The 55,859-nt window shown below is 35.5% G+C and carries 69 protein-coding genes and 1 tRNA gene; 25 read left to right on the top strand and 45 right to left on the bottom strand.

The features are described from left to right. Positions 1-8: 8 nt before the first annotated feature. Together nfi and H3T96_RS11555 are read left to right on the top strand one after the other, a co-directional pair. Positions 9-674, top strand: coding sequence for a deoxyribonuclease V (nfi, locus tag H3T96_RS11560; protein ID WP_086326929.1), 666 nt, complete (start codon positions 9-11; stop codon positions 672-674). Beyond that, the gene (locus tag H3T96_RS11555) at positions 664-1,413 is read left to right on the top strand and encodes a tRNA1(Val) (adenine(37)-N6)-methyltransferase (protein ID WP_144092781.1); all 750 of its coding nucleotides are present in this window, start codon (positions 664-666) and stop codon (positions 1,411-1,413) included. Before nfi ends, H3T96_RS11555 begins: the two co-directional genes overlap by 11 nt. 14 nt (positions 1,414-1,427) lie before the next feature. Here H3T96_RS11555 and H3T96_RS11550 read toward each other — a convergent pair whose 3' ends face one another. The 3 genes from H3T96_RS11550 to apt form a co-directional block, all read right to left on the bottom strand. Then, positions 1,428-2,837 (bottom strand): basic amino acid/polyamine antiporter, encoded by a 1,410-nt coding sequence (locus H3T96_RS11550; protein ID WP_144092779.1) that lies wholly within the window; start codon positions 2,835-2,837, stop codon positions 1,428-1,430. A 47-nt stretch (positions 2,838-2,884) separates the two neighbouring features. After that, positions 2,885-3,655, bottom strand: coding sequence for a dimethylargininase (gene ddaH, locus H3T96_RS11545; RefSeq protein ID WP_144092778.1), 771 nt, complete (start codon positions 3,653-3,655; stop codon positions 2,885-2,887). 248 nt (positions 3,656-3,903) lie between these two features. Next, the gene (gene apt, locus H3T96_RS11540; RefSeq protein WP_086309239.1) at positions 3,904-4,455 is read right to left on the bottom strand and encodes an adenine phosphoribosyltransferase; all 552 of its coding nucleotides are present in this window, start codon (positions 4,453-4,455) and stop codon (positions 3,904-3,906) included. Positions 4,456-4,712: 257 nt separating this feature from the next. Here apt and H3T96_RS11535 point away from each other — a divergent pair, with 257 nt between their 5' ends. Genes H3T96_RS11535 through H3T96_RS11525 form a run of 3 tightly spaced genes read left to right on the top strand, consistent with a single transcriptional unit; the run spans position 4,713 to position 8,180 of the window. After that, positions 4,713-6,047, top strand: coding sequence for a VWA domain-containing protein (locus H3T96_RS11535; RefSeq protein ID WP_144092776.1), 1,335 nt, complete (start codon positions 4,713-4,715; stop codon positions 6,045-6,047). 2 nt (positions 6,048-6,049) lie between these two features. Beyond that, complete coding sequence (locus H3T96_RS11530) at positions 6,050-7,516, top strand: sensor histidine kinase KdpD (protein ID WP_144092774.1); 1,467 nt, start codon at positions 6,050-6,052, stop codon at positions 7,514-7,516. Then, positions 7,497-8,180: a response regulator transcription factor gene (locus H3T96_RS11525; protein ID WP_039128744.1), complete on the top strand. Its 684-nt coding sequence runs from the start codon at positions 7,497-7,499 to the stop codon at positions 8,178-8,180. The genes H3T96_RS11530 and H3T96_RS11525 overlap by 20 nt, the downstream gene beginning before the upstream one ends. Positions 8,181-8,221: 41 nt before the next feature. Here H3T96_RS11525 and H3T96_RS11520 read toward each other — a convergent pair whose 3' ends face one another. Further along, complete coding sequence (locus H3T96_RS11520; RefSeq protein ID WP_144092772.1) at positions 8,222-9,289, bottom strand: bifunctional transcriptional activator/DNA repair enzyme AdaA; 1,068 nt, start codon at positions 9,287-9,289, stop codon at positions 8,222-8,224. 295 nt (positions 9,290-9,584) lie between these two features. On the opposite strand from H3T96_RS11520, the gene H3T96_RS11515 reads away from it, so the two are divergent. Continuing rightward, on the top strand, positions 9,585-10,352 hold the full coding sequence (locus H3T96_RS11515) for a transporter substrate-binding domain-containing protein (RefSeq protein ID WP_144092770.1): 768 nt from the start codon (positions 9,585-9,587) through the stop codon (positions 10,350-10,352). A 157-nt stretch (positions 10,353-10,509) separates the two neighbouring features. Next, positions 10,510-11,157, top strand: a complete 648-nt coding sequence (locus tag H3T96_RS11510; RefSeq protein ID WP_186279277.1) for a DUF421 domain-containing protein — start codon at positions 10,510-10,512, stop codon at positions 11,155-11,157. Positions 11,158-11,236: 79 nt separating this feature from the next. On the opposite strand, the gene ispE is transcribed toward H3T96_RS11510, so the two are convergent. Both ispE and lolB read right to left on the bottom strand, forming a co-directional pair. Further along, positions 11,237-12,076, bottom strand: a complete 840-nt coding sequence (gene ispE, locus H3T96_RS11505) for a 4-(cytidine 5'-diphospho)-2-C-methyl-D-erythritol kinase (RefSeq protein WP_198248654.1) — start codon at positions 12,074-12,076, stop codon at positions 11,237-11,239. A gap of 12 nt (positions 12,077-12,088) precedes the next feature. Next, entirely contained in the window at positions 12,089-12,706 is a 618-nt protein-coding gene (lolB, locus tag H3T96_RS11500; protein WP_065736971.1) for a lipoprotein insertase outer membrane protein LolB, read from the bottom strand. A 172-nt stretch (positions 12,707-12,878) separates the two neighbouring features. Here lolB and hemA point away from each other — a divergent pair, with 172 nt between their 5' ends. The 3 genes from hemA (at position 12,879) to H3T96_RS11485 (ending at position 14,809) form a co-directional block, all read left to right on the top strand. Next, positions 12,879-14,150 carry a glutamyl-tRNA reductase gene (gene hemA / locus H3T96_RS11495; RefSeq protein ID WP_086327516.1) on the top strand — a complete coding sequence of 424 codons (1,272 nt, stop codon included), beginning with the start codon at positions 12,879-12,881 and terminating at the stop codon, positions 14,148-14,150. Between the two features lie 35 nt (positions 14,151-14,185). Beyond that, positions 14,186-14,437, top strand: coding sequence for a DUF1289 domain-containing protein (locus H3T96_RS11490; protein WP_144092764.1), 252 nt, complete (start codon positions 14,186-14,188; stop codon positions 14,435-14,437). A 129-nt stretch (positions 14,438-14,566) separates the two neighbouring features. After that, a complete protein-coding gene (locus H3T96_RS11485; RefSeq protein ID WP_025315648.1) occupies positions 14,567-14,809 on the top strand; it encodes a zinc ribbon domain-containing protein in 243 nt (80 codons plus the stop codon). Between the two features lie 131 nt (positions 14,810-14,940). On the opposite strand, the gene H3T96_RS11480 is transcribed toward H3T96_RS11485, so the two are convergent. Then, positions 14,941-15,876, bottom strand: coding sequence for an esterase family protein (locus H3T96_RS11480; protein ID WP_144092762.1), 936 nt, complete (start codon positions 15,874-15,876; stop codon positions 14,941-14,943). A 372-nt stretch (positions 15,877-16,248) separates the two neighbouring features. Between H3T96_RS11480 and H3T96_RS11475 the strand changes: the two genes are divergently transcribed. Together H3T96_RS11475 and H3T96_RS11470 are read left to right on the top strand one after the other, a co-directional pair. After that, positions 16,249-16,335: transfer RNA gene (locus H3T96_RS11475), tRNA-Leu, on the top strand. Positions 16,336-16,676: 341 nt separating this feature from the next. Then, the gene (locus tag H3T96_RS11470) at positions 16,677-16,853 is read left to right on the top strand and encodes a hypothetical protein (protein ID WP_186279276.1); all 177 of its coding nucleotides are present in this window, start codon (positions 16,677-16,679) and stop codon (positions 16,851-16,853) included. 14 nt (positions 16,854-16,867) lie between these two features. Here H3T96_RS11470 and H3T96_RS15120 read toward each other — a convergent pair whose 3' ends face one another. The 25 genes from H3T96_RS15120 to H3T96_RS11345 form a co-directional block, all read right to left on the bottom strand. Then, positions 16,868-17,077 carry an ogr/Delta-like zinc finger family protein gene (locus H3T96_RS15120; RefSeq protein WP_144092760.1) on the bottom strand — a complete coding sequence of 70 codons (210 nt, stop codon included), beginning with the start codon at positions 17,075-17,077 and terminating at the stop codon, positions 16,868-16,870. A gap of 74 nt (positions 17,078-17,151) precedes the next feature. Continuing rightward, complete coding sequence (locus H3T96_RS11460; RefSeq protein ID WP_144092758.1) at positions 17,152-18,234, bottom strand: phage late control D family protein; 1,083 nt, start codon at positions 18,232-18,234, stop codon at positions 17,152-17,154. Then, on the bottom strand, positions 18,231-18,647 hold the full coding sequence (locus H3T96_RS11455) for a phage tail protein (RefSeq protein WP_144092755.1): 417 nt from the start codon (positions 18,645-18,647) through the stop codon (positions 18,231-18,233). The genes H3T96_RS11460 and H3T96_RS11455 overlap by 4 nt, the downstream gene beginning before the upstream one ends. A 1-nt stretch (position 18,648) precedes the next feature. Further along, complete coding sequence (locus H3T96_RS11450) at positions 18,649-21,969, bottom strand: phage tail tape measure protein (RefSeq protein ID WP_144092753.1); 3,321 nt, start codon at positions 21,967-21,969, stop codon at positions 18,649-18,651. Then, positions 21,962-22,036 carry a GpE family phage tail protein gene (locus H3T96_RS14780; protein ID WP_232356458.1) on the bottom strand — a complete coding sequence of 25 codons (75 nt, stop codon included), beginning with the start codon at positions 22,034-22,036 and terminating at the stop codon, positions 21,962-21,964. Before H3T96_RS14780 ends, H3T96_RS11450 begins: the two co-directional genes overlap by 8 nt. A gap of 50 nt (positions 22,037-22,086) precedes the next feature. Then, positions 22,087-22,386: a phage tail assembly protein gene (locus tag H3T96_RS11440; protein ID WP_144092751.1), complete on the bottom strand. Its 300-nt coding sequence runs from the start codon at positions 22,384-22,386 to the stop codon at positions 22,087-22,089. Positions 22,387-22,448: 62 nt separating this feature from the next. Continuing rightward, a complete protein-coding gene (locus H3T96_RS11435; protein WP_144092749.1) occupies positions 22,449-22,961 on the bottom strand; it encodes a phage major tail tube protein in 513 nt (170 codons plus the stop codon). A gap of 10 nt (positions 22,962-22,971) precedes the next feature. After that, on the bottom strand, positions 22,972-24,147 hold the full coding sequence (locus H3T96_RS11430) for a phage tail sheath protein (RefSeq protein ID WP_144092747.1): 1,176 nt from the start codon (positions 24,145-24,147) through the stop codon (positions 22,972-22,974). Positions 24,148-24,347: 200 nt separating this feature from the next. Next, a complete protein-coding gene (locus tag H3T96_RS11425; protein ID WP_144092745.1) occupies positions 24,348-24,971 on the bottom strand; it encodes a tail fiber assembly protein in 624 nt (207 codons plus the stop codon). Then, positions 24,968-26,569, bottom strand: a complete 1,602-nt coding sequence (locus H3T96_RS11420) for a phage tail protein (RefSeq protein ID WP_144092743.1) — start codon at positions 26,567-26,569, stop codon at positions 24,968-24,970. The genes H3T96_RS11425 and H3T96_RS11420 overlap by 4 nt, the downstream gene beginning before the upstream one ends. Further along, positions 26,566-27,171, bottom strand: a complete 606-nt coding sequence (locus H3T96_RS11415; protein WP_144092836.1) for a phage tail protein I — start codon at positions 27,169-27,171, stop codon at positions 26,566-26,568. The genes H3T96_RS11420 and H3T96_RS11415 overlap by 4 nt, the downstream gene beginning before the upstream one ends. After that, positions 27,161-28,072 (bottom strand): baseplate J/gp47 family protein, encoded by a 912-nt coding sequence (locus H3T96_RS11410; RefSeq protein WP_144092741.1) that lies wholly within the window; start codon positions 28,070-28,072, stop codon positions 27,161-27,163. The genes H3T96_RS11415 and H3T96_RS11410 overlap by 11 nt, the downstream gene beginning before the upstream one ends. Next, the gene (locus H3T96_RS11405) at positions 28,060-28,413 is read right to left on the bottom strand and encodes a GPW/gp25 family protein (protein ID WP_144092739.1); all 354 of its coding nucleotides are present in this window, start codon (positions 28,411-28,413) and stop codon (positions 28,060-28,062) included. Before H3T96_RS11405 ends, H3T96_RS11410 begins: the two co-directional genes overlap by 13 nt. Next, positions 28,410-29,048, bottom strand: coding sequence for a phage baseplate assembly protein V (locus H3T96_RS11400; RefSeq protein ID WP_144092737.1), 639 nt, complete (start codon positions 29,046-29,048; stop codon positions 28,410-28,412). Before H3T96_RS11400 ends, H3T96_RS11405 begins: the two co-directional genes overlap by 4 nt. A 60-nt stretch (positions 29,049-29,108) precedes the next feature. Further along, positions 29,109-29,570 (bottom strand): phage virion morphogenesis protein, encoded by a 462-nt coding sequence (locus H3T96_RS11395; RefSeq protein ID WP_144092735.1) that lies wholly within the window; start codon positions 29,568-29,570, stop codon positions 29,109-29,111. After that, positions 29,555-30,001 carry a phage tail protein gene (locus H3T96_RS11390; protein WP_086358493.1) on the bottom strand — a complete coding sequence of 149 codons (447 nt, stop codon included), beginning with the start codon at positions 29,999-30,001 and terminating at the stop codon, positions 29,555-29,557. Before H3T96_RS11390 ends, H3T96_RS11395 begins: the two co-directional genes overlap by 16 nt. Continuing rightward, on the bottom strand, positions 29,988-30,221 hold the full coding sequence (lysC, locus tag H3T96_RS15115) for an Rz1-like lysis system protein LysC (RefSeq protein WP_370545735.1): 234 nt from the start codon (positions 30,219-30,221) through the stop codon (positions 29,988-29,990). Before lysC ends, H3T96_RS11390 begins: the two co-directional genes overlap by 14 nt. Before the next feature lie 341 nt (positions 30,222-30,562). Then, the gene (locus tag H3T96_RS11380; protein WP_144092732.1) at positions 30,563-31,141 is read right to left on the bottom strand and encodes an N-acetylmuramidase family protein; all 579 of its coding nucleotides are present in this window, start codon (positions 31,139-31,141) and stop codon (positions 30,563-30,565) included. Then, positions 31,128-31,409 carry a phage holin family protein gene (locus H3T96_RS15110; RefSeq protein WP_144092730.1) on the bottom strand — a complete coding sequence of 94 codons (282 nt, stop codon included), beginning with the start codon at positions 31,407-31,409 and terminating at the stop codon, positions 31,128-31,130. Before H3T96_RS15110 ends, H3T96_RS11380 begins: the two co-directional genes overlap by 14 nt. Continuing rightward, positions 31,406-31,786, bottom strand: a complete 381-nt coding sequence (locus H3T96_RS11370) for a putative holin (protein WP_144092728.1) — start codon at positions 31,784-31,786, stop codon at positions 31,406-31,408. Before H3T96_RS11370 ends, H3T96_RS15110 begins: the two co-directional genes overlap by 4 nt. 4 nt (positions 31,787-31,790) lie before the next feature. Beyond that, complete coding sequence (locus H3T96_RS11365) at positions 31,791-31,994, bottom strand: tail protein X (RefSeq protein WP_144092726.1); 204 nt, start codon at positions 31,992-31,994, stop codon at positions 31,791-31,793. Beyond that, positions 31,994-32,464: a head completion/stabilization protein gene (locus H3T96_RS11360; protein ID WP_144092724.1), complete on the bottom strand. Its 471-nt coding sequence runs from the start codon at positions 32,462-32,464 to the stop codon at positions 31,994-31,996. Before H3T96_RS11360 ends, H3T96_RS11365 begins: the two co-directional genes overlap by 1 nt. A gap of 88 nt (positions 32,465-32,552) precedes the next feature. After that, complete coding sequence (gpM, locus tag H3T96_RS11355; RefSeq protein ID WP_144092722.1) at positions 32,553-33,200, bottom strand: phage terminase small subunit; 648 nt, start codon at positions 33,198-33,200, stop codon at positions 32,553-32,555. Positions 33,201-33,202: 2 nt separating this feature from the next. Continuing rightward, entirely contained in the window at positions 33,203-34,219 is a 1,017-nt protein-coding gene (locus H3T96_RS11350; protein WP_144092720.1) for a phage major capsid protein, P2 family, read from the bottom strand. Positions 34,220-34,273: 54 nt separating this feature from the next. Then, on the bottom strand, positions 34,274-35,110 hold the full coding sequence (locus tag H3T96_RS11345) for a GPO family capsid scaffolding protein (protein WP_144092718.1): 837 nt from the start codon (positions 35,108-35,110) through the stop codon (positions 34,274-34,276). Between the two features lie 155 nt (positions 35,111-35,265). Between H3T96_RS11345 and H3T96_RS11340 the strand changes: the two genes are divergently transcribed. The 7 genes from H3T96_RS11340 to H3T96_RS11315 all read left to right on the top strand — a co-directional run bounded on the left by H3T96_RS11340 (position 35,266) and on the right by H3T96_RS11315 (position 40,844). Beyond that, complete coding sequence (locus tag H3T96_RS11340; RefSeq protein WP_144092716.1) at positions 35,266-37,047, top strand: terminase large subunit domain-containing protein; 1,782 nt, start codon at positions 35,266-35,268, stop codon at positions 37,045-37,047. Positions 37,048-37,049: 2 nt separating this feature from the next. Beyond that, positions 37,050-38,042, top strand: a complete 993-nt coding sequence (locus H3T96_RS11335; RefSeq protein WP_144092714.1) for a phage portal protein — start codon at positions 37,050-37,052, stop codon at positions 38,040-38,042. Between the two features lie 610 nt (positions 38,043-38,652). Continuing rightward, on the top strand, positions 38,653-39,015 hold the full coding sequence (locus tag H3T96_RS11330) for a helix-turn-helix domain-containing protein (protein WP_065579630.1): 363 nt from the start codon (positions 38,653-38,655) through the stop codon (positions 39,013-39,015). Further along, the gene (locus H3T96_RS11325) at positions 39,008-39,541 is read left to right on the top strand and encodes an ImmA/IrrE family metallo-endopeptidase (RefSeq protein ID WP_144092712.1); all 534 of its coding nucleotides are present in this window, start codon (positions 39,008-39,010) and stop codon (positions 39,539-39,541) included. Before H3T96_RS11330 ends, H3T96_RS11325 begins: the two co-directional genes overlap by 8 nt. 130 nt (positions 39,542-39,671) lie before the next feature. Next, the gene (locus H3T96_RS14860) at positions 39,672-39,806 is read left to right on the top strand and encodes a hypothetical protein (protein WP_255519020.1); all 135 of its coding nucleotides are present in this window, start codon (positions 39,672-39,674) and stop codon (positions 39,804-39,806) included. Between the two features lie 27 nt (positions 39,807-39,833). Next, positions 39,834-40,076: a hypothetical protein gene (locus H3T96_RS11320; RefSeq protein WP_144092710.1), complete on the top strand. Its 243-nt coding sequence runs from the start codon at positions 39,834-39,836 to the stop codon at positions 40,074-40,076. A gap of 60 nt (positions 40,077-40,136) precedes the next feature. After that, positions 40,137-40,844, top strand: coding sequence for a hypothetical protein (locus tag H3T96_RS11315; protein ID WP_144092708.1), 708 nt, complete (start codon positions 40,137-40,139; stop codon positions 40,842-40,844). Between the two features lie 156 nt (positions 40,845-41,000). On the opposite strand, the gene H3T96_RS11310 is transcribed toward H3T96_RS11315, so the two are convergent. From H3T96_RS11310 to H3T96_RS11255, 12 genes are all read right to left on the bottom strand, one after another. Then, positions 41,001-41,558, bottom strand: a complete 558-nt coding sequence (locus H3T96_RS11310; RefSeq protein ID WP_086365879.1) for a hypothetical protein — start codon at positions 41,556-41,558, stop codon at positions 41,001-41,003. A gap of 103 nt (positions 41,559-41,661) precedes the next feature. Then, positions 41,662-41,859: a hypothetical protein gene (locus tag H3T96_RS11305; RefSeq protein ID WP_144092706.1), complete on the bottom strand. Its 198-nt coding sequence runs from the start codon at positions 41,857-41,859 to the stop codon at positions 41,662-41,664. A gap of 346 nt (positions 41,860-42,205) precedes the next feature. Next, positions 42,206-42,982: a hypothetical protein gene (locus H3T96_RS11300; protein WP_186279275.1), complete on the bottom strand. Its 777-nt coding sequence runs from the start codon at positions 42,980-42,982 to the stop codon at positions 42,206-42,208. Between the two features lie 8 nt (positions 42,983-42,990). Then, positions 42,991-45,357, bottom strand: a complete 2,367-nt coding sequence (locus tag H3T96_RS11295; RefSeq protein ID WP_144092702.1) for a replication endonuclease — start codon at positions 45,355-45,357, stop codon at positions 42,991-42,993. Between the two features lies 1 nt (position 45,358). Next, positions 45,359-45,544: a hypothetical protein gene (locus H3T96_RS11290; protein WP_144092700.1), complete on the bottom strand. Its 186-nt coding sequence runs from the start codon at positions 45,542-45,544 to the stop codon at positions 45,359-45,361. A 31-nt stretch (positions 45,545-45,575) separates the two neighbouring features. Further along, positions 45,576-46,388, bottom strand: a complete 813-nt coding sequence (locus tag H3T96_RS11285; RefSeq protein WP_186279274.1) for a Dam family site-specific DNA-(adenine-N6)-methyltransferase — start codon at positions 46,386-46,388, stop codon at positions 45,576-45,578. A gap of 63 nt (positions 46,389-46,451) precedes the next feature. Continuing rightward, complete coding sequence (locus tag H3T96_RS11280) at positions 46,452-46,634, bottom strand: hypothetical protein (RefSeq protein WP_144092695.1); 183 nt, start codon at positions 46,632-46,634, stop codon at positions 46,452-46,454. After that, complete coding sequence (locus tag H3T96_RS11275; protein ID WP_144092693.1) at positions 46,624-46,845, bottom strand: TraR/DksA C4-type zinc finger protein; 222 nt, start codon at positions 46,843-46,845, stop codon at positions 46,624-46,626. The genes H3T96_RS11280 and H3T96_RS11275 overlap by 11 nt, the downstream gene beginning before the upstream one ends. Then, the gene (locus tag H3T96_RS11270; RefSeq protein ID WP_144092691.1) at positions 46,838-47,059 is read right to left on the bottom strand and encodes a DUF2732 family protein; all 222 of its coding nucleotides are present in this window, start codon (positions 47,057-47,059) and stop codon (positions 46,838-46,840) included. Before H3T96_RS11270 ends, H3T96_RS11275 begins: the two co-directional genes overlap by 8 nt. Next, positions 47,060-47,413 carry a hypothetical protein gene (locus tag H3T96_RS11265; protein WP_144092689.1) on the bottom strand — a complete coding sequence of 118 codons (354 nt, stop codon included), beginning with the start codon at positions 47,411-47,413 and terminating at the stop codon, positions 47,060-47,062. Next, positions 47,388-47,558, bottom strand: coding sequence for a hypothetical protein (locus H3T96_RS11260; protein WP_186279273.1), 171 nt, complete (start codon positions 47,556-47,558; stop codon positions 47,388-47,390). Before H3T96_RS11260 ends, H3T96_RS11265 begins: the two co-directional genes overlap by 26 nt. After that, the gene (locus tag H3T96_RS11255; protein ID WP_144092687.1) at positions 47,555-47,809 is read right to left on the bottom strand and encodes a helix-turn-helix domain-containing protein; all 255 of its coding nucleotides are present in this window, start codon (positions 47,807-47,809) and stop codon (positions 47,555-47,557) included. The genes H3T96_RS11260 and H3T96_RS11255 overlap by 4 nt, the downstream gene beginning before the upstream one ends. A 147-nt stretch (positions 47,810-47,956) precedes the next feature. Here H3T96_RS11255 and H3T96_RS11250 point away from each other — a divergent pair, with 147 nt between their 5' ends. The 6 genes from H3T96_RS11250 to H3T96_RS11225 all read left to right on the top strand — a co-directional run bounded on the left by H3T96_RS11250 (position 47,957) and on the right by H3T96_RS11225 (position 51,168). Beyond that, positions 47,957-48,325 (top strand): helix-turn-helix transcriptional regulator, encoded by a 369-nt coding sequence (locus H3T96_RS11250; protein WP_144092685.1) that lies wholly within the window; start codon positions 47,957-47,959, stop codon positions 48,323-48,325. Between the two features lie 31 nt (positions 48,326-48,356). Then, the gene (locus H3T96_RS11245) at positions 48,357-48,749 is read left to right on the top strand and encodes a helix-turn-helix transcriptional regulator (RefSeq protein WP_186279272.1); all 393 of its coding nucleotides are present in this window, start codon (positions 48,357-48,359) and stop codon (positions 48,747-48,749) included. Between the two features lie 87 nt (positions 48,750-48,836). Continuing rightward, the gene (locus H3T96_RS11240) at positions 48,837-49,169 is read left to right on the top strand and encodes a helix-turn-helix domain-containing protein (protein ID WP_144092681.1); all 333 of its coding nucleotides are present in this window, start codon (positions 48,837-48,839) and stop codon (positions 49,167-49,169) included. A gap of 193 nt (positions 49,170-49,362) precedes the next feature. Then, positions 49,363-49,893 (top strand): hypothetical protein, encoded by a 531-nt coding sequence (locus H3T96_RS11235; protein ID WP_144092679.1) that lies wholly within the window; start codon positions 49,363-49,365, stop codon positions 49,891-49,893. 23 nt (positions 49,894-49,916) lie between these two features. Beyond that, positions 49,917-50,099 (top strand): hypothetical protein, encoded by a 183-nt coding sequence (locus H3T96_RS11230; RefSeq protein WP_086327000.1) that lies wholly within the window; start codon positions 49,917-49,919, stop codon positions 50,097-50,099. A 58-nt stretch (positions 50,100-50,157) separates the two neighbouring features. Next, positions 50,158-51,168, top strand: coding sequence for a tyrosine-type recombinase/integrase (locus tag H3T96_RS11225; protein WP_198248656.1), 1,011 nt, complete (start codon positions 50,158-50,160; stop codon positions 51,166-51,168). Positions 51,169-51,753: 585 nt separating this feature from the next. On the opposite strand, the gene H3T96_RS11220 is transcribed toward H3T96_RS11225, so the two are convergent. Next, positions 51,754-55,521, bottom strand: coding sequence for a hypothetical protein (locus H3T96_RS11220; RefSeq protein WP_039128698.1), 3,768 nt, complete (start codon positions 55,519-55,521; stop codon positions 51,754-51,756). Positions 55,522-55,859: the final 338 nt, after the last annotated feature.

The raw sequence follows: 55,859 nt of genomic DNA, 5'->3' as shown, positions 1-55,859 counted from the left end.
AAATGTCTATTAATTTACAACAATTAAAACAAACCCAGTTATCGTTGGCTAATCAAGTGAGATTGTCCGATGACTTTAACGAACCAATCAATTTTATTGGTGGTACTGATGTGGGATTTGAAGATGGTGGTAATATTACTCGAGCGGCGATAGTCGTGCTAAGTTATCCTGAATTTTCTGTTGTTGAATATCATGTAGCTCGTTTAAAAACTGAGTTTCCTTATATTCCTGGCTATTTATCCTTTCGGGAATATCCTGCTTTATTGGCAGCATGGCAACAAATAAAGCAAAAACCTGATTTGCTATTGGTCGATGGTCAAGGTATTGCCCATCCCAGACGTTTAGGAATTGCCAGTCATCTTGGTTTATTGTTGGATATGCCAACCATTGGAGTGGCTAAAAAACGATTATGTGGGCAATATGAAACATTACCAAAACAAGCAGGCAATGTAACTCCTTTGTTAGATAAACAACAGCAGATAGGTTGGGTATTGCAAAGTAAAAATAATTGCAATCCTTTATTTATTTCAGCAGGACATCGTGTCAGTCAAGCGAGTGCATTAAAGTGGGTGAACCTGTGTTTAAGAGGTTATCGTTTGCCTGAGCCAACTCGTTGGGCAGATGCGATTGCGTCGAATAAATCTCTATTTAAGAAGTTTTTAAATGAAAAATAGTCATCAAGAACCTTTAAAAAAAGGTGGTTTTACGTTTAAACGTTTTTTTGTTGCACATGATAAAAGTCCTATGCAGGTAACAACGGATAGTTGTTTACTTGGTGCTTGGGCTCCAATTGACCATCATCCGCAAAAAATCCTTGATATTGGTACAGGATGTGGAGTGATAGCATTAATGTTAGCTCAACGTTTGGCTCATAACCTTTGCCAAATTGATGCAATTGATATTAATGCTGACGCTATTAAGCAGTGTCAAGAAAATAGTATGCACGCAGGTTTGTCATCGGTCAGGGCTCAACAAGCAGATATTAATAAATTTGGTCTTAATCTGGTGGCGTGTTATGACCTAATTGTGACAAATCCGCCTTATTTTGAACCAGCCGTTGATTGTCGCAATAGCCAACGACAACTTGCTCGTTATACTGAAAGTTTGAATTTTGAACAGCTTATAAACTCAGTCAAACGCTTGTTAAAACCAGATGGTCTGTTTTGTTTAGTTCTCCCTTTTCATATGGCTGATCAGTTTATTTGTCTGTGTAAGGCAAATCAGCTTTTTTTACAGCAAGAGTTGTGTGTCAACTATAATGCCAATAAGAACTTTTCATTGTCCTTATTGGCTTTTTCTTTAACGAATAATGGTCAAGTGCTTAGTGAGCAACTCTGTATGCGCGATGATGATGGACGTTATTCATCAGCATTCAGACAATTATTGAATGATTTTTATCTATTTCGAAAATAATTCTCAATGATGAGTTAAATAGGTAGCACATAAAAATAGATTATGGCAGTAATTGCTAAAATAATTATGGTGATAGCATAGATTTTATCGTGTAGAAAGCTGAAAGCAGGTAGTGCTCTTTGCTTTCTAGCGTATAAATAAAATACCAATCCAATGCCATATAAAATCATGGACAGTAATAGATAAGACACGCCTCCTGCATAAATCAGCCATACGCCATAAATTGAACCCGTTGAGCCTAAAAAGATTAAGTAAGCTTTACCACGATTTATCGCCAATTTAAGTACAAAAAGGGCTGATAGCAAATAGGGTATAAGCACCATAGATGTGGATAATTGAATCAGCGTGTTATAGCCAGATTGATAAAAGTGAGCAAGGATGATGAGTATACTGATCAACGTGGAAGTTAAATATAATGCATTGGCAGGGGTTCCTTTCTTGTTCAGTTTGCCAAAACAGCTTGGTACGGTGTGATCGTCACCTTGCCCACTTAGAAACAGCATTTCTGCAGCAAGAAGTAGCCATGATAATAGTCCGCCACTCACGGATACAATAAGTCCGATGTTAATGAAAGTGGCTCCCCAACTACCTACAACATGCTCAATGACCAGAGCCATTGAAGGATTTTTCATTTCTGCTAATTCCTGTTGAGGAACAATGCCTAAAGATAATACCGATACGCAAATGAGTAATAAACTGGTGATAGCAAAGCCAAAAAAGGTCGCTCGACTAATGCTTAAGATACTTTTGGCGCGTGATGCATAAACTGTCGCACTTTCGATTCCTAAATAGACCCAAACCGTATAAAGCATAGTGTGCTTTATTTGATCCACAATTGAGCCTAATTGTGGCGTTCCCCAAAAGTCTGTTTTAAAGGTATCCACTTTGAACGCTAAAATGATGCAGACAATAAATAATCCAATCGGTACAATTTTAGCTAACGTAACTAAGCAATTTAATAAAAATGCATGATAGATACCTTTTAATACAAACGAATTGACAATCCATAAGAAAATAAGAGCACCGATAACTGCTGGCAACGTGGTACCATTGCCAAAATAGCTGAAACAATCAAACGAGCCGAGAGCACTAAACAAGATAACCAAATAACTTGTGCATGACATCCATGCCGAGATCCAATATCCCCATGCCGCATTAAAGCCAATGTAATCACCAAATCCCGCTCGTACATATCCATATAATCCATCATTGATTTTATAAAAACGGATCGATAAATACTGAAAGATTCTTGTTAGCATTAGCATGCCAAATAAGGTAATAACCCATGCAATTAATATTGCTCCTGCACCGGCTCCTTCAGCCATATTTTGTGGTAGGCTAAAAATACCACTCCCTACAATACTTCCCACCACCAGTAAAGTGAGAGGAAGTATACCAAGTTTTTTTCTTACTGGTGTATTCATAGTAATTTCTTATTTAATTGGTTAGGTAAGTAATTGTTTTTATATGATTAAAATCTCAATGACATACAACTTACACCTCCGTCAATTTTACGGTATTCTGATGTATCAACTTCAATCACTTGATAACCCAGTGCTTCGATTTTAGCTTTGGTAATTGGATAGCCAGCAGGCATAATAACTCGTTCATTCACCCAAATACAGTTAGCGGCATAGCTTTCATGCTCCGGAATTTCAATAATATTAAGATGTTGAAATTCAGGTTTAGTAATAAATTCCCCTGCAGCTAACAAATTGTCATGTTCTAAATAGGCAAGACCCGTTTTTAAATGTAGTACTTTTTCTAAAGTAACCACAGATCCTGATAATCCATATTTTTCTAATATTGCAATCATTTGATCTGCACCCGATTGATTGGTTCGCGCTGATAAACCAATATAATAGTGATTATTAACCATCATTATATCGCCAGCTTCAACTGTGCCAGGTGCGGCAATTCTTTCAACTTTATTGGGGTAAAATCTCTCAACAGCTTCGCTGATAATTTCGGTTTCGCCACGACGACTTTCGGCACCAGGTCTGGTAATGATGGCGCAATGTGGGGTACACAAAACTGGATCTTCAACAAATACAGAATCTGGAAAACGTTCATCAGCTGGTAAAATAGTGATATCAACATCACATTGTTGCAAAGCTCGAATATAGTTATTGTGTTGATCTAACGCTTTTTGATAATCGGGTTTACCCAAGTTAGCCGAGGTTAAACCATCGATAAGTGATTTGGCTGGTGTTCTTGCAATAATATGATTAAATTTTTTCATTCGTTTTAAATCCTTTTTTAATTAAATAATTATGCTTTATTTTTGAATAATAATTCACAATAATAACTTTATCAAGAGTTAATTTGACTTTTTATGCAATTTCTGTGTTTTTTTATTCAAGTGGGAAATCTGATTGGTGGATAAAACTTAAATGAAAGAAAAATAGAAGCTGATTATTTTTTATAAAAAAGGGTAATAAACATTACCCTTAAAATTTGTTTTTTTAGCTGTTATAAAGGCTTTATAGGTTATTCTCCGTTAAAATCGACCAATGTATAACAGTTAATCCCCATGTTGGTTAACTTAGTTTTACCTTGTAAATCTGGTAAGTTAATAACAAATGCTGCATCTTCAGCTATTCCTCCCGCTTTTTGAATTAATTTAGCAGTAGCAGCAACAGTTCCACCTGTCGCAAGTAAATCATCAATGATCAATACTCGTTCATTAGGTTTTATTGCATCGCAATGCATTTCTAATGTATCGGTACCATATTCAAGTTGATATTCTTCTTTAAACACATTACGGGGTAACTTATTGGGTTTTCTTACCGGTACAAAACCTACACCTAATGCTAAGGCTAAAGGTGCTGCAAAGATGAAACCACGGGCTTCTGTTCCAACAACTTTATCAATATTTTTATCTTTATAATGATCAATTAAAAGATCGACAGAAGTTCTAAAAGCGATAGGGTCTTCAAGTAAACTGGTGATATCTCGAAACAGTATCCCTTGTTTTGGATAATCGGGGATAGTAATAATACTATTTTTAATAAGTTCAAGTTTTTCTTGCAATTGAGTCATATCAAATATTCTCTAACTATTTTCTTTAAGAGCGACTAATTTTTTATTATATACCCATGCTCTTTACAGTGGCAATAAACAAACAGTTAACACACCGTAAAATAGTGAGATAGGCGAGTTTGAATGCGATTACTGATATCCATTTGTGCATCGTTTAATTGGATTTTTACAACTTTTTACAACTAAATACATTATTTAGACAATAAATTTTGCAAATGATGAATAATTGAATAAACTTTATATGGAAGGAGAATTCAATGAAAATTATTAAAATATTTGCCCTGCTAGGACTTTCAGTTTGCAGCTTATTTAGCCATGCCCAAATAAATAAACAAATACAAGTTCGTTCAGAATTGTCATCACCAATTATTTTGGAAGGCACTCCAGAAACAAATTACTTAAAAGTCTCATTATCTGGTCAAAATGTTGATTCCAAAAAACGTGTTCCGATTAATTTAGCTATTGTTATTGATAAATCTGGTTCAATGTCAGGACAGCGAATCGAAAAAGCGAGAGAGGCAGCTATTTTGGCGGTTAATATGTTGAATGAAAATGATACATTATCTATTGTTGCCTATGATTCCAAAGCAAGAGTGATTGTTCCAGCAACCAAAGTAGATAATAAACTGAGAATCATTGGACTTATTAATGAAAATATTTATGCAGAAGGAGGAACAGCTCTATTTGCTGGTTTGAGTAAAGGAATTAAACAAGTTGAAAATCAACTGACCAAAGATAAAGTTAATCGTATTATTTTGTTATCTGACGGTCAAGCGAATATTGGTCCAAGTTCAGTAGATGAACTTTCTCAGTTGGCTATTATTGCGGCAAAAAAGAATATCGCTATTACCACATTGGGAATTGGCTCTGATTATAATGAATTATTAATGTCATCAATCGCAAGTTATAGTGATGGAAATCATGTTTTTGTAAATAATTCTGCAGATCTCGAAAATGTGTTTGTTCACGAGTTTACTGATCTTATGTCAGCTATTGCTCAAGACGTTGTGATTACTATTCAATTGAAAAATGGCGTTAAACCTGTGCGTTTGCTTGGTCGAGATGGTGTGATTAAGGGTAATGAAATAACCGTAAAAATGAATCAATTGTTTTCCAATCAAGAAAAATATGTATTGTTAGAGGTCATTCCAGATAAAGGTAAAGTAGGGCAAGAGAAAACTTTAGCTCAAGTTGACTTAAAATATGATAATTTATTAGAAAATAAAACTGAAAATGAAACTCAAGAGGTTCGCATTTCATACACCAAAGACAAAAAAATGGTGGATGATGCCATACATCATGACGTAGTTGTAGAAACCGAACTTCAGAAAGTGGCTCTTGAGAATGAAAAAGCATTAGAACTTTATAATCAAGGTAAACGAGATGAAGCACAACAATTATTACGAGAAAATGGTGAAGCACTCAAAGCCATTTCAGCGCAATCGCCGACAATGTCAATGTCAGATAAAGAGAGAATAGAAAATCAAGCTCGAAAAAATAAAACCTTGGCCGAATCAGTTCAAAAACCAGATTTTAGTAAAACATTGACTGAAGAACAATTTCAGTTAAAACAGAGTGTAATAAAAAAATAATTATGAAAAAAATAACAACGATTTTATCTTTATTTTTATTAATGACCCTTATTAGCTTTTTAGGTTGGCGTAGTATAGAGCATGAAGTACTAATGCGCAAAAATAACGAAACTTTATTAGCTAAAAGTCATATTAACAATATTAAATTATCGATTGAATCGTTGTTAAATCAACGTATATCTTATTTTAATAGTTTGATTTCAATGATTGATTCGGATCACAATAATGCTAAAGAATTATTAGAAAAAGAAACTGACTTTAGAAAGATTTTTGTAATAAACAAGAATAATATTTTGTTTTTAAGTCACTCCGAGGATTCTTCATGGCATAGTTTGGTTGAATCAATTGCTTTAGACCATTCTCTTCTATTAAATCTAAAAGATCATGATGAACAATTTCAACCTAACTCTGGTTGGTATCAAAATTATGATCATCTTATATACTGGTTCATAGTATCGGATGATATTATTGGTTTTGAACTTTCAACGGTTAAACTTACATTTGATATCATTAATTTACTCGATAATCAGTCATTGGAGGATAACTTTAAACTTATTAATAATGATAAGCAGATTTATAGCAACGGTAAAACATTCGAGAATGAAATCACTGAGTCGCTAAAATACCCATTACAAAATTGGCATTTAACTTATTATTATTCATCACCTAATTTAGTGAATTTATATATATTAGGAATAGGGGGGATTGGACTATTAATTCTCGTTTTATTTGGATTTGTCTTTTATGGTTATCGAGAATACACACGTACTTTGCGCTTGGCAAAACAGCAAGTTACTTTTGTTGGGCAAGTTTCTCACGAATTTAAAACACCTTTAACCAACATCACCTTATATTCTGAAATGTTAAGCGAATATTTAGAAGAGGAACCCGCCCCCATTCCAGATTATTTGCAGGTAATAAGTGCAGAAAGCAAACGATTAACTCGACTTATTCAGAATGTTTTGGCTTTCAATAAACCCAATAACTTAAATATAAAACCTGTTAATTTAACGTCACTCCTTAAGCAAGTCTATCTTACTTTTAAACCTATACTAGCGGCTAAATCATTACAACTTAATTTAATAAATCTTGAAAATGATTGTATTGTAAATACAGATGCCGATAGTGTTATGCAAATTCTTAATAATTTTTTGAGTAATGCAGAAAAATATGCGTCTAAGGGTAAACAAGTTGATTTATCATTGTGTAGATCGGGTAAACAGGTTGTAATAACCGTTCGTGATTATGGTGAAGGTGTTGCCTCTCATTTGTTAAAACAGATTTTTAAACCATTTTATCGAGTCAGTTCATCTATTACCGAAGGTGTTTCTGGCACAGGGATAGGATTAACTATTGCCAACCAATTAGCCAAGCAACTGCAAGGTGAAATTAAAGTTATAAATAAAAAACCGGGTATTGCATTTTCACTTATTTTAATGGAACAAAAAAATGAAAATATTAATTGCTGAGGACGATAAGCATATTCTTAACGGCATGTCAGATCTTTTAGAAAAAGAAGGATATATAATCATTAAAGCTTGTAATGGTAAAGTTGCTCTTAAACTATTTGAACAACAACAACCTGATTTTATTATTTTGGATATTATGATGCCAGAGCTGGATGGTTATTCTGTTTGTCGTGAAATTCGTAAATTGAATGAAGATGTTCCTATTCTATTTTTATCTGCAAAAGATGAGGAAATTGACCGAGTAGTAGGTTTTGAACTTGGTGCAGATGATTATATGAATAAACCTTTTGGAATTCATGAATTAAGAGCAAGAATTAAAGCCATTGCAAAACGTTATTTGAAAGCGAAAAATTCAAATCTAACCAAAAGCGATTATTTTGAATTTGGTGATTTAAAAATTTATCCTACTGAATTATACGCAAAACGAAATGACCAAATTATTGAGTTGACATTAAGAGAAATCAAAATATTGGAATGTTTATATCAACATAAAAATCAGGTTGTTACTCGTGATATGCTTTTCGATTATGCATGGGGATATGATTTTTTACCGAGCAGTCGTACGCTTGACCAACATATTTCAAAACTGAGAAAACAAATAGAACTTAACCCAACAATACCTATTTTAATCAAAACTATTCATGGCATTGGTTATAGGCATTAGATCGTTCTAGTGATTGGGTTAAATATTTTCAATTTTCTGTTTTACTCAGTTTGATTTTGTGAGTGTGATTTTTCATGTTCTATTAACCATTTTTTTCTTTCTAATCCTCCTCCATAGCCAATAAGTTCACCACTAGATCCGATTACTCGATGGCATGGAATGATGATTGCTACACGATTATTACCATTGGCGTTGGCTACTGCTCGAATTGCCAATGGATTATTTATTCTTTGTGCTTGCCGTTTGTAAGTTGTCAGTTCACCATAGGGAATTTCTTTTAAACATTCCCAAACGGTTTGTTGGAAAGGCGTTCCAGGGGTATGTAATGCCACAGTGAAATGAGTTCTGATCCCTTGAAAATATTCGGAAATCTCAATTTTGGCTTGTTTTATGTGTTCGTTTTCTCCAAAAATAATCTTCATGTTAAGTTGGGTTTGTAATTGTTTGAATTCGGTTTCAAGCATTCTTCTATCAACAAATTCTAATAAACAAATACCTTGCTTAGTTGCACAAATAAACATTGGGCCTAACGGGGTGGTTAATCTATCAATTAAAATAACGTCATATTGTCGATTGGTTGAGGGTGATTTTTTCATGATTTTTTTATAGGTATAACCAAAACCACTTAAAGAATTATAACCTGTATCAAATGCGGTATTGATGATATTTTTTCCTGATTTAATTTCCTGAAAAGCATTGTTAATTCGAAACATTCGCTGATAAGCATGAAACGTTATTCCATAATGTTTTTTGAACCATCGACGAATAATTTCTGGGCTTAAGTTATTCAGTCTCAATTCATAATCCGTTATTTTTGTTTTGGGCTCTTTATTCATTAATTCAATGGCTTTAATTACCTCTTCCGGTGCTTGATTTGAATTTTCAGTGGGTTTACATATTTTGCAAGGTCGATATCCCTCATCAAGAGCTGATTTAAAAGTTGAGAAAAATTCGACATTTTCATATTTTGGTTTTCTTGCTCGGCATGTAGCAATACAAAAAATAGATGTCGTTTTAACACCTACATAGAAAATTCCTACGTAACTTTGATTTCGGTCAAGTAAGGCTCGGTAATAAACTTCTGTTTGTTTAGTATCGGTAATTAGCATCGAATGTTTCTTTTAGATTAATTGATTTTCATTAGGTTGTAAGCTTATTAAAAAAGCTATTTTCTTGGCAACCGAAAAATTGACAACTATTTTCAAACATAATTATTTGATAAAAATTTCAGATATTTGATCAAAAATAATTGCCAAACGAATGAATATCCAATCTAATACTCACGCTTAATAAAAGTAAAATTTTATGAATAATGATCAGTTCAGATAAATGATTTATCTGATTTTTTTATTATAATTTGTTAATAATAATTGCAAAATTTCAGAAATGAAAAGGAATAAAAAAATGAAAAAAGCGTCTGCTATTATGGCATTACTATTATTTTCAGGACTTGCACAAGCAAGAACCTACGATGAAATTATCAATTCAGGATTTTTAAAAATTGGTGTCCCCGCTGATTATGCGCCATTGGCTTTTTATAATACCCAAGAAAAATTGGTCGGTTTTGATATTGATATGGCAAAAGATTTCGCAAAACAATTAAATGTGATGCCGGTATTTTATATCACTAGTTGGCCAACCTTATCACAAGATTTAGCGGATGATAATTACGATATTGCTATGGGTGGTGTAACTTATACAAAGGATCGTGCAGAAAAATTCTTACTTTCTGATGAAATAGTGCCAAATGGTAAAGTAGCGTTAGCTGCATGCCATGTCGCATCCAATTTATCAAGTCTAGACAAAATTGATCAACCTGATGTTAAGGTGGTCGTTAATCCTGGTGGCACAAATGAAAGCTTTGTCAATGGTAATATTCATAAGGCCCAAGTGATTCGCGTAGAAAATAATTTTGATAATATCCAAGCTTTGCGTGATAAAACAGCCGACCTTATGGTAACGGATCTTATTGAAGGTCACTATTATCAATATAAAGAGCCAAATGTTTTATGTTTAGCAACTGATACCCCATTTAAAGGTACAGAAAGCTATAAAGCTTATATGGTTCAATCAGGCAACCAAAAACTTTTGAATGCAATTAATAGTTGGCTTCCTAATTCAAATAAGCAGCAATTAGCGTTAAAATGGGGCGTAAAAACTCAATTAAATTAGTTCGCTAGTAACTTATTAAATATGGCGGTTAACACTGCCATTATTATCCTAAATAATATCTGTTTTAGTTCTATTTTTGTTGGTTACCAATAGATCCATTAGGTCATTATCTCTCTTCTAAATAATGTATATTAATCTTTTTTGGAGTAATACTAAAATGAATTACTATGATTTTTTAGTCATTGCATTAAAATTGTTGGTTGTATTCATCTGTATTATTTTATTTTTGAAAATTACTGGTAAGACCTCACTATCCCAAATGTCGAGTATTGATTTTATTGGTAATATGATTTTAGGTGGAATTGCGGGAGGTATTATCTATAATCCCAAGTTGACCGTTTTTGATTTTTTGGTGGTGTTAATAATGTGGACAGCCATTATGTATACTTCCAACTATTTAAAGAAAAGAAGTCAAAATGCCAAAGCATTCATTGTTGGTAATCCGATTATTTTAATGGAAAAGGGTAAAATTAAACTAGATGCCTTTACCAGTGTTAACTTGGATTTTTCCAGCTTTGCTGTACTACTTAGAATGAAGAATATTTTTACTATTCATACTGTTGATAAAGCTATTTTGGAGCCAAATGGTCAATTAACTGTGGTTAAAAAAGGTGATAAAGATATATCCGTCCTTGTGTTAGAAAATGAAAGTCCTAATGAAGATGGGTTGAAATCGATCGACAAAGATGAAGATTGGCTAAAATCTAAATTAGCTGAGCAGGGTTATGCTAATTATGATGGATTATATTGTGTTGAATACTATGATGATCGTCTTTTTGTCATACCAAGCGAACTTGTTAATTGAGTTTTTTGTTATGGCAAATTTTTAATTAATAAACCTTAACCATTATTTTGGCTAAGGTTTTATAAAGAGTTTAACTATTTTAGTTATATAAAGGCGATTGGTTTAATGATTTAACAATAAAGCTTGGTACTTGAAAATTATTATTGAGTTTTTGCTGAATTTGTTTCGCTTCTTGTTCCGTTTTACATTGAGTGAAGATACAAGCACCTGTCCCTGTTAATCTGGTTGGGGCAAATTGAGACAGATAAGTAATAACCTTATCAACAATTGGATATCGTTTTCGAACGACATTTTCACAATCATTTTTAAACTGATCAAATGGTAAAGCTAATAAATCATCAAGATCTCGGCTTGGTGTATTACGGGTAAGTTCAGGATCATTAAACACTTTAACTGTGGAGATTTCAATATTAGGGTAGGTGACTAAATACCAATATTGTGGAATATCAACCGTTAATAACTGATCACCAATGCCTTGGGCAAAAGCTGCATGACCATAAATAAAGATAGGCACATCAGCCCCAATTTTCCGTCCTATTTCAATTAATGTTTCCGTAGTTAAATTGAGTTGCCATAATTGATTAAGTGCGACTAATACCGTTGCAGCATTTGATGACGCGCCACCCAGTCCACCGCCCATAGGGATTTTTTTATCAATAGTGATATCTACCCCCAAATCCTGACGATTTGTATAAGATTTTAACCGATTGGCAGCAATAACCATCAAGTTTTTATCTTCAGGTACATTAACAAACTCGGTCAGTAAATGGATCTGGTTATCCTGACGTACTTTAAATGTTACAATGTCACAATAATCAATGAACTGAAATAAGGTTTGTAAATTGTGATAATTGTCAGCACGACGCCCAGTTATATAGAGAAATAAATTTAATTTTGCTGGTGAATACCACTGTTTCATTATGACTTCCTGTTATTGCAAAATCCAGTTACTGATCTTTAAACGAATATTTTCACCATCATGATTTAACTCTATGATTGCAGGTAAATCTATTTTTTGGTTTTTATAGGTATAAGTTGAATAACTAGGAATTTTTAAGTTCCATTTGTTATTGTTTTGCATAAATTCAGTTGATACTAATCTGCCAGAATTGTCTAATTTATCATTAATATTGTTAGAATAACCTTTTAACCAATTATGGAGAGAGTTAAAAGGAATATTAACATTCGATACTTTCTTCATTAAGTTCTCAATATTGGTGTCACTATAACGGTTACCATTTTTATTAATGAGTTCGGCAAAATCAGGCTCCGATTTTAACGTTAATATATTTGTTCCGACTGGAGTAGTTAACTTAACTTCAAAATGGTTAACGGATTGTTGGGTAATTAAAAATCGCCCGTAGTTACGAGTTTTTTCACTTATTTGGGCAATACTGCCATTAACACGAAAGGTATTTATCTGTTCAAGAGTTTGTTGATGAGTCTTCCATTGTTGTTCAATTGATGCAATATCTTTAGGTTTAGTGATCTGGCAAGCCGTGATAATAAAAGGTAAAACTAGGATAAAAGCATATTTAATTTTAGACATGAATTATCTCTTGTAGTTGAACGTTTGAATTATTTTATTATAACTGATAATACAACAATAAGAAAAAGTAACTGTAAATTAACGTTTGATATTTTTTTATGTATAATGTTATGCCAAGGACGCTTCATAATACAGCTTTTGATTAAAATAAAATTCAAGAAGAAACAATGCAATGTCAATTACAATATTAGGTGTTAATCATAAGACGGCTCCATTAGCATTAAGAGAAAAAATTGCTTTTCCTAACGAAACAGTAGATAAAGCACTGTATAGCCTTTACCAACATCCTCTAATTGAGGGATGTGTAATACTATCAACCTGTAATCGAACCGAAATATATCTAAATTATGAACATCAAACAGATTATATTAGATTAAAAGGATTTGTTGAAAATTGGTTAGGTCAGTTTCACAATGTTGATCTTGAGCAATACAAAAACTCCCTTTACTGGTATGAAGGTCAACAAGCTGTTGAACATTTAATGGCTGTAGCAAGTGGTTTGGATTCGATGATTATTGGTGAACCACAGATCTTGGGGCAAGTGAAAGTTGCCTATACAATTGCACAAAAAAATCAGTGTTTGTCGGTGACATTAGAAAAACTCTTTCAAAATATTTTCCATGTAGCAAAACTTGTGCGCAGTCAAACTGATATTGGCTCTAATACGGCTTCAGTTGCTTATGCTGCTTGTCTTGTTGCGCGTAAGTTGTTTACCGACACATCCAAATTAAATGTCATGTTAGTAGGAGCAGGGGAGACAATAGAACTGATTTCTCGTTATTTAAAACCTCATGGGTTTAATCATGTTCTTGTTGCTAATCGTACACGTGATAAAGCATTAAAATTAGCTTCCCTTATTGATGCTGAAATTATTTCTCTACCTGATATAGCTCATCGCCTTAAAGAGGTCGATATCGTTATCAGTTCTACTGCAAGCCCATTACCAATTATTGGAAAAGGAATGGTCGAACGCACCTTGCAGGCAAGAAATCATCAGCAGATGTTATTTATTGATTTAGCGGTTCCCCGTGATGTAGAACAAGAAATTAACGAACTTGATAATGTACATTTATATACGATTGATGATCTTCAAAAAACGGTTGAAAATAATTTAGAACAACGCGCCATGGCAGCTCAAAAAGCACAATATATAATTCAGGAACAAGCTGAGCAATTTATCGACTGGCTTAAAGCTCGTTACGCCGTTGACTATGTTAAACAGTATCGCAGTAATGCACAAAGCATTAAACGCGAATTAGAGATCAAAGCGTTAAATGCTATTAAGCAAGGCGCAAATGTTGATGAAGTCTTTGCTGAGTTTTCTCATCGATTAACAAATAAATTAATCCATGCGCCAACCCAAACTTTACTTAATGCAGCAACGCATGATTGTGAAGACTGTTTTAAAGTGTTAAGCAAAGGATTAGGTTTGAAAAGTCATTAATGAGATTTTGATATGTAAAAAGGGAATAGAACTGCTTGGATCAACTTGAATTTTTTGAAATACCCTCTCCTTGTAAACGCGTTTGTGAAACCGATAAACAAGGTTATTGTATTAAATGCTTTCGTTCTAGGACAGAACGATTTAATTGGTTAAGTTTTTCCGATACTCAAAAGCAAGAAGTGCTTCGCTTATGTAAGCAAAGGGCGTTAAAACGTCGTTATCTATTATTGCAACAGCAACAACAAAAGATCCAAGATACAACCTTGCAAAATGAACTCAATTTTTAAATCCTGACCTTGTTATCTATTTTACAATGGGATAACTTGTAATCTATAACAACTCGGAGTAGCATTTTTCAAACAAGCAATTATTGCAAATAATGAGTCACCATTGTTAATTAAATCGAGATCTCAGCTATGAAAATGTGTATTGCATGTGGCATGCCAATGACTTCACTTGGTGATTATCCTTTGCATGACATGTCTAAAAATTACTGTAAACATTGTGCTCACAATGATGGCACAATGAAAACATTTGATGAGAAATGGCAAGAAGTTGCTCTGCGTTATGCTAATAATCATCATATCGATTATTCAATAGCTAAACATACTGCATATGTAATACTAAAAAAATTACCTGCTTGGAAACGAAAGTGGTAAAAAAAAGTATTTATTTTTACTCTAGAGAATGTTTATTGATTAAATCTAAGAATATTAGCTAAATAAGCAGAGTTGTCTGCTTATTTAGTAATCCCATATAAAATAAAACTTACTTGAAACTTAAACAAATCTTAATCAATAAATCTAAAATCTTGCAGTCTTTGACTAACAAAGAGCAGCATATCATCAAATCCAGAAGTCCAATATGACCAATCATGACCACCATTGCGAGCAATAAAGGTATAGTTAATATTGTTTTTCTTGAAATTCATACTTAATAGTGTATTGCCAATAAGAAAATCATCTTTAGAACCGCAATCAAGATAAAAATAGCCCTCAGACTCCAATTTATTCGATGTAGTATTTAAAATATCATATTTATCATAAAATTTATTATTTACTCTGCTTTCGCCTACAAGGTTTAAACCGAATGCTTTGCCATAGCGTCGATTGTATACATTCATATCCATTGAAATTATATCTTCTTTGGTTCTAAACGCCCCGCTTAAGGCTACCGTCGCCTTAAAAAGGCCGGGATATTGTAAACTATAATAAACAGCGCCAAATCCGCCCATTGAAAGTCCACCAATGGCTCTAAATTTGGGTAAATTATTTACCCTGTAGCTTTTTTCAATTTGAGGCATGAATTCTTTGATAAACATATCCTCATAAAGATACTGGTCATCCGCATCATTCATATAATAGGTATTATTTTCAAAAGACCCATTTCTAGTAGCATCAGGCGTGACAACAATCATGGACGTTATCTTTCCAGAATTGATTAAATTATCCAAATGAGCTTGTAAATTACCCTGAGTATAAGGATCGGTATGAATACCATCCGCACCGCCATGTAAAAAATAAAAAATAGGGTATGTTCTATTAGAACTATGATAATCTGGAGGCAAATATACCGTATAATGGACATCGTTACCTAATATTTGACTTTTTATCGTTTTACTAGAATCAACAATACCCTGTGATGAAAAACAATTTGTAACATATAAAACGGATAAGACGCTTACTAAAAAGATATTTTTTAAAAAACTACAAAGGTTGTATTTCATAGGATAATTCTCCTTTTTGATTAACAGATTGAGCAATCATATACCGCTGATAATCATTGTTAGGCAATTAAGATTGAATTTTTTGAACTCTGTCACATTATTATTAACCTATAGCAATTTCAGATGGAATTATGGAATCCGATTGAAGATAATTTGTATGGCATAATTAAATATACAAAATCTGTTATTCAAAATATTAATATTGCTATGTAGCTATCAGTTATATCGACATATCTATACTATTAAACCTAAAGGATATAAATGCTGACATTAGTTGGATTTTTAGGCAAACAAAGCACTTTATGATAATAATTGTTGCAGATATCACAAAGCTTAGTATAATGCCCACGTTTACTTATTTACACTTCTAATGCCAGTGTGGCGAAATTGGTAGACGCAGCGGATTCAAAATCCGCCGCCCTTAAAAGCGTGTCGGTTCGAGTCCGACCACTGGCACCAAATAAATCAATAATTTACAGACAAATTTCTTTCTAATAAAATATTTAATAATCACTAAGTGGCGGTAAAATGGCGGTTGATTTTTTATTAAAACGCCTAGACTTTTATTATAATGATATATACCCCTCCCCACATTGTAGTGCATTTAATTAATGCATCATAATCTTTTCGTCACCTGTTCATGCGATCCGTTTAACAATTATTTTCGTTTTTTTTAAAATTAACACGGTTTTATATATATTTAAATAAAACAGGTATTTGCGATAAAAAAACTAAAAAAATTTATTGAAAATAAAGCAACTAACAAATATACTGTATAAATAAACAGTGCGAGGGCGAGAATGGATGAGTTAACAATAAATGATATTAAAATAGAACGCGCAGAATTTATCAGTAGATTAATGATTGATGCTGAGTTGTCAGAACGAGATCTAAAGATAGGCTTGTGTTTACTGCATGAAATATTATTAACGTCAATGAATACTCAGAATGAGAGTGTAACAGGTAGTGGGGCATAGCCCCATAGCCCATTTTATGCCGCGTGGCTTTTTGACGATAACGGGATTTTAACTGTTGGATCTGGGATGGCGCTGGGAACTATTGTTAGTGAAACTGATTGCAATACAACAAACGAATGACAACAGTAAATATTAGTGCATTGTCGATATTGTTTGCGCGTAATGGGGCTGAGTTCCTCGCTGGTTCGGATAGTTGTTTTTGATTTGCAATGCGGACATTTCATGGGTTACCTCTTTAGTTGTTGAACTGAACTAAATTAAACAGAATTTTAACATAACTTTCTTTTTAATCAAAAAGTTATTTATCTTCCTGTTCTTCTAATGGTATTTCATCATTTTGTAGTTTTATTTCCAACTCTACGAATGTACTGTATCCAGTAGCACTATTTAGCGTGTGAGTGCATCTGGTTATTGTCCACAGGGTGGAGTCAATCTCTTTTTTAAATCCTGTAACTGCTACGGGCATCTCTGGGTACATATCTGGACGACCCTCGGCTAAATTAATGCTAAATTGTGATGCTCCCCGCTGTAATTTTTCCCATTCATTACGCGCGGCGCGGTATGCATTTTGTTTGCTAGCGTATGTATGCCGTAATATCTTTACGTTGCCGTCTGCGCCGACCAAGACGCCATTGTCAGTTTGTTTATTTTGGTTTTGTGCTTTATTTTTCGGTTTTCTTGTGGTTTTTGCTTGTTGTTTTTTTTGTTGCCTATAATCAATCCAATACGCTTTTACACCTGTATATGCTTTGCGATCAGCGATGGCAAACCGATGCTGATCGCCAAGCTTTCTGGTAATTGTTGCCGTTGGGATATCGTGCCCATTTACTGTTTTTGCAATGCCTTTTTTGAAAACTATTAGCATTCCATTTTTTAATGTTGCGGCGGCGTTTAGATCATTACAGATGCGAGTTAAAAATGATGCGTCAGATTCATTTGTTTGATCTAAATGTGTAATACTTTCATCGCCTAAACTTTTATCGATTCGATAGTCTAGATTATGACGTTTTGCTATCTCAGCAACAATTGCGCGCAATGTAGTGCTATCATAGCTTTTCTCGCGTTTTTCATTTAGAGAGTCGCGGAGATTGGCACTTTTACCTCTGATTGATAACACGTCTGGAGCGCCTGTGTGCTCACACTCATCAATTGTAAAAATATTTTGCAATATCACATTATCATTAAACCAGCCAAGCGAGACGCTGATTTCAATTCCTCTTTTGGGTAGTTGGAGCGCACCATCACTATCATCTAATTCGATTGAGATCGAATCAGCGTCTAGTCCGCGGTTTTCCGTTATTTGCATTGATATCAAACGTTTGTCAAAATTAGAGGTTATATCTTTATTATTAATGCTAATTGTATACGCAGGTTGTTTCATATCATCCCTATTATGTCAGCAAACGGTAACCAGTCTGGCGGGTCAACTTTGGTTAATGAGATGGTAAACTCAATTTTACGAGGAGCACCATCCTTAAAAAATTCTGTTTTAGTTTTTTTTAGATTTGTCATCACAAAAAAACCAAGTGGAACGCCGGTCCCATCAATCAATGGCCACGAATAACCTAAATCAGCCATTCTCTCAAGCCATGCTAAACTTAGCCGACCTCCCGTCAGTTCTGGATATAAAACACCTGATAGCGTGATAGTTTCGTTGTCTATGCCGATAAACTGCAATGATGAACGGTGATTAACGCGAGAGTTGGCAGGGTAACGCCAGTCTTTATTTTCCTCGAAAACTTGGTAAGGTATTGTTTTTAAGCTGAAAACAAATAAGCCATAACACATCATCATATTAATCGATATCCCTTAAACTGTTTCTAAATTGTGCCGAATTGTTACGATCTCGGCGGTCAAGCTCTTTGATAACACAGCGCGCAATTTCTTGTTCATTCATGCCAGGTGAGGCATTGATGGTGATGTAATATTGTGACGCATTAGACGTTTGCCCCAGTGGCACGCGCTTATCGATAATGGCATCTCGTGGAATCGAATCAATCTTATTTGCAAATTTCCCTAATACTTTTGTCGCTGTAGGCTGAGTGCGATTAACACCCTTGATATAACCGTCAACTGTGTGGTCGCCAAATTTGGCAAATACTCTCGATGGTGAGTGGATATCTAATGATTTTTTAAATTGATTGCTAATCCCGTTACCAAACTGATGTATAAATTGCAATGCGTTTGATTGTTTATTTTCAATGCCTCGGACGTAACCATCCACTGTGTATACCCCGAATTTAGCAAATACACGGGATGGTGAATGAATATCTAATGATTTTTTAAATTGATTGCTGACATTATTGCCCAGTTTATTGACAGTTTTCACGGCGCTGGGATGGCGGCGTTTAATTCCACTTGTATAACCATCAACTGTAAATACTCCCAGTTGAGCGGTAGGGGATGCGTTCAGTGATGCTGCAAACCAATTACCCACGCTGGCACCGAACCCGCTAACAGTATTCTTTGTTTGAGACCACTTATCCAAAATACCATCTTTTAGATTATCAGCGATACTTTGTCCCTTTTTCTTCCATTCTGCGACAATTCCATCTTCTCCGACCAATTTCTCTTTGAGCTCTTTAATTGTTTTCCCTATTCTTTCTGGAGTGCCGACGATGTAATCAACAATTTCTTTTATTTTCAAAAATAAACTTTTGAATTTTAATAGTACCCATCGAACAGCCCCGCCTACCGTGCGGCCAAACGATACCCCGGCATCTTTGGCGGCATTTAGTTCTTTTTTTGTTGATTTAACTGGAGTAAATAAATCTTTGAACCATTTTGTTATTTCATCGATTATTTCACCCAACCAATTAAACGTATCGCCAACAGCTTTGATAATCGGGTTGAGAAACGAAAATTCTTCTCTAACCGGCGTCAATTCCTCTTTCAGGCCCTCCCAAAACCCAGAAAAAAATGCTGCTAATGGCTGCCAATATTTATAAATAATGAGACCAACTAACGCGATAGCGCCTAAAATCCAACCGATAGGCCCCAGAACAATAAACAGTGCCCTAAATGCAACAGATATAACGCCGGGGATGCGAGAGAATGAAAATAATGTCCGTCCTAACCCCAAAAACGCGCTACCAAGTGATCTAATTGGCGAACCTGCAAATAAAATAAATCCTCGTCCTAAGCTGGCAAACGATTTTACTGGCGATCGAGCTACAGTAATTAATGATTTTCCAATGCCTCCAATCCCTTTTTTTAATGATTTTATTGGAGAGCGCATGAAATTTAATAACGTGTTGCCTGCGCCGTTAAATGTTCCGCCAAAATTTTTTTGTGCTTTAGATGTTTTTGCTAATGAACGACCTAAGGATTTGATTGCGGCGCTGGTTCTTTTGAATGGAGGGCCAACAAATGATAACATCGTTCTGATTAATGATCTGAATCCACCGCGAGCAACTTTTGTTTTTATAAATAACCCCCCAAACTCTAAGCCCAGCCGGGATAATAAAAACCGCGTCATTAACATTGGCCCGAACGTTGTCATCAAAACCAGCGCAAACGCACCAAAAGCAGCGCTGACAACGGCGATCCCAGTACCAAGCATAACAATAGCTTTTGAAAGCGCCGGATGTTTTTTAAGAAACTCTCCAATCTTATGCAATACGTGAGTTAACTTGCGCACAGCATCACGTAACCATTCGTTATTGTTTTCAAATAATTCTACGCTAATATTCTCAAATGCTGCGTGGAGCATTGTCATATCGCCGGCAAGGTTATCTAATTTTGTTTTTGCTACTCTTGCGGCCTCTCCATCATATTGCCCCGGCTCCCCGCGCATGGTTCTTAAGTAGCCGATTACGGCTTGGTTTAGTAAAACTTCAAACCCGGTTAACCCGATTTGACCTGCTATTTGTTTATTTATTTTTGCGCGTTGCACGTTACCCATATGTTTGGTTGCGGCGGCGATCTCTGACATAATGTCAATAACATCGCGCATATTACCGTTTTTATCAGCGACTTTAACGCCTAATTTCGCAACTGCGTTTGATGTTCCTAACCTGACCAAAATTTGGCGAAGTGTTGTACCGGATTGGCTCCCCTGTATGCCGGCATTCCCCATCACAGCCGTTAATGTTGCAATGGTTGCAAGGCTTTGACCAAATGATGCCCCGACCCCGGCTGAATATTTAAGTGACTCCCCCAGCTTAGGAATATCAACATTATTCCGAGTAAACATTGCTGTTAAAATGTCGGCGACATGATCCATCTTTTCGGCGGGTAACCCCATGGCCATTTGAATATTAGACGCAATATCTGCTGTAGTTGCTAAATCGACGTCGCCAGCGGCTGAAAGATCTAACATTCCGGGCATGGCGTTTAAAATTTGCTCTGGTGTGTACCCAGTCCTACCGAGAAAATATTGACCCTGCGCCACTTCGCTATCGGTAAACTTGGATATAAGAGGTAACTGTCTTGCTTGTTGCCGTAACGCCAGCATTTTCGGATCGTTTTTATTATCAATTCTGGTGACAGCTTGGGTGTTGCTCATGCTGGCGTCAAATTCATAACCCACATGAAGCAGGTTTTTTAATCCTCTAAACACAGTTCGTCCAGTTGATAATGAGCCATACCCAATGGCACCGAGAACTGCCGCACGTTGCATGCCAGTATCATATTTTGTTCTGATTTGATTTAGTTTTGATTGGCGTTGATTTAACTGTTGCAACCGCTCGGACTGTTGGTTAATGCTGTGATTTGTCGCTAGAATATTGTTTTTTAAATTTATTTGATGCTGTGCTAGATTTTTAGTGCTAATCCCTGATTTTTGTAATTCTAGCCGTAATGGCGTTAATTTTTCCTTTAACCTTTTAACTTCTATTGTCGCAGCGTTAAAGGCGTTTTGTAGTGATTTCGTAGGTCGCTGCGCGTTTTTTAACTCAAGCGCTAGTGATTTAGCTTTATTTTGAGCGTCGCTAAATTGCTTTTTTAACTGAATAAATCCATTTACATTTTTTTGTGTATTGTTTAATTGATTTAGCTGATTGCGAGTGGCGGTCAATTGTTGTGCTAATTGTTTGGCGCCACTCATAGCGTTACCAAGGGGGCGACTAACTTTATCAACACCCATTAAATTTACATTTAACTGTAAGTTATTCATTCGCTCCGCTCCGTATTCGGGCTTGTTCTCGCCACTCCATTAATTCAGACAAAGTAAAATCAAACATCGCAGAGGGTTGCCAGTGGAATACCATCGCAACATCTGCGATAGCATCCTCTACGCGGCGGGGGATTCCGTCGGGGCATTCCTCGATGTCTCTGACAAAAAACTGGCAATAACTTGTGTGATTTCAGATAAATCGATTAAATCGAGATCAAAGACTTCATGCTCTGCGATTTGTGGGGTTGTAATTCTAGGCAATACTTTAGCCAGAGAATCAATATCAAGTTCGATAAAATCCAGCAATTTAACACCGCGAAGATCTCCCGTTAGTGGTTTTCGAATGGTTAACTCGCTAATAGTTGTTTTACCAGATTGAATCCCTGCTTTTAATTTGATTTTTTGTGTGTTTTGCATAACGTTACCCTCATATTTTATGACATTTATGATAGCCCTTACGGCTATATTTTAGATAGATGTTAAATACCGATTGCGCGGCGCGCCTGTTCTAAACGATCTTTACCCCCGACTTTATCTATCATGTTAATAAAATCGATTTCTGTAATTTCCTCGTTATCGATAATTTCTTTGTAATATGTGCATTGTGTAGTAATTTTCGTTGAGTTGCTTTCGCCTTGTTTTAACTCACCGCGATCATGTTCTTTGTGGCGACCATTGACGATGATTTCGACTTTTACAAAATCTTCGCTATCATCCTTTTGATATGCACCAGCAAATCGTAAAGTAACGCCATTGATTAATCCGCCATGTTTTTCGAGTACTTGGTATGCAAGACCACCGATTGACCATTCGACGGTTAACGCATCATCATCATAACCGAGATCGATTGGAGCTACACCCGGCATGCCTCCACCTCGGTAATTTTCAAGCTTTCGCGTCAGTTTCGGCGGTGTAAATGATTCTATTTCCCCGATATATGAGGTTCCGTTTACATAAACATTAAAGTATTTGAGTTTTTTTGGAAGTGCCATTTTTATATCCTTAATTAGAAGCGACTGAGTTAGCCAAATCAACCAAATATTTGTCAGTGATTCGTTGGCGTAACATGAGATTTTCAAGTGGCGGCACAGGTGTATAATCATAATCAATATATAATTTGCCTGCTTTTAGAATGTCTGGAGTATTTGCCTCAGGATCAAACCATGCTTTACCATCAATAATGTAACCATTAGATTTTAATTCACGGAATTTATTATTAATTGATTCAATTAAATCTTTAATTAAAGAAGCATGCATTGGTGCGTCAACTAATTGAAATTGTGCTTCAGCAATAGTGTCAGCTAATACTTGTGCTGTACGAGTGTAGTTTTCAAACGCAAATAATGTATCAGCAGAACAAGTACGAGAGCCCCAGAAGCGATAGCCTTGATTGCAAATTAGGGTAGTTACATCGTGTTCGTTTAAGTAATTTGAGTCAGAGCTTTCTTCTTGTAGATCCCAAAAAACATCATGAGAAATACCTGTAACGCCATTAACAGGAACATTTGATAATGTTTTATGCCAGCCCACCTTTTGATCGATTTGAGCACGTAGACCTAGCGCTCTCGCTGTTGCGGATAAGGTAACATTTTGTTTTTGAGTGGTATCAAAACCGACAAAATCAGGCCAAATTACCATTGCCTCGCGAGCACCCAATTGATCGCGATAAAGTACTGCATCTTCTTTGGTTTTAGCTCCATAAGCCGAAACATAACAAAACGCCCGCAATTTTTGAGCTAATGACACTAGCGCAGTAGCAACCGGCAAAGAGTCATAACCAGGCACGCCTAAAATACGTGGCTTTACTTTCAATTGTGTTTGAGCTGAAAGTAGGGCTTTCATGCCAGTATATTTACCATCGGCGGTTATTGAGCCGATGATATTTGCTGTAGTATCCGCATCAGTTGTGCCCGCCTCAACGCGAACAACAATAATAATTGGTGAGCATTGATCGGCGATTGCTTCTAGTGATGATTTAAGCGTTCCTGTTGAGCCAGCTTTACCAATTGCTGTATTGACGTTGGTAATCAAAACTGGCGTGTTAAGCGGAAAATGTGTCGCGTCGGCATCATCGCCAGTACAAACAATACCGATAACAGCAGTCGAAACTGTTCTGATTGCGCGTGCGCCGTCGTTGATTTCTATGACTCTGACGCCATGGTGGTAGTCATTTGGCATTTATGTTCTCCAGTAAATTTGTAAATTACAAAATATATTGGAATGGTTGCATATTGATGTTAAGTGCGTTAGTTGTTCGATTTGTGAAAATTGGATTTACAACTTGCGAAAATGAGCGGGCGCATTTGTAAATAAAAAATATCCAGATAATTGTACTGTTTATACTAATACAATTATCCAGAATAATTGTTAATAGGTTTTTATTTTGGTTGTTTTGGCCAATCAATATCTGGCGCCTGATTAACATCAACACGATTTAACAACACGCGGTATTTTTTCCACTCCGCGTATAACGTTTTTTCAGTATCGGTTGCAATGTTAGCATCGGCGGCGTCCTGTAAATACTGGATCTGCTCGTTAGCGTCATTTAATAGTTGTTTTTTATTCTCAGTTGCGACGTCAATATAATGTTGTTTTTGTTTTTCAGTATCTAATACCCACTGCTCACCGTCCCAACGGTCAAATTCACTGGACGGCCTGAGGAACGTAAAATTGGATGGAATATCGCCCACGTCAGTAACCAACGATTCTGAACCGGTTGAGGTTGAGTAAATTTTCTGACCTCGATAATCAGGCGGATACGTCCAGTTTTGGCCGTTGTGAATAATGGCGTGACTATCATTAACATTGTTTGGCGCGTCTAGGTACGCGTTAGCCGGTAAGCCAACGCCGACAGGTAAATATTGATAGGTTGCCTGTAAAAACTCACCGTTTGAATTGGTATTATAAACAACCGCCCATCCGGCCGAAATTGTTAATCCGCTGTTATCTAATACCGCTAATGGCGGCTGTAATTGATATTTCATTATTATTCTCCTGATCATCCTGCTTTAACTATATACATAAATGCCACATTGCGCGGGCGGTTTTCGTGCGCCACAGGTACAACACGCGAGGCATTGAAAGAATAAACGCTGCCCCAATCGTCACGGTCGCCCCCCTTTACAGCAGCGTTCCAGCGAGAATCGGCTTGAATTGCCCCCTCTCCCTCTATCGGTCCTGCACCAGCAGCGCGACCAACGACAGAAAATCGCCCCCAAATATTCCTGATCGCATCATCCTGATAACTGAGAATCGGGCGGTTAGGATCGAGTCCTCGCCCGCTATCTTTACCTCTAATAAAAACCCCCCTCAAATCGGGTAGGTTCCCGGTCGGATAGGCACTAGCCAGCGCAGGGAATTTATTTGTATCGAACGCTGACCCGTTGCATTCCAACCAGCCAAACGGCGGGGCGTCTTTAGGCCACGGCAGAGGCACCCCAACTGGAATAAAATTGTGAATATTGGACGTGGTCACCGTTTCGTTCCACGGTTGGTTACCGTTGATTGTTCTGCAACGGTTAAATATTCTAGGCGTTGTCGATGCAACCGCTGCCACCTGTTCAACGTAAAAATATGGATTCCCCGTGCCGTAAACGATTAACGTCGCTGAATCGTTTCTAGGCAGATCGGGAAAATCTGAGGTTCTAACTGCGTACCAACCACTGAGTAATCGCTCATTTGGGTTACTAGTTGGGGCACCAGTTAATGAGCCGATCCCGTAATCGCCGGTCTTCAGTACTGATTTATTATTAATCGTCACATCATCAACATATTGAAAACGCCACGAATTTGTTGACGAGTTGTACACTAATTTGCTTAGCCATTGTTTTGTTTCTGAGTTATAAAATACGTGTGAATAATTATCATTTGATGAAATAAGCGCCATGATGTTGCCGTTTTCATATTTGATTTTTAGCCCCTCTTTAGGCAAAATCAGTTGCCCCGTCATGGTGTCGCCTGTTTTTTTTACCGCTCCGCTTGCTGTGTCATAGGCTTTTTTGACTGCTAATGGCGTGGCCGCTTGGTTTTCAAGATTAGAATCAGTGGATGAATTTAACTGCACAAAGCCCTTTGATTTTGTCGTGGCACCGGGATGATTGGTTGACTTTTCATGAGCGGTCATTTTTGCAGTAATCAAATCATCAACATATTGTCGAGTAGCTAACACTACTGCCGGATCGATTTTTAACTCGACAGATTGTGTATTGTCGACAATAATGATCATCCTAATCACTTGTGTGCGTCCGCTGCCTTCAGCTAATTTGGGCTTATAGGTAGCGGGGCAGTTGCCTACAGCGATCATATTACCTTTATCATCAAATAAACCAATTTCATGAATGAACCAGCCACCCTCAGCTTCAGGTATAACTTGTTCCGCAATAATTTGATTAGGGTTTTCTTTATCGACAAATAATGTGTTGATAGCCGCCCGTCTAACTTCACGTACTAATTTGGTTTGATTCGCATCAGGTTTAGTCATGTTGCCGTTACCGTCACCCACGGCCATATGTGTTAATTTAAGAGGAACACCAAGGGCGGTCGCGTTTGCGAGCAAAATCGCCCCTTTTTTTGTTAATAATGTGTAATATGTTTGACTCATGGCTCTATTCTCATTGTGTCGATTATGTGCATTGCTGCGCCAATATCAGGTATTGACTCAGTTGTAATTGTGTGCGTCAAATACGGATATATATTTAATATGTCTCCGTCGTATACGCAGCCCCCAAATAAACTGACTCCGCTTGATGTAATGTGTAATGATAGCCGGGTTAGCTTACGCGATACTGGTTTTACATCGTCAATAATTCTAGTTAACTCGTTATATGCCTCATCAGTAATACCAGCGTCTGACACGCCAACATCCAGCGAAAAAGTGCCCGGATCGGAATTTGTTTGCCACCATTCAGTGATATTTATTAAATACCCGAATGGCGCAACGGATCGCCGAATGGCTGATTTAGTACCTTTAAGCTTATGGATCTCGAATGCTTCTGCTATGACTTTCCGCTTAGTCTGTTCAGGCCACTTTTCATCCCATCGATCCACGCTGTATTGCCATGCTAAGTAGGGCAGTAATTCATATGGACAGGTCACAGGATCCCATAACGAACGCAACGGAATAGTAGGGGTGCATGCAATAGCGTGCGATAATTTCTTTTCAAGCGTAGTTGCTGATGGAGGCAATAACGTTTTATTCGTCATAACCGGCAACCTCGATCTGATAATCGGTGCAAAAGCTGGCTTGCTCACGATTGATTAATATGTCGTGAGCAGGGACTAATAGCTCGACACGTTGAACACCAACAACATGTAATGCTGAAATTATTGCGCTACGATTAATTCGTCGCCCGATTCGGTGCCGTTCAGTGATATAATTTTGCAAATTTTCGAGGGCGGTTTTTTTTATAGGCTCTGACTCAGGACCGGGATATAAATAAAGTTTAGCATTGATTTGATAGCTAATTAATTCTACTGATTTGACAGTCACTCTATCAGCAACTGGACGGCGATCATCGTGATTGACTGCTTTTTTTACAATTTCGATCAATTCATCCGAGGCAACACCATTATTATCGCGTGCCAATATCGCTAATGTAACACAAGCTGGTGATGGACTTTCTGCTGCGGCATCTAACACTCGACCATCGGCACTGCGAGCATAAAACTCATAAGCGGCTCGAGGACCAGCGACAGATAAACCCTCAAAGGCCGCCTGAATTCTCATTCTAAAATCGTCATCGGATTCCTTGATTTCTGAGATTGCTGGCGTAACTGTATCGTCCGCGGGTTGTACAATTAAGCGATAAACGTTGAAATTAGCGCCTAGATTGTCTAAATCATTGTGTTTAGAATGAGCAATCATCAGTGCGCATGATGCCTCGTTAATGCGCTGACGTAAAATTAGCTCATAATAAGCACTTTCCTGTAACAATTTAACAATTGGCTCACTTTCATATTGTAGCGTTTTGGCGACTTCTTGTTGCTGTTCAACTGGGTACAGTGATATAAATTTTTCTTTGCGCTGGTTATATAATGTTTCAAAATCTAACAATTCAACAACATTCGGCAACGGCAATTTTGACAAATTTGTTAGTGCGCCCATGACATCACCTCAATATCGCTAGCAAATGATTGATTTGGTTTATCGGTACGTGACCCAGTTATTTGCAGTATTAGTTTTTCGCTATCTGTTGAAACGTTGACGGAATCCAGTTTAATTCTTTTTTCCCACTGATTTAATGCCATTACTGTAGCTGATATGATTCTCAACCGGGTTACATCTGTATTTGGATTATCTAATAATAAAAAGAGTAGTGAGCCATAGTCTCGGCGCTCAACTCGTGAGCCAATCGGCGTAATCAATATATCTTTAACTGATTGATTTATATGATCCATATCAGTTATTGTTCGTCCCGTTTTGCTATTCATGCCGATATAACTCATTGTGGTTTTCCTGTTGAATCACCGCCAGCTTTAACGCCAATATGGGTGTGAGAATCTAATACAATACCGTTTGATGATAATTGACCTTGTCGGTGAATGACGTTTCCAGTTAATGTGCCTGTATTTCCTTTAGCTCCACCACCACTAGCACTAAATGATTTGAATGTTACATGATCACTGCACTCCACTAATGGAGTATCAAGTTGAATTTTGCTACCTGCTTTAGCAGTTATTTGCTCACTGGCTTCAATCACAGCGGTTTTGATACCTTTTATGGTTAATTGGCTGGTTTCTGGTTCATATTCAAATGATGCACCATCAGGAAATGTCACAAAATAACCATCCGCTGATTTAGCGGGCGCGGGGTTGGAATTACAATATAAACTAGGCAACACGCAACCTAACGAAAGGTTACCATTAGGGCTCAAAATAAATACTTGTTCACCAACTGATGGGCGCCACCATGAGCGGCTTTTACCTGCGCGATGGGTAAACCATGGCAACCATGCGGTAATTAATTCACCAGTACGGACTTTAACCCGATCGCCATTGGTTTTACAAATAACACCGGGGCGGATCAGGTTTTCAATTTTTCGTAAAATGTCGACTAAGTCGGCGGGATGATAACTTTGCATAGTGTTATCATCAATATTTATAGATAGACAATAAAGCCGACCGAGTTGTAAATAAGATTTTTACAACTTAGTGGCTAGATGTGCAACCGTGATTTGCTCAATCATTTTATAGTCGTGCTGATTAATACCGAGCAACTGTCGGGATGGGTACTTAATTGTCCAACTGTCGTTTTTATTAACTTTTCCGCGCAATCCATAATGATGAATACGCGCGATTCGCGAGACCGAGCTAATAAATTGTACTGTTGCGCGATTACTGTTTGCCGCTGTGCGCAAAAATTTTGTTGTGCGTAATTTTGTAAACATCTTACGCCTAATTTTGCCGTTTTTTTTTCTGAATTTTTGCTGTTTTCGTGGCTCGAATGATGTACCATCTGGTTGATGTTGAGCGATAATCCGCTTACGATTGTTTTCTCTTAATCGTTTGGCAATTTCACGTGCGAGAATAGCTCGATTATTGTTGCTTAATTGCGTCAATATACCATTTGCATTATCATGTAATTTATTTAATTCATCGGCCATATTTCATTGATCCAATCTGGTCGCAGATCCGCAGGTGGTTCATCAATAACATGTTTATATTCAAGTCCTGACGTCCCACTTTTGACAATAACTCGCTCGGTTAGTTTTAATTCAATACTAACATCTGCTGTATTGTTATTTAATTGCTCGACCTCAAATTTTATAGCCCCTTTCCTTAACTCAGGATTGGCCATAAACTCTTGTTGGTTAATATACATCCAGCTAATGATTGGTACCATTAAATAGTCGATAGGCTGATCATAATCAGTGATGATTAAATTAACTTGATACTCGTATTCAAAACTCAACGATTTTGCGGCAGTTGCTGTGACGTCTCCATCGTCAATGAATATATGTAATTTTTCAGGATTGGTCTTGATAAATAAATTATTCTCCTCAAGAACTTTGCGAAGCTGATTAATTTTTTTCATGCTGAGCCTGTTGACATTGATAAATCATATCGATCTGTAATGCACATTGATGCCATGCTGTCAAAATATCCCTGTTGTCATCAATTAGGGTTCTATTATTTTTCAGGTTGTTTGCTGGCAGATAACATGGCGTTACGACTGGACAGCCAACCTTGATAGTCGTCACTTCCCGTGATTTCTGGACGTAAGTACAACCGCTTAATAGAAGCAGGCAAATCATTATTAGACCATTCGCGTAACTGTTCATTTTCATTTATAAGTTGCTCCAATTCTTTTTTATATTGACGATTTAATATATCAGCAGTTTGTAGTTGATTTCTTTGATTTATTAATTGTTGTTCATTGTTTCTATGTAGCTCGTCAAGCTCGATAAGTTGATTATTTTTATAATCAATGATTCCGATCAGCTCCTCTTTGTCCTCTCTTAATGTTTCGTTATCAACATTTAATTGTTTATTTTTAGTTGTTAATTGACATAAAAATATAATTGATACGAAAAGTAATAACCAGGGAGCAAATTTAATAAAATGAGGAATAAAACCACTTAACAAAGCAACAGCCTTACTTTTTAGCATAACTTTCATACGCCTCTTTTAGTTTTAGATCATAACTATTTTTTTTGTACGCCGGGCCATTGTAAAGTCTGGCAAAGACTGAAAAATCTTTATCTTTCATCGCTTGTAATAATTTACTATTTGATTTATGGGCAACGAAACGGTAAAACGCATCGAGTTGCATTTCTTCGCTTTCTGTCATTAGTTCTTCAAACTGTATTGCTGATTCATAGCCTAATAATTGCCAGTGAAACCCCATTATTTGAAATAGGCCCCAGCTCGCACTTTCAATTGCTGACTTAGTGTCGATTTGTTTTGCCAGTGTTAGCCTATAGTTTTCACGATTTCCGCCAAGATAGCCGCCTGAAGAGGAATTGATTAAATCGGGATAAGTTTTAGCCAGTTGCTCAACGTTAAATCCATTCTTTTTTAATTGACGGTAAAAAATATGCCGTTCAAATAAAATTACTGGTAGGCCATTTTTAAATCCGGATGATTTAGCCTCAATTTTAGTCACCGCATGAATTATTGCTGGCTCTACATCAAGCTTAATTGCGATATTTTGTAATTGTTCATTTGTTATCACTTTGTCTGCCTCTCTTTTTCCGACACAATATCGCCATGTTTCCTTTGCTCTTTATAAAACATATTAATAGCGTCATGTTCATAATGGTTTGCGCATAGTGTGCGCGATGGGGAAAATCAAAAAACGAAAATATGAAAACAGATGCGCTTGACGTTATCATTAACCATGCAAGCCAACTTATTTTTGCATTATATTTGCAATTTTTTCTATCAAACGTAAATAACCGAACAGCAATCAGAAAACATAAAACGGCGTTCAGGGTTGTCATGATTTCCCCCTTTTGTTGAATTTATCAAATAAACTTGACGGATCATCAAACATTTTTATTATCCAAATTAGCAATTTAACGCTAACAGCTGAGGCGACTAACGCACCCAGCCCGATCGGTACTTTTGCTTGTATGTTTGATGGGAAAAACGGCAATAGTAAATACAGCGTCAATTCAGCCAGCAGCATTCCCATTGCAAATGATATGAAAAACAAGATAATTTTGCGTAACACAGAGATCCGCTCATCACTGATTACCAGCAAAATCGATCCACACAATGCTCCTAAAATAATTCCATTTTCAATGTTTGGATAAATCACCGAAATTGAAAACGCACTGATTACGGCTGTGAATGTTGTAGTTGTAGGTTCTGTCATTCAATTAATCCCATAAATTAATTAGTTTTTTTTGTGGTTCAGGCGCATCTTCTGGCACGTTAACAGCGGTTCCCATCGGCAAAATTGCCGGCAATTCACACAGCATAGGGTTGTTGTTGTAAATGATTTCGACAATGCCAGTAGTTCTACCAAAAACACGATATGCCAGTGCATCAATGGTTTCATTTTGCATGGTGTAGACAATCATTAAATCAGCTCCATCGTTGACCGTGATTTACCCAATATGTCACGTATTGCATAACGCGCATTGCGGTATAAGTTGCCCACGCTTTCGATGTTAGGTTCAATCTCACCTTTGGCTTTTGCGGTTGCATCAAAATTAATATACTGTTCATTCAATAACGCATTTGCCCACGAATAAACCGCATGCTTGTATAAAATTAAATATTTTGATTCACCATTAATTTGCTCGTCATTTAAATTGTTAATTGATGTAATCCCTGCCGATTGCTTTGTTAGCCGCCAGTTATATAAGTCGTCATTTACTGCAATAATTGCACTGGCAATTGCTGTTTTTAATCGCTCAGTTGTGACGGTTCCGTCTAACCGCTGAGTTTTTCTAACGTCATTAATATCAATAGCGGGGAAAAACGAAATATTACTGATTTTAGATTCGTCGGCTTCGTTCGCTTTAGATATTGCAATAAAATCATTCATAACAAACCTTATAATAGGCGGTGAACCAATTCGCAAAATATTGATAAATTTTTTAAATTGGTGCCGCCCGGTGTGAGGGTCCACTCTGTTAAGAATCGGTCTTGTTTAAGGCCTTTTCTAATTCTTTAATAACTGTTTTCACGCCTGAATTTTCATCCAATTCTAACGCGCGAGTTAAATAACTTAGTGCTTTTTCTGGATCAGTTTCTTTTAATGCGTAACCAATTGCTTTATTTAATTTTGCTCGCACCTCATCAAACATATCTTTGTCTGCGACCAAATCAGCGAACTTAAACAATACGCCTGTATCCACTGGTTGTTTATTGCTAATATCCGCCAAAACAGTGTTAGCCAGTTCTTCAGTAATTAGCGTTGCCGTTTTGCGCTTATATTCATCAGGTGTTACCCAATTATGTTTTATCGCATGCTCGGCCAGCGGGAATGCTCGCTCAAATTGTTTTGTATCAATCATCCAAACCAAAATCCGCATGAATACATCATCTTGTTGTGAATTATTCGATGTTAAAACGCCATTAATCCACTCGATATAATCTGGAATGAGCTTTCTTTTTAGCGCAATTTTTGATTCTTTCGATTCAATTTTTTTTAGTTGAGCGCGATCATTATTTAGCTTTACTAACATCATTTCATATGCGTTAGTTGTTGCTAAATCATCAGCGCTACGCTCTTGCTGAGCGTAGTATCTTTGTAAGGCCATTTGAGCTGGTGATAACATCTTTATTCCTTATCTTTGATTTTGATATTTTCAATTAAACAACCTGCCTCATAGTTTTCAACAACAAATGCCTCGTTAGTTGATTGATAGTCCTCAATTCGATCGCGTTTTGAGTTATCAACTATTTGGCGGCGTGCGGTGCCTTTCTGAATATAAATAGACAAGTTACTAAATTTCGTGATTAGCATCGTTCCTTTAGGAAAATGAGGTACACGATATGCAGGAAGTTCGCCAAGTGATTTGTTCGCTAATAGTAGACGTCCCGCTACTTTTTCGGTGTTTTTATCTGCCCCATTAACGATTGGGAAATATTTTTCATGTAACATCCCCCGACCACAAAGGACTACCAAATCAGTGTCCTCGCTAAAAACTGGATTAATGAGTGTTTCAACAGCATCAAAAACCAAGGCATCAAGGTTTTTGTAATCACATTCATTTTCACCTATTGTTATTTCACCGTCTATCTTTCCTCCTTTCATAACTTGCTTGGGAGCATCTTCGCGGTAGTGTTGCAACCATCCCTTATTTACATCTTGCAGCAAACTGTTTTGCGTTTTATCGGAAGTTTTCGCTCTCTTAATACCGTTAAACCCAATCATAATACGGTCAATTGCTTTTTGTTTATTTAATGCATCACGTAATATTGTCTGGAATGCTGGATCATGTCTCCATGCATCTAACTTAGAGTAACGAATAGATGTATCATAATTGGTTTGCTCACAACGATATCGAAATTTATTTAGATCTGAAATGTCGTGTGGAACCCGTTCTGTTGATGTAGTATCTGTGGTGCTGGCGGTTGTACCCGATACGCCAATCCCGATTTTTTCTCCCTCTTGAGCGTCAACAGATTTGACGTTAATTTTACTTAAAAATTCTGAGGATTGCTGTACCCGCTCTTCTAATTTCTGGCTAACTGATGGCTCAACTGTGAAGCTTACACTCACATCGTCGACCCCATTAAGTTGTGCGATTCTTTTTTTAAAACCATTGAATTTAATTCTTGTATCATTTCGCATTGTTATAATTTCCTAATTCTGTTAATTTTTATTAATTGTTTGATTTACCAATTTTTAGCAGTCAGTTTCTATACTGGTCGGACCACCGGATGAAACTGGACGATGTGGCGAATCAGGCATTTCACTCAATAATTCAATTAATTCATCATTTTGTTTTTTTACTGAAGTAAATTCTGTTTTTAATAAATTAACTTGATTTTCAAGTTGAGTTACTCGGTTTACTGTTGATGACGCGAATTGTTCAATAATCTCGGCTAGCTGATTAAATTTTGCTGAGTCAACGGCAGATTTATTTTTAAATAAATTCGTGATACGTTCCAATATTGAACTAAAAGATTTATCTGCTATTGTGTCATCTTCAAGCTCGATCAATGTTTCTTCTGCTGCTGTAAATAAATTATTTGGTGAAAGCTTTCGGCTGGCCAATGGATTAATGTTTGCGGTTGCACTAAACTCCAAAAATTCAGTGCCCAAACTTGCGGGATCGTCGGTTACTGCAAGCCCAACAAGATATGCCTCTCCCGTGTCTGCGAATTCAGGGTTGACTTCAATTGATGAATAAACTTTTTGACGTGTTTTATTGAGTTGAATTAATTCATCAGTGGGCTCAATTTGTGCAAATAATGCGAGTTTTCCAGCCAGCGGCCCCGTTTTTATTTCTTCCGCCTTTAGTGCTAACACGTCGCCATAACGTTTAAACAGGCTATCAGGTGAATAACCTTTTATATGCTCTAAATTAACACGAGCACCATAAACGTCGCGATTATAATTCTGAGCCATTTGCGAGATCCATTCTCTTAGTATCTTGCGTCCGTCTGTTGTAGCACCTTCAACAGCGATACGAAACCATTTCGATTTGTATTTTTTTGATTTATTAACTTCTAATGTCATTGTCGTAATCCTTAGCTTATATGCTGATCGTCTTGCTTATGTTGGATTGACAACGAAAAGAGAGCAATTCCACCGAGTTGTGAAAATTAAAACCACAATTTGCGCATGCATAAAAAATGGAGACCGAAAGGTAAATTGACGGGATGGGAGGGCGCATGCAAAACGTTAAATTATTAGATCATTTAATCAGTGATAATACAGAACCAAGAAAATCAGCCAGATCACTATATTGGGCTGGGTATCGTATCGCTCGGATTGCCGAACTTTTGGACGAAAATGTAAACACAATTTATAGCTGGAAAAGACGCGACAGGTGGGATGATTCAACACCTTTAGAACGAGTTAACGGCGTACTGGAAGCCCAACTGATTCATTTGGTAATAAAACCGAATAAAGAGGGCAAAGACTTTAAAGAGATCGATCTGCTCAGTAGACAGTTAGAGCGTACAGCACGAATAGAAAAGTACAAAAATGGAGGCAACGAAACCGATCTTAATCCCAACATAGCTAATCGTAATTCAGCACCTAAACAAAAACCTAAAACCAATTTGTTAACTGATGCGCAGATAGAAAAACTGAATGAGTTATTTAATGAGGGTTTATATGAACATCAGCGAATTTGGTATCGAGCTGGCATTAATCATCGAATAAGAAACATAAATAAATCAAGACAGATCGGTGCTACTATGTATTTCTCACATGAGGGGGCGATTGATGCGGTTAACACAGGGAGAGATCAAATATATTTATCGGCATCAAAAGCTCAAGCGTTCCAGTCTCGCCAGTATATTGTTGATTTTTTCCACGGCATCGACATGGATCTAAAAGGTGATGTAATTCACTTTCCACATAACGATGCTCGTATAAGATTTTTGGGGACGAACTCCAAAACCGCTCAATCTTACCATGGCAATGTATATCTTGATGAGTACTTCTGGATTAGTCGCTTTTTAGAGTTTAGAAAAGTTGCATCAGCAATGGCCAGTCAAAAGCGATGGAGACAAACCTATTTATCAACACCATCAAGTATAACTCATGAGGCATACAAGTTTTGGACGGGACAGTTATTTAATAAAGGGCGGCGAAAAGAAGAGCAAATCAACATTGATGTATCACATAAAGCATTAAAAAATGGGGCGGTTTGTGCTGATGGACAATGGCGTCAAATCGTTACAATTGAAGATGCCGAGAGATTAGGCTTTGACTTGTTCGATATAAATCAACTTAGGCTTGAATATAGCCCTGATGAGTTTTCAAATTTATTTTTATGTCAATTTATTGATGATTCTGCATCCGTTTTCCCGCTATCAAGTCTACAGCCATGTATGGTTGATTCGTGGGATGTATGGAATGATTATAAACCGTTTGCCTTAAGACCTTTAGGCGACAGACCCGTGTGGATAGGATACGACCCATCGCACACAGGTGATAGTGCTGGGTGTGTTGTAGTAGCACCTCCATTAGTTGAGGGGGGTAAATTTAGAATAGTAGAAAAGCATCAATGGACGGGCATGGACTTTGCAGCACAGGCCGAGGCTATTCGCAAAATGACAGAAAGATATAACGTAACATACATAGGAATCGATGCCACTGGGCTAGGGGAGGGTGTTTATCAATTAGTTAAACAGTTTTACCCAGCAGCAGTGGCATTTAAATATTCAATTGAAATAAAACAGAGACTGATTTTAAAAATGCAAGATGTGCTAAGACGACAGAGATTAGAATTTGATGCTGGATGGACAGATCTCGCGCAGGCATTTATGGCGATTCGTAAAACATTAACAGCAAGTCAACGGTTTATCACATATGTAGCAGATCGAAATGATGATATATCACACGCAGATATCGCATGGGCGACTATGCATGCAATTTATAACGAGCCGCTGGAGAGTATTGGCGGAGCTAACAGTAGCAGCGGATTTATTGGAGTATATTAATAATGACAGAATTAACAAATAATGAAAAAATAGAAGTTTTTACTTTCGGAGAGCGCGAGCCACTTACTGATTCGCGGGATTTTCTTAATTATTTACAATGTACAGAATACGGGAAATGGTACGAGCCACCGATTAATTTTAATACGTTAGCAAATACTTTTAGTTCATCTTCATATCATAGTAGTCCGATTTATGTTAAAAGAAATATTTTAACGAGTACGTTTATTCCTCATAAGTATCTATCTCGCCAATCATTTGAACGAATAGCAAATGATTATTTAATTTTAGGGAATTGTTATTTAGAAAAACGCGCGAACATGATGAGGCAAATTGACGGGTTAAAGCCAACGTTGGCAAAATATACCCGACGAGGCGTTGAATCAGGCCAATATTGGTACATAGATCGAAATTTTGAGGATCACGAATTTAAAAAAGGTTCAATATGGCATATGCTAGCGCCTGATATCAATCAAGAAATTTATGGCTTACCTGAATATTTAGCGGCTATTAATTCGATTTGGTTGGATAGTCTAGCTACAGTATTTAGGCAACGGTATTATAAAAATGGTTCGCATGCAGGATTTATTTTATATTTATCAAATCCATCGCATAATGAAAAAGATATTGAAGAACTAAAAAAAGCTCTACAAAATAGCCGCGGTCCCGGTAATTTTCGTAATTTATTAATGTATGCGCCAAATGGCAAACCAGATGGACTGAAATTAATTCCAGTCGGAGAGGTGGCGGCAAAAGATAATTTTTCTGATATAAAATCGGTTAGTCAAGACGACATACTGACTGCGCATCGAGTACCTCCCTCATTAATGGGTATTACTCCAAAAAATACAGGTGGGTTTGGCGATCCAGAGAAAGCGACGAGGGTATTTGCACGCAATGAAATTAAACCGTTACAAGATAGATTTTTACAATTAAATGACTGGTTTGGAGAGGAAGTTGTACGTTTTAATCCATATTCACTTGATTATAATCAGTAAACACTTTTCTACTGTTACTCTTATTTATTTAAAAACCCCTTTAAAAGGGGTTTTTCTTATCTATAGCTTATATAGTAAATATAAAACACTCAATCAAACGCAATCAAAAGCCATAACATCATATGCATTTTATTTTTAAACACTCCTATACGCACAAAATCAATCTTAAATTATGTTTTTGATGATGATTGATGATGGTTATAACTAAAATATCGCGATTGAGACCCCACCTCACCCCCGCACTAAAAGTGTGGAAAATTGTGCAAAGTTGCAAATATCAAAAAAGAAGCCCCAGTATAAGGGCTTTAGTGATCCGTGATCCTTTTTATAACTTGCGTTTTCGTGCAGTATAGGTGTGCAGTAAAAAAATTTATATATTTTCCTTAAATGAGGAGTTATTTATCATGCACAAGATTAAATTAATTTCACAAAAATAAATTTTGTTTACACGTGTTGACATTGAGTTTGAATCTATTTAGTATAGAAAAATAAATCAAACTATAATAACTATAATAACTATAATAACTATAATAACTATAATAACTATAATAACTATAATAACTATAATAACTATAATAACTATAATAAAAGTATTAACGAGGATAAAGATATGGCGACTAAATTAGGTAAATTGATAAGAAAGCTTAGAATAGATCACGGAACAACGCTTAGAAAAATGGCTGAAACTTTAGGTATTAGCTCAGCCTATTTGTCCGCAATCGAATTAGGAAAAAGAGCTGTTCCTAATGATTTTCTTCACAAATTAAAAGAAAGTTATGCATTATCTGAATCTGATTATAAAGAGTTAAAGGATTCTGTTGAATCATTTAGTTCTCATTTTACTGTAAATTTAGATTCAGCCAATGCTAGACAAAAAGATGTATTCATTGAATTTGCGAGAATGCTTGATAATTTAGATTCAAAAGATTTAGAAAAAATTAATTCTGTTTTGGAGAATAAAAATAATGAATGAAAGTAGAATCAGAAAATTGGGGTTAAGAGTTAGTGGAAAAAGCTGTAAAACAATAAAAGATTATGCAAATGAAGCAAGAAAAATTTTAGGGTATGAATTTAAAGAGTATATTAATATGGCTAGTTTAATGGAGATTTTCATTCATAATGACATGTTAATTATACTCGAAGATAATGATGAACGAGTTCAACAGAAATATGCATATACTCATCCGGATAAAGGAAAAATCTATGTAAGAGATTCTGTGTATAATAATGCATTTGATGGCGATCCTAGAGCCAGATTTACAATAGCTCACGAAATAGGGCATTTAATAATGCATAAAGAGCAAGAAATATTTGCAAGAAGTACATGTAATCAGCATAAAATTTATGAAGATTCAGAATGGCAAGCAGATGTTTTTGCTGCTTCATTTTTAATTAATCAAATATTTGTGACTGATGATATGAACGCACAAGAGATCGCTAATAAATTTGGAGTCAGTTTGGCAGCAGCGGAATCATGGATGAAATATAAAAACAAATAATAAAAAACCAACGAAAACGCTATCGTTGGTTTCTTAGGGGGTATGATAAAGACACATACTTAATTGGCGTTTTGTAGTGTCTCATACTTCCTTAAGTTTCGTCAATAGCGAAATTTAAAGGAGGCATATTATGTCTAAAGAAAAAAGAGAAGGTTATACCTTAATTTTTAGATCTTTTATTACAACAAAAAGCGGGAAAAGGGTTTATGCTAGTCAGTGTGGCTTAAAAGCTTTTCCTATTTGGGTTGCAGATAAAACAGCATGATTTAATTTAATTATAGGATAATACAAAATGTCTAAAAATATTAGCTCGACAAGAACAACTAAAATTGCAGTTAAAACATTACAAAATAGTACATCAAGTTCTATTCAAAAATCTTTGGCTGGAAGCGTTTTGTCACAAGTATCACCAAACAAAACTACGTCAAAAAAGATGGCAGTCAAGGCTTCCGAAGTATTAAATAGCTCTAAATATAGTAAGACTACGAAGTCATTAGCTGGTTCAGTATTAGAACAAGCTAAAGGTAACAAATGATACCGTGTATTGAAGAGTGGCATTGTCCACTCTTTTCTTCTATTTAATATAGGTTTGCTTATGAATTTATCACAAAAAGTAGATTTAAATACTTTTTATAGTTTTTTAGAAAAAGCGTGGCAACCAATGTGGCTAGCTAATTTTGTTTACTGTTACTTATTTGTGGATGTTATTTCATTTTATATTTCTGGTAGTGGAATATTTAGTTATTCACTAGTGCATATATTAGATGTCAGTTTTGCTAATATAATCATCATAATTACACTTTTTGGAATATTTTCAATATTTCTTTTACCAATTATAGAGATAATCGCGAGTAATTTAATTACCAAAATTGATTTGAAATTTTTAAAAAAAACATCTTTAACGAATGATTATAAGTTAAGTAAAGGATATGTTTCATATCATCAGTTATCAAATAGTGAAATAGTAAAAAAGTTTGATAAATTTCCAGATTATTTAATGAATATCTATCTTACAGAATCAGAAAAATTTGATTTAAAATTGAAAAATAAGTATAAATTGCAAAATCTCATTGTAGGGATTTTTATTTTTTCTATATTTGAAATTTTTGTTATTGATTCAGTAGGAGCAAATACAATTTATTGTTATTTTCAATTATTTTTTGAAGACAAAGTAAGTTTTGTATATGTGATAATTTTCTTTTTATTATCTATTAGTTATTATAAACTTTGTAATTCTTTTCCGAATTCCCGTTTTTATAATCCAATCCTCTATGCGCAAATTGAAAATATAAAAACTGGTTAATAATCTAACAATAACTTCAGACTATTAAATGAATGATGATGCTTTTCGCCTCCTTTACTCAGCCCGCCATAGAAAAAGCCCGAATATAAGGGCTTTAAGTTTATTCATTCTTTCTAAATTTTACATTTTCATGCCGTTAGGTGTCCGGTAAAAAATTTATTCAACTGGTTCTAAAAATAATGACGGAAAATCAACATTTTTAGCTTTAATTTTAAGCTTTTTAGTAATGTGTCTAATTATTTTCTTCTCATCAGGTAACCCATCTTTATCAAGAAATTTTTTAGAATTAGAATAGAAATCAGCGTTAGCATAATATTCTTTGGCGACTTTTAATTGTTCATCACTTAATTGTTGATCAGTTGAATTTATTTGCCAGATCTTATCATCGCACTGTGTTCCTGAATTGCCACAACCATCACTCCAATAAGAAGCTTGTGCTAAATAATAGCCTGTCCCTTTAGCTTCTGGAAAAGGCATTAAGAAAACAGTTACAACTTTAGCTCCTGTTTTTGAAGAATAATCTGTGGCGGCAATTTTTGCTGTATCAATTCGTTGTTGCAAGGTTTTTGTTTCGGGAGCCACAATAAAAATCTGAGCACGAGGTCTGTTGGCAAATGAGGTATCATTTTTTGAGATAATTTCATAAGGCTTTGCTTCATTTGCAAAAGAGAAAGGAATAAAAAAAATAGCTATACTTAAAATTAATTTTTTCATACACACTCCAATAATCATTATTTTAATTGTTTAATTGCATAACAATTATAGAGTGGTAAATTATTTATACAAGGTCATCAATAGACAACCTTGTAAAGAAATTCTATTCAGATTTTTCAATTACCGCATGCAATAAATCCGCAATACAGCAAATTATAACCATAAAATCGGCAGGGGTTGAATGTGCGTTGATGCAATTACGGGCTATGGTTTCGGCTTGTTCAATTTTTGCAAAATTATTTAGATGGATGATGACATTTTCTGATGTGTCAACTGTTGTAAGTTGGTTAAAGTTTTTCATGATTAATACCCTGTAAATTAAGTATATTGAATCACAACCAAACCCGCTAAAATTTGGAGGTGAACTAAGCAAGGTTAGCAGACCGCTTTACAGGGAAGACGGCGAGCCTTTCGGCTCCCTCACTTAGCCCACCATTGAAAAGGCGTAGCTAGGCTTTAAGCATAAAAATACCGCTTTGAGCGGTTATGCTCCCCATAAAGTTGCAAGCTGCTAAACTTGGCGCTAGATTTTGCTAGTGCGTTTTTACTATATATCTGTTTTAGTTTTATTGTCAACATGTGTATTAATCCTGTTTTATCCAAACGGTATACAATCCTGAATATTTTTACAAAGTTTAGCTTTGTTTTTATAAATATCGGCTTACCTCCATTAGTTTATATATTTCTTGTTTAAACTCGTCTGCGCTTTTAAATCTTTCATCAGCATTCAATGCCGTTGCTTTTTTGATAATTTTATCTGTAATACTATTACTGTCGCCATTTATTGAGTTCAAATATTTAAATACTTTTCCAACTGAATAAATATCTGTCTGTGCATTTGCTATATAACCTGGTCTTGATTCTGGTGCATAAAATTCGTTATAACATGAATAACATCGATGTAGCGGAATAGCCCAAGAGCTTGGCTCTGATAGCTTTACTTCATTTTCTGAAACGAATATGTTGTGAGGACTGATATTTTGATGGAAAAGACCATATTCATGGCAATGAATTAAAGCAGATAATACACAATAAATAATCCTGTAACGCTCAAGCATTGGGATATATTTAAGCGTTCTTTTTTCTAAAGAAATACAATCAAAATAATCAACATCCAACGCTATATAATCAAAGCCGATCACATCAGTAAATACATTTATTTCATTTATAGTTAGAATGTTAGTATGTTGACTGATTTCTTTTATTCTAAAATGTTTCATATCATCAAGTATTTTCTGAGTTGTAATGTTTGGAGTATCTGCAAAATAAAAAAATCTAACTAATTTACTTTTTTTGGATTTGCGATCATATGTAAAAAAAGTTACATCGTCGCCACCTTTTGAAAGTTCATCTCTTACTATATAACGCCTTAACAATGTGTTTTTAAATCTTCTCAAATATTCTCTTGCATCTCTATTTTTCATCATTACACCTATTTATAGTTGACTAAAATATTTGGTTTTTTGAGCCAATCACTAAATTTAATATTTTTCTTTTCTAAATATTTAAAAATTTCATCTAATAGGTCATCAGATTTTTTTGGTTTTGAATTATCTTTTTTCACCAATAATCTAGGTTTATCGGCAATTTTAGTTTTAGGTGCTGTTACCATGATTTCATCCAATATTTTTAAATATTCCATATTTTTAAGATTTTCTTCGGGATCCGATGTTTTTATTAATAATTTTTCTCGGTCTTTATTTATTGCAACTTTTACTTTTCCACGATTTTTTAATAACTTACAATCACAATCGCTAGAAGAATAAGGCAAATTTAGATAAACTAGATAATTTTCAAATATTTTTACACATAAGTTTTCGTTAAAACTAACCGGATTACCCGCTAAAATTGCATCAATATGTTTTGTATTGAATATAATTTTCCGTTTTTCTAGCTCTTTTTTAATTTTTTGTCGCTGATCGTGCTTTGGTGAATTTTTAACCTCCGTACAGTTATTGACAGAACTCCGAGCGTCGCTATCGCTCCTATTTTTAGAGACGATCGCCCAATTGATCAGACGTGTACAAATAAAAGAGGCTGCGCCAACGATTGGGGAAAATACCCCCTTAATCTTTTTGACGTCTTCCTCAAATTGATTTTGTGCTTCTTCGTACGAAATTCTAACGCGTAAATCTTTGCGCTGTACCATCGCGCCGCCTTGTAATTGAGTGTAGGCCGCCCAGTCGCCTGCGTCTGCTGCCGCAAGCACGGGGTCGATTGCAGGGCTTTCGACTTTTTGACTGCCAAGTCTACGAAGTTCACGCCAAACCGTCACCGGCGCGCCACCGATTTGCTGGAATTGACGAATACCCCAACGGCTAGCCCAAGCCGTTACGTTCTTCGCCATCTCTTTTAAGTTTTGTCCTGTTTCGTCATCGACCTCATTATCAAGTTGATAACCGTCAATATTTTTAGAAATGTACTTAGCAATGTAGCCCGTTGCCGAGCCTTTCTCTTTTTCGATATTTTCAAACTTAAAGCGGGCGTACTGCGCACCTTGTTCGCTGCCGTCTTCTTCTAGTGCGTATGAATACATAATGTTACGAACTTTATCTTTATTTTCGGGGAGCATAAAAACCAATATATGCCAGTGCGGGGTCCCGTCGTGGTGCGGCTCGGCAACTCTAAAGCCGAAGATTTTAATGCCCTCACGGTTTAGTTTAGCTCTTATTTTTGCCCACACTTTGCATAAGTAGCGTTGTGCGTCCCGTGGCGTGCCGCCGTTCCAGTTTTTTACAAAGCCACCTTTGGCATGTACAGCGTGATATTTTGATGGTGCAGTCAATGTTATAAATGCCCCCTCGTAGCCGAATTCATCCGCAATATCTTCAAACCCGCGCATACGAACCATTAATTCGCAACGGCGGATCGCAGGGTTAGCGTTTGATTTATCGACTTGTAAAACAAGCTCAAATTGCTCACCTGTTTCAGTATTTTCTATACATTGATTTTTCAGCCACTCCCGATTTTTCCTTTTTTGCTCTCTCCATTCACCTACGCATGTGCGACTGGCATATGGGCTTGCGGATTTCTGAACTTGTCCGGCAGCAATAGCCAAGTGTTCACGTTGAAAAGCCCATTGTCGCTTTAACTTGCTTTGCCACCAGCTATCATCTGATAATTTTGCTAAGGCGATAACAATTTGCTGTTCACTGATTTCACCTTTTTTATAATCAGCAAAGTAGGGCGCTGTAATTTTTAACGGCTTGAGTTGCTCTAATGCAAATTTATAGATTACTAATTCGTGGCTATTTTCACCCACACAACTTAACTTAAATTCGTCGGTTTCTAAAAATTTGATAATTAGATTGTGCATATAGTCGGCAATCTTTCCGGCAAGCTCTTCAACGTCTATTTTGTCTAAAGTTGGTAATATCGATAGCTGTTTATAGAATTCTTGCGCAAGTAGGCTTTTTCCGGCATTTATTGCGTATTGCTGCTGCACCTCGGTGCAACGAATTAGCCCGCAAGTGCGTAAATAGGTATTAGCAACTTTTGAGCCTTTTTCTTGATACAGCGTTGCGTACTTGCGAGCAAAATAACCACCGATAAACTGTGGAGTATCACAAAAATATGAATGGAAATAATCATATTCATGTGGTATCTGCTCCCAAAGCGGGCGCTCAATAATAGTCAATTCTTTGGGTGGTCTGCGACTGGTTGCGTATTGCGATTTTGGCTGAATATGTTTTGTTGGTAAAAACTTGCCGACGGTATCGTAAAAATCACGCATAGCTAAAAGCAGGGCAGATTTAGCCCTGTTGTTTAGCGTTGGTAGATTTTGCGTGATTGCGGTCATGTTACTTGCTACGTTGTTTATTACGCATCTTTTTAGCCGCTCGGCGAGCTTTTGCTATGCCCGTGGGTGTGTGTGCGGTTTTATTTTTGCCTTTGCCTTTTTTCAATTTCGGCGGCTGCATAACGATCACTAAACGCTTCAAAGAGTTAGCAGCACGTAATAAATATTTACATATATAATTGAACACAGTTACGCCTCCCCAATTTTGATGATGATTGTTAAAGCATATCCGGCGTTAACACGCCAATAATTTCTTTTGCTGGCTGACGATTGCCGCTTGCCGCAACCGACCTTGGTGCGTCGATTTCGTAGATCTCAAAATCATTAAAAATTTCTCTAATTAATGAATTGTTGCTGTTAGAGATAATTGCAGTTGCACCACGTCGAGCAGCCGAAACCAGCAATTGGTGTAATAACGTTGTGGTTATTGAATCGAATTTACCGGGAGTGTAGCCAGTGAATATGTCGTTTTTACTGCCGGAAACGTACGGAGGATCGCAATAAATTACATCGCCAAATCTAGCGCCTGCGATAACTGTGGAAAAATCGGAGCATACTAATTCAACATGCGCTGAATTCAATTTATTACTAAACGCAATTAATTCGGATTTCGGGAAATAAATACTTTTATGTTTACCAAGGGGAACATTAAACTCGCCTTTTGAGTTATAACGACAAACTCCATTAAAACAGTGCCGATTTAAATAAATAAATTCAGCGGCACGTTGTGCGGACAACAGTGGGGTGAAATTATTAAACCGCTCTCTAACATCGTAAAAATCAGGCCGGCTATCAAATAGTGATTTAGTTTCATTTAATAAACTGACGAGGTCATCCCGTAACCATTGATAAACGTTAATTAAATCGTTATTTTTATCGCACAGCACGTAGCTATCATAATTCGTGTTAATAAAAACATTTCCCGCGCCAACAAACGGCTCAATGAACCGTTTTCCATCAGGTAGGTGAGGGAGTAATTGAGGGAGTAGTCGATTTTTGCTACCGACCCATTTTAAAAATGATTTTTCCATGTGCATCTTAAACCTTAAGTTAAGTGTCCGCGTAAGCCGCTTATTTAGTTAAATAAACACGTTTTATTCGGAGAGCCTTGACTCTTCTTCATGAACAATGGTTTTTGGCGTTTTCTTAATGCGTGACGAATCTAGCTTTAGCACTGGTGAAAACCAGTTCTGGCCAAAAATTGCCTTATCAAATTCTGTTTTGCTGAATTGTTGGCGTAGGCTGTCGCGCAAGTGGTGTGGAATTTTAGATCCCATGCCGACGCCTCATTTCATTGATTCGCTGACAGTCGATGCATAAACTGACACCAGGCACAGCATCTCGGCGCGCTTCGGGTATTGGTTCACCGCATTCACAGCAATAACTCGACGAATGCCCATGATAAATTTTTCTGTTCGCGACGAGACTGTCAATCTCATGTTGAGTTAGGTTATTTGCTCGATCGACTACATCGCCTAAATTACGCATTGGAGACGCCCTCATAATGTTGATTGCGCATCGTCTCCGCTTCGTTTTCTAGAAGTTCTGCGGCTTCGCTTGTATTTAAATTATTTGTGCGTATATGAGCCGCCAGTCGAACAAGCTTAGTTGTAAAAACATCACATAACCCGGTTTTTAGTTCATTTTTTGCTTGGCTTAACGCATTTGTTAATGCATCTGTTTTAGATGTAGTAATATTCATTTATGCCACCTTTTTTATTGATTCTTTTTGTTCTTTTTTAAAATCTTCGTGTTCACAAAGTGCAAACGCATTAATGATTGATTGCAGTCTGCGTAAACCAATTGATAAACTATCAAGCTCTTTATCTGACAAATGGTCATAATTCGCAGGCAACGTACATGCAAATCGGCTACCGTCATGGTTATAAATCATTGTTGTAGGTTGTTTTATGCCTGATGCCTCTAATAACAAACGTTTTTGACCGGGTTTTAATCGATTAAATGCTGCTCTAGCTAAGCTCCGTTTGCCGCTCAGGATTTGGTGAAACTCACGCAAAAAGCTGCGATGATTATTGGTGTTTTCTTTGTTTTCCATTTTCATCACCATTTAACCCATTTAATTTGATAACGCTCCCGTTTGGTTTTTCGACCCAGCCGTTAGCGTTGTGTTTATTGGTATTGATATAAATTACTGTCGATATTCCTGCTGATTTCGGACTCAAATAGATAGCGTGGCTCATTGTTCCGCTCCCTCAATGTTGACTACTAGATTACCTTTGTAGCTGGCTGCGCCCTCTAACGTTAAGGCGACCATGTTTATTAGTGGTGTTTCACGACTTGCTGATCCTGCGTTGCTTATCTTCTTACGGATAGGAAGCTCACCGCGTCGAATTTTATTTTTAACCGTTGCCACTGGCATTTTTGCCAAATCGGCGAATTGCTGAGCCGTGACAAATGGGGCAGGTATAGCTATTGCAATTTGGACTGTCATAGTGTTTAATCCTTTAATTAGTGTTTATTTATGCTTATTGGTACTTGATAATTACCAAAATGTGTTTTTATTTAATCTAAGACACATTTTGGTTTATGTCAACACAATTTGGTTATTAATTGGCGTTTTTTTTTAAAAGGTCTCTAAATGGTTAATTTTGACAATTGCAAAAAAGTAGTTAACAGAATGGTTCAAGCTTATAAATTAAAAACAGTTAAAGCTTTATGTGCTCATTTTGATGTTGGTTCAAGCGTGATAACAAATAGAATTTTGAGAAACTCTTTTCCCGCTGAATACGTAATTCAATGTTCACTGGAAACAGGGGCAGACCTTCAATGGTTATGTTCTGGTGAAGGGGATTCAAAAATTGCGGGGATTAATAAAGAAAATAAATCTATTGAACTTTCAAGCGAAGATTTAGAAAAACTGGAACGAATCGCAGCACTAAAAAAGGATAATTTAATCACTGAAAGTGAATATCAATTATTAAAAGGCAGTATTTTTAAGACTAGTTAATTGTGGTTTTGGGAAAAATATGATTTTGCTAATGTATCTTAAGGGCAGAAAAATGTTTTTTGATGATGAATGTAAAAATGTGATTTCAAGAATTGTGAAAAGCTACGGGCTAAACACGATCAAAGCATTAGGCGATAGATGGGGTATTAGTGCTGGTGTTATGGCTAGCAGGGTGCAAAGAAATACTTTCCCTTACGATTATGTTTTAAGGTGTGCTTTAGAAACAGGAGCAAATCCGTATTGGCTTTGCACGGGCGAGGGTGAGCCAAACATCGACAGTATCAAAACAGAAAAAAAATCAATTGAACTATCAAGCGAAGCATTGGAAAAACTAGAACGAATTGCAGCATTAAAAAATAACGGTGCTATTACTGATGATGAATATCAGTTATTGAAAGGGAGTATTTTTAAGAGGTCTCATTAAACTTTATTGGTGTTTACATGATAATTAAGCATCTTTTTGAAAAAGAGGAAGATCAAATTGTTAGAGTTTGATGACTGTAAATCTGTCATGAGCAGAATTAAAAAAGTTTATAAGTTTAAAAAAATAAAAGAGTTGGCTAATTTTTTAGGGGTAAGCCCTAGTGTTCTATCTAGCAGAATTCAACGGAATACTATGCCCGCTGATATAATTTTAAAATGCGTAATGGAAACAGGAGCAAACCCTCAATGGCTTTGCACGGGCGAGGGAGAGCCAAACATCGACGGTATCAAAACAGAAAAAAAATCAATTGAACTATCAAGCGAGGCGTTGGAAAAACTAGAACGAATTGCGGCACTAAAAAGCAGTGGTGCTATTACTGATGATGAGTATCAGTTACTAAAAGGTAATTTAGTTCGATAGCTTGAAAAGTTTCCATTTGTGCTTATATATATTTATATTGACCCTTATTGACTGTTATTAATATCCAATAAAGCGATTTTAATATTGATCGCATATCTGGAATGTGATTTAATAATCAAAGGAAAATAAAACTAATATAGCCTAATAGTAGTTAAGTTATATTTATGCTCTTTAATCATATTGGTATTAGAATATGTCACTTAACCTAAGTCAGGTGTACAGTAATGCTTTGTGTAATTTGCAATTGATTGTTGACAAATTAGATATGGAAGTTGCTGTTGGACCATTTAATAATGATGATTGGCTATTCTTAGCAAGTGGTTACAGCTTGTTAAATTGGGAAAACATTATTACACTTTATGCAAATGAAGAGAATGCAATCGATTTTTGTGTAAAATTTAGAGATAACACAAATAGTGCTCTTTTAGGTGCTTCAATTTGTGTGTGTGATTTAAAAGAAAAAACATTTAATGTTCATTGTATAGAGCGATTTTCTCGTAGTGATGTTAATTGCAAATTAAAGGGAAGAATGGTGTTTCTAGTGTTATCCTTGGCTTTTCTAATGTCATCTTCGATAGAAATAGAGCGTATTAGATTGATAGATGTAGACAATAATGCTATTAGTTTAATTAATTATTACAAGACTTTTTGCTTTGATAGTGACCCCAAAAATCGGCAAAATATGATTGTAGATTTGTCTATCTTAGAAAGCAAGCTAAAATAATTTTATACATCAGAGGTTACAAAATGAAAAAACAAGATTTATCAACAGCTGTAAAGTTTGAAACTCAAGAGGTTTTTATTCGAATGGGTAAAGCTTTGGATGTGTTGCTTAATTTTGTCGATAAACATCCAGAGAAGACTATTTTTCATGGTGATGTCTGTTGTGGTTTAAAGAAATCTAAGTCAACTGGTAAATTGTCAGCATAAGTTTGATATCAACAATTAAATAAAGCCCACTTTTGTGGGTTTTTTAATATCATTAAAAATGACTGTACGCAAAGATCCCAAAACGGGCAAATGGCTGTTTGAAAGATATTTAGAGGGTAGTAGGCGCATTCGCAAAACATTTGCAACAAAAGGCGAAGCACTTGCTTATGAACGTTATATAGAGGAACAAGCTGCTACAAAACCGTGGATTGCTGAAAAGCAGGATCGGCGGAGATTGTCTGAATTAGTTAATACTTGGTACCAATCGCATGGGCAGACACTAAAAGACGGTGAGCGAGTAAAAAAGATATTGGGGTTTATTTGCCAGTCAACTAGCGATCCGCTAGCCAGCGATTTTACTACCAAAACCTTTACAGACTATCGAAAAAAGCGCATGAATGGTGAGCTTTACAGAACGGATTCAGTTAAGACCGTATCATTACGTACATTAAATCTTGAATTGGTTTATCTTCGGGCTATGTTTAATGAATTGTCGAGGTTAGGGGAGTGGGATCGCCCGAATCCCGTTGAAAATATCAAACAGTTTAAAACTGATGAATCAGAAATGGCTTTTTTATCTAATGAACAGATAAAATCCTTACTAGATGAATGCACTAATAGCAACGTTAGCAATCTGCTATTAATGGTGAAAATTGGATTATCTACAGGGGCGAGGTGGTCAGAAATAGCTAACCTAAAATTATCACAGATAACACCTTATAAGATAACCTATACAAAAACGAAAGGGAGACGCAACCGAACTGTACCAATCACAAAAGAGCTATACGAGCTAATACCTAAAAATAACAGTAAAATATTTTGCGGTAGTCATGAGCGTGCTTTTGAAAGAGCTATCGAAAGGGCTGAAATTGAGCTACCGAGCGGGCAATTAACGCATGTATTGCGTCATACTTTTGCCAGCCATTTTATGATGAACGGTGGTAATATTTTAGTGTTACAAAAAATACTTGGGCATACAGATATTAAGACCACAATGCGATACGCTCACTTAGCTCCCGATCATCTAGAAGAAGCAACCACATTAAATCCTTTATCTAATATAAAATAAATGGCGGTAAAATGGCGGTAGAGCTGATTTATATTAGTGTTTATTGTTACTTATTACAATTTTAACTAATTGATTTTTAATTAAGTTATTGTTTTTTAAAAGACGATTGCAGGATTCAAAATCCGCCGCCCTTAAAAGCGTGTCGGTTCGAGTCCGACCACTGGCACCACATACTCTATACTATTCAACAAAAATCAACAAAACCTTTATTTTCAAGCTTTCAAGAGATTTGTTTGTCTACTGTTGTCTTTTGAATTTACTGGGTATCAAGGAATAAACTGGGTGCAAAACTGGGTATTTTTTGATTCGATTTTAGTTGGTATCTATAAAAGGGGCTCAAATTATTGGTACTTAAGGAATTAAGAGGATTGTGGTTAAAATTATAGCTATAAAGCCGTCTTTACGGCTGTTTGTGGCAAAAAAATATTATTAACGTTTATCATATTTTAAAAGAAGTTTTTAAAATTCATGCCTGAATAAAACTATTCAATAACCACTCGTTATCACGGGTGGTTTATTCTAGCCCAGTTTCAAAGTTAACTATAACTATAACTATAACTAATGTAGCTATAAGCGCATAGATGGTTACATGTTCTTTTTTAACCATTCATTTAATGCATCCACTTGAACAAAATCAATATTTGTTTCATATGGTGGATTTCTTAACCACCAATAAATATTTCTACTTACATATAGATTAATTATTCTAGGTTTATCTTCGTTAGAATCATCCCATTGAAGTAGTTTTTTAATATGATACAAATTACTTTCGAGAAAATCATATCTACGGATAACTTTTCCAATTTGCCCTTTATCAGTTGCTTTTCCTTCACGACCAAAAATTGTTTCTCTTAATCTTTTGAGATCTTTTATGCAAAAATAAGGTTTATTGTATTTACACTCAATCATTATCCAAATATTCTTTTCAGGTAAGTATGCTAAAGTATCAAAATCACCAACATCTTCAAATTTCTCGTTAGGAAATCTTCTTTTAAAGTCAATACCATGTTCAACATAAGATGTGAATCTCTTCACTATTTCAGTCGATTTTATTTCTAACTGTTTTTCAATACTTTCCTTTATAATTCGTACTTGTTGATTAACATTTTTCCAATTGAAATCCGCAGGTAAATAGCCATTAATGATATTATTTTTCCAAATAGTTAAGGCTCTATTTACAGCTCCGGCTCCCCAATAAATATTTTCATCTGATTTTATTAAAGGTTTTATATTATAATGAGTCCCTCTTTTATTATGTTCAAAAATAGGAACATCAGAGCAGGCATCTTGGCGACCTAATAGGAAACGAATTTCATTTGGTTTTAATATTAAAAAATTGATTGCTTTCTCAAGTTCTTTGTCATTACTTTCTGATTCTATAAATTTTTTTATTATAGTAATTATATTATCTATTGTTGCACAATAAGTAAGTTCTGGTTTAAGTTCATTGCATCTAGCCCATTTTTGAAGAATTTCTAAAACATGTAATAATGTGAAATAATTAAATCCAAGATCTTTCATAAAAGAGCGATTTAATTCTTTAAGCATCTTGTCAGAAATATTAGCTTCAACTGTATCAGTAACAGTTAGATCTATGCCTAGTTTATAATTAGCCTGCTCTTTAAAAAATATTTCTACTTTTTCAGCGATATCTTCAGAAAAAAATACTTCTGGAATGTAGTGACTGTTAATTCTTATACCACCAACATCAATATTATAATGCAAAATATCACTAGTTTTGTATAAAACAATTAACCAATCTATATCTGCTAATAATTGTTGAATATCTTCTTTAGTTGGTATGATTAAGTTTGTGGAACTTAAACTCAATGTACATTCTAGTAAATATCGATAATTTCGAGATTGTTGAATAAAATCAGAATCTTCCTCAGTTAATTTCTCTGCTCTATCATAAGTTACCTTATGCTTTAAACTCATTTTCATTCTATTTTGTAAAATATAATCTTCACTAATGTAAGCATCGTATTCATTCATAGCAAATAACCATAATGATTTGGGATCATAACACAAAATTTTGCTATGTACCTTTTTCCGTTGAATCTCGGAAATTATGTCGATGATTTCTTTAGCCACATTTAATTGATATAGTCCTTCTGATATACCTTGCTCTTTAACAATTTCAGCAAGATGTTTTCGAGCTAATAAATAGTGTTTTGGTTCAGGGATAATGGGTTTTCTTTCTGGAGTATCAAATCCTTTATCAAATTTGGATAATGTTATTCTAAATGGTTGTGTTGAAGTTAATTTTATTTGTTCTTTAATATTCAAAGGATAATCAATATTGATTAAAGGAGAAAGCACATCAAAAAATTCATCACATAGCTCAGCTTGAACACTTGCATCAGTGGCGGACCATAGTTTGTATTGGAACAATGGTAATTGAATCTTTAATAGTAGTTCTATTGAGGTTTCTTTTTTGGTAATAATTTTTAATTCATCTAATAATGGACTAAGTTTATTGGGCTGACGAATGTCATCTTTCTGAAAAATAATATTATCGTAGTCAATATCACATTTTACTGATATTTTTTTTAGCTCGCCAAAGCTAATACTATTTAGTATATCTTTTCTTTGGGAAAATGCATCACAAATACACTCTAAAAATAGTTCTAATAATCGACCGTTAATTGAATCATATTTGATTAAATTTTGAAAATCAGTGTAAAAATGTATTGTCGAATGATTTATTTGAGTTGACCAAGAAATAAATGGTTTATCTTTGCCTATTAAACCAATATTTCCTTGGTATTGCGAATAAGGATACCATTTCATAGTACAAGTAGGAAAACTTAGCGGCATAGCTTTCCAATATTTTTTTAATTCATCATATCGCCAGTTTGATCCCCCATGAGGATCAAGCATAATTAGAGAAGGTTCAATCGCTCCAGAAATTAATACAGAACAACTCTTTCGAAAAGCGGAAAATAAATCTATGGTAAAATTATACCCAAAAAATATTTGTCGTTCGTATTTTTCCTTAAATAAAATAAATTCTTCAAATTCATCTATATTTACAAACGAATCAAATAGTGAAATAAAATCAGTTAACGGCAAAAATTGAAATATTTCTTTTAATTCTGGTAATTCAACATCAGTATAACTTGTAGATAAATTAGAATCGATAATAACAATTCTAATATTATTGATAGATGGGCAATCACCATGCTTGTTATTTATTTGCAATACATTATTAGATGGACATAATAATGCCCATTCACCATTAGATATTAATACAAAAACATCATAAATCAGCTTATCAATATTATCAGGCTTATGAATATCTGAAGTAATAAAAAAGTAAATCTTTTTTTTCCCTTTCACTATACCAGAAATTGTATAAGGCAATACTTTTTCCCTGTCGCAAAATTTAACTGTTTCATTAATAATATTATTCATTGTATATGATAAAAAGTCACATATAGAATTTGCGAGATTAACTGTCAACGTTTTTTTGGCATAATACTCAATAATTACATTAACCATATTTCTAAATGATAATGGATAACGTTTTCCACCTATTTGAACGGCAATAGCTGGTACAGCAACTCCAGTCATAATTAGCTTAGATAATTCGTCTTGATTACTAATTATTTTCACATTTCCACATGATTTGACAAATTCTTTGTTTATTTGCAAATGCTCTAAGATGTGGCTCATACCCAATAAAACTTTTTTACACTCAACCCAAAATTCTTTTGTAGGTATTTCAATATGACCTATACAATTTATTTTCTTATGATTTTTTATACATGAGTGATTGAAATGAGAGAAAAAATGATCATGCATCACTAAAACATTTTTCATTTGTTCCCAACTAGCTGGATATTCTGAATATTTTAGTTCAAATGCTTTTATGTAATCTGGTAATCTCTCAATCGTACCACCATAAAATATTTGATAGTTACTATCCTTATAATGATACTTTATCTCACCCCAATCTTGTTCAGGGATATAATCTTCTAGCATAGGAAAAGAAGGTAAAGTTGAATAAATCTGATTTAGTAAATGTTCAAAATCAGTATAATCTTCAACTTTATAGGCTGAAGTGAATTGCTCTTCTTGCATAGATAAAAATAAATTCAACATAAATATATGTTTGACTTGACTTGAAATGTTTGGTAACCACAATTCTGATATGCTCAACGATAAAAATATATCTATAGATGAATATTGAGAAAAAAGAGATATTAAGCGTGGGATGCTATCTTCAACTGATATGCGAGATTTAACGAACCTTGGTAATTCATCATATTGTGCTATATTGTTTAACGGAATATTATTAACACGTTTTTTTTGTTTTTTTTCTCGTTTTAACCTAGATTTCTTCCCCATCATATATTCCTTTTTCTTATAATATCATCATGCTTGAATAAGCATCTATCAAACAGTCATTCTTAACTGAATATCAATATGTTAATAGTTTTTATTTTAATTACATATTACATCAAATAAAACTGAAATAGATAGTATTTCTCAAACCTGTCTCAAAGTTAATTTCTATATTTCATATCTCTAAAATAATTTTCTCATAGCTCCTTTATTTTTTAATATCCTGTAAGATCTTTGTAACGCTTTCTATTTTTGCCTGATCCTCGCCAAAATATTAGACAGTGCCCACCTCTATCATTTTTTCATTTTGGTAATATTGTTGTTCATATTGTTCAGGTGAT

It is taken from the genome of Gilliamella sp. W8136, assembly GCF_016101285.1.
GTDB classification, from domain to species: domain Bacteria; phylum Pseudomonadota; class Gammaproteobacteria; order Enterobacterales; family Orbaceae; genus Gilliamella; species Gilliamella apicola_N.
The sequence above is the reverse complement of the archived record's forward strand: the minus strand, read 5'-3'. Positions and strand labels throughout refer to the sequence as shown.

Bases quoted from the DNA above. Each gene is read 5' to 3' on its own strand.
- H3T96_RS11300 (WP_186279275.1), bottom strand. From the start codon at position 42,982: ATGAAAAATAGAGATGCAAGAGAATATTTGAGAAGATTTAAAAACACA.
- H3T96_RS11425 (WP_144092745.1), bottom strand. From the start codon at position 24,971: ATGATCAGGAGAATAATAATGAAATATCAATTACAGCCGCCATTAGCG.
- H3T96_RS11420 (WP_144092743.1), bottom strand. From the start codon at position 26,569: ATGAGTCAAACATATTACACATTATTAACAAAAAAAGGGGCGATTTTG.
- H3T96_RS11345 (WP_144092718.1), bottom strand. From the start codon at position 35,110: ATGACATTAGAAGTTAATAAATCAAAAAAATACAAATCGAAATGGTTT.
- H3T96_RS11510 (WP_186279277.1), top strand. From the start codon at position 10,510: ATGAATTACTATGATTTTTTAGTCATTGCATTAAAATTGTTGGTTGTA.
- H3T96_RS11400 (WP_144092737.1), bottom strand. From the start codon at position 29,048: ATGCAAAGTTATCATCCCGCCGACTTAGTCGACATTTTACGAAAAATT.
- H3T96_RS11535 (WP_144092776.1), top strand. From the start codon at position 4,713: ATGAAAATTATTAAAATATTTGCCCTGCTAGGACTTTCAGTTTGCAGC.
- hemA (WP_086327516.1), top strand. From the start codon at position 12,879: ATGTCAATTACAATATTAGGTGTTAATCATAAGACGGCTCCATTAGCA.
- H3T96_RS15120 (WP_144092760.1), bottom strand. From the start codon at position 17,077: ATGAAATGTCCGCATTGCAAATCAAAAACAACTATCCGAACCAGCGAG.
- H3T96_RS11310 (WP_086365879.1), bottom strand. From the start codon at position 41,558: ATGAAAAAATTAATTTTAAGTATAGCTATTTTTTTTATTCCTTTCTCT.
- H3T96_RS11455 (WP_144092755.1), bottom strand. From the start codon at position 18,647: ATGATGATGTGTTATGGCTTATTTGTTTTCAGCTTAAAAACAATACCT.
- H3T96_RS11365 (WP_144092726.1), bottom strand. From the start codon at position 31,994: ATGATTGTCTACACCATGCAAAATGAAACCATTGATGCACTGGCATAT.
- H3T96_RS11440 (WP_144092751.1), bottom strand. From the start codon at position 22,386: ATGCAAAACACACAAAAAATCAAATTAAAAGCAGGGATTCAATCTGGT.
- lysC (WP_370545735.1), bottom strand. From the start codon at position 30,221: ATGATTTGCCTGCTTCTATTAAGCGGTTGTACTTACGTCCAGAAATCA.
- H3T96_RS14860 (WP_255519020.1), top strand. From the start codon at position 39,672: ATGTCTAAAGAAAAAAGAGAAGGTTATACCTTAATTTTTAGATCTTTT.
- H3T96_RS11405 (WP_144092739.1), bottom strand. From the start codon at position 28,413: ATGAGTTATATCGGCATGAATAGCAAAACGGGACGAACAATAACTGAT.
- H3T96_RS11520 (WP_144092772.1), bottom strand. From the start codon at position 9,289: ATGCTAATTACCGATACTAAACAAACAGAAGTTTATTACCGAGCCTTA.
- H3T96_RS11325 (WP_144092712.1), top strand. From the start codon at position 39,008: ATGAATGAAAGTAGAATCAGAAAATTGGGGTTAAGAGTTAGTGGAAAA.
- H3T96_RS11460 (WP_144092758.1), bottom strand. From the start codon at position 18,234: ATGAAACAACCTGCGTATACAATTAGCATTAATAATAAAGATATAACC.
- H3T96_RS11470 (WP_186279276.1), top strand. From the start codon at position 16,677: ATGGATGAGTTAACAATAAATGATATTAAAATAGAACGCGCAGAATTT.
- H3T96_RS11225 (WP_198248656.1), top strand. From the start codon at position 50,158: ATGACTGTACGCAAAGATCCCAAAACGGGCAAATGGCTGTTTGAAAGA.
- H3T96_RS11555 (WP_144092781.1), top strand. From the start codon at position 664: ATGAAAAATAGTCATCAAGAACCTTTAAAAAAAGGTGGTTTTACGTTT.
- H3T96_RS11235 (WP_144092679.1), top strand. From the start codon at position 49,363: ATGTCACTTAACCTAAGTCAGGTGTACAGTAATGCTTTGTGTAATTTG.
- H3T96_RS11480 (WP_144092762.1), bottom strand. From the start codon at position 15,876: ATGAAATACAACCTTTGTAGTTTTTTAAAAAATATCTTTTTAGTAAGC.
- H3T96_RS11370 (WP_144092728.1), bottom strand. From the start codon at position 31,786: ATGACAGAACCTACAACTACAACATTCACAGCCGTAATCAGTGCGTTT.
- H3T96_RS11260 (WP_186279273.1), bottom strand. From the start codon at position 47,558: ATGAGCCACGCTATCTATTTGAGTCCGAAATCAGCAGGAATATCGACA.
- H3T96_RS11220 (WP_039128698.1), bottom strand. From the start codon at position 55,521: ATGGGGAAGAAATCTAGGTTAAAACGAGAAAAAAAACAAAAAAAACGT.
- H3T96_RS11230 (WP_086327000.1), top strand. From the start codon at position 49,917: ATGAAAAAACAAGATTTATCAACAGCTGTAAAGTTTGAAACTCAAGAG.
- H3T96_RS11485 (WP_025315648.1), top strand. From the start codon at position 14,567: ATGAAAATGTGTATTGCATGTGGCATGCCAATGACTTCACTTGGTGAT.
- H3T96_RS11305 (WP_144092706.1), bottom strand. From the start codon at position 41,859: ATGAAAAACTTTAACCAACTTACAACAGTTGACACATCAGAAAATGTC.
- H3T96_RS11450 (WP_144092753.1), bottom strand. From the start codon at position 21,969: ATGAATAACTTACAGTTAAATGTAAATTTAATGGGTGTTGATAAAGTT.
- H3T96_RS11315 (WP_144092708.1), top strand. From the start codon at position 40,137: ATGAATTTATCACAAAAAGTAGATTTAAATACTTTTTATAGTTTTTTA.
- H3T96_RS11245 (WP_186279272.1), top strand. From the start codon at position 48,357: ATGTATCTTAAGGGCAGAAAAATGTTTTTTGATGATGAATGTAAAAAT.
- H3T96_RS11525 (WP_039128744.1), top strand. From the start codon at position 7,497: ATGAAAATATTAATTGCTGAGGACGATAAGCATATTCTTAACGGCATG.
- ddaH (WP_144092778.1), bottom strand. From the start codon at position 3,655: ATGAAAAAATTTAATCATATTATTGCAAGAACACCAGCCAAATCACTT.
- H3T96_RS11530 (WP_144092774.1), top strand. From the start codon at position 6,050: ATGAAAAAAATAACAACGATTTTATCTTTATTTTTATTAATGACCCTT.
- H3T96_RS11250 (WP_144092685.1), top strand. From the start codon at position 47,957: ATGGTTAATTTTGACAATTGCAAAAAAGTAGTTAACAGAATGGTTCAA.
- H3T96_RS11435 (WP_144092749.1), bottom strand. From the start codon at position 22,961: ATGGCACTTCCAAAAAAACTCAAATACTTTAATGTTTATGTAAACGGA.
- H3T96_RS11335 (WP_144092714.1), top strand. From the start codon at position 37,050: ATGACAGAATTAACAAATAATGAAAAAATAGAAGTTTTTACTTTCGGA.
- H3T96_RS11265 (WP_144092689.1), bottom strand. From the start codon at position 47,413: ATGGAAAACAAAGAAAACACCAATAATCATCGCAGCTTTTTGCGTGAG.
- H3T96_RS11270 (WP_144092691.1), bottom strand. From the start codon at position 47,059: ATGAATATTACTACATCTAAAACAGATGCATTAACAAATGCGTTAAGC.
- H3T96_RS11285 (WP_186279274.1), bottom strand. From the start codon at position 46,388: ATGGAAAAATCATTTTTAAAATGGGTCGGTAGCAAAAATCGACTACTC.
- H3T96_RS11320 (WP_144092710.1), top strand. From the start codon at position 39,834: ATGTCTAAAAATATTAGCTCGACAAGAACAACTAAAATTGCAGTTAAA.
- H3T96_RS11515 (WP_144092770.1), top strand. From the start codon at position 9,585: ATGAAAAAAGCGTCTGCTATTATGGCATTACTATTATTTTCAGGACTT.
- H3T96_RS11360 (WP_144092724.1), bottom strand. From the start codon at position 32,464: ATGAATGATTTTATTGCAATATCTAAAGCGAACGAAGCCGACGAATCT.
- H3T96_RS11350 (WP_144092720.1), bottom strand. From the start codon at position 34,219: ATGCGAAATGATACAAGAATTAAATTCAATGGTTTTAAAAAAAGAATC.
- H3T96_RS11410 (WP_144092741.1), bottom strand. From the start codon at position 28,072: ATGGGCGCACTAACAAATTTGTCAAAATTGCCGTTGCCGAATGTTGTT.
- H3T96_RS11550 (WP_144092779.1), bottom strand. From the start codon at position 2,837: ATGAATACACCAGTAAGAAAAAAACTTGGTATACTTCCTCTCACTTTA.
- lolB (WP_065736971.1), bottom strand. From the start codon at position 12,706: ATGTCTAAAATTAAATATGCTTTTATCCTAGTTTTACCTTTTATTATC.
- H3T96_RS11415 (WP_144092836.1), bottom strand. From the start codon at position 27,171: ATGACGAATAAAACGTTATTGCCTCCATCAGCAACTACGCTTGAAAAG.
- H3T96_RS11255 (WP_144092687.1), bottom strand. From the start codon at position 47,809: ATGACAGTCCAAATTGCAATAGCTATACCTGCCCCATTTGTCACGGCT.
- H3T96_RS11390 (WP_086358493.1), bottom strand. From the start codon at position 30,001: ATGAAAAAAATTAATCAGCTTCGCAAAGTTCTTGAGGAGAATAATTTA.
- H3T96_RS11395 (WP_144092735.1), bottom strand. From the start codon at position 29,570: ATGGCCGATGAATTAAATAAATTACATGATAATGCAAATGGTATATTG.
- H3T96_RS11280 (WP_144092695.1), bottom strand. From the start codon at position 46,634: ATGGGATCTAAAATTCCACACCACTTGCGCGACAGCCTACGCCAACAA.
- H3T96_RS11340 (WP_144092716.1), top strand. From the start codon at position 35,266: ATGCAAAACGTTAAATTATTAGATCATTTAATCAGTGATAATACAGAA.
- H3T96_RS11330 (WP_065579630.1), top strand. From the start codon at position 38,653: ATGGCGACTAAATTAGGTAAATTGATAAGAAAGCTTAGAATAGATCAC.
- ispE (WP_198248654.1), bottom strand. From the start codon at position 12,076: ATGAAACAGTGGTATTCACCAGCAAAATTAAATTTATTTCTCTATATA.
- H3T96_RS11295 (WP_144092702.1), bottom strand. From the start codon at position 45,357: ATGACCGCAATCACGCAAAATCTACCAACGCTAAACAACAGGGCTAAA.
- H3T96_RS11240 (WP_144092681.1), top strand. From the start codon at position 48,837: ATGAGCAGAATTAAAAAAGTTTATAAGTTTAAAAAAATAAAAGAGTTG.
- H3T96_RS15110 (WP_144092730.1), bottom strand. From the start codon at position 31,409: ATGACAACCCTGAACGCCGTTTTATGTTTTCTGATTGCTGTTCGGTTA.
- apt (WP_086309239.1), bottom strand. From the start codon at position 4,455: ATGACTCAATTGCAAGAAAAACTTGAACTTATTAAAAATAGTATTATT.
- gpM (WP_144092722.1), bottom strand. From the start codon at position 33,200: ATGTTATCACCAGCTCAAATGGCCTTACAAAGATACTACGCTCAGCAA.
- H3T96_RS11430 (WP_144092747.1), bottom strand. From the start codon at position 24,147: ATGCCAAATGACTACCACCATGGCGTCAGAGTCATAGAAATCAACGAC.
- H3T96_RS11275 (WP_144092693.1), bottom strand. From the start codon at position 46,845: ATGCGTAATTTAGGCGATGTAGTCGATCGAGCAAATAACCTAACTCAA.